At 72.1% G+C, this 57671-nt stretch carries 42 protein-coding genes (1 of these 42 running past the window's edge); 26 read left to right on the forward strand and 16 right to left on the reverse strand.

The features are described 5' to 3' along the window. Positions 1–344 precede the first annotated feature (344 nt). The 5 genes from ACFU95_RS32190 to ACFU95_RS32210 all read left to right on the forward strand — a co-directional run bounded on the left by ACFU95_RS32190 (position 345) and on the right by ACFU95_RS32210 (position 4589). Positions 345–1628: an ABC transporter substrate-binding protein gene (locus ACFU95_RS32190; protein ID WP_383834757.1), complete on the forward strand. Its 1284-nt coding sequence runs from the start codon at positions 345–347 to the stop codon at positions 1626–1628. Next, positions 1625–2572: a carbohydrate ABC transporter permease gene (locus ACFU95_RS32195; RefSeq protein WP_383834761.1), complete on the forward strand. Its 948-nt coding sequence runs from the start codon at positions 1625–1627 to the stop codon at positions 2570–2572. Before ACFU95_RS32190 ends, ACFU95_RS32195 begins: the two co-directional genes overlap by 4 nt. After that, positions 2569–3435 carry a carbohydrate ABC transporter permease gene (locus tag ACFU95_RS32200; protein WP_383834764.1) on the forward strand — a complete coding sequence of 289 codons (867 nt, stop codon included), beginning with the start codon at positions 2569–2571 and terminating at the stop codon, positions 3433–3435. The genes ACFU95_RS32195 and ACFU95_RS32200 overlap by 4 nt, the downstream gene beginning before the upstream one ends. A gap of 5 nt (positions 3436–3440) precedes the next feature. Continuing rightward, positions 3441–4031 carry a hypothetical protein gene (locus tag ACFU95_RS32205; protein WP_383834767.1) on the forward strand — a complete coding sequence of 197 codons (591 nt, stop codon included), beginning with the start codon at positions 3441–3443 and terminating at the stop codon, positions 4029–4031. A gap of 105 nt (positions 4032–4136) precedes the next feature. Then, positions 4137–4589 carry a phospholipase gene (locus ACFU95_RS32210; protein WP_383834770.1) on the forward strand — a complete coding sequence of 151 codons (453 nt, stop codon included), beginning with the start codon at positions 4137–4139 and terminating at the stop codon, positions 4587–4589. A gap of 75 nt (positions 4590–4664) precedes the next feature. Here ACFU95_RS32210 and ACFU95_RS32215 read toward each other — a convergent pair whose 3' ends face one another. Both ACFU95_RS32215 and ACFU95_RS32220 read right to left on the reverse strand, forming a co-directional pair. Then, complete coding sequence (locus tag ACFU95_RS32215) at positions 4665–6926, reverse strand: heavy metal translocating P-type ATPase (protein WP_383834773.1); 2262 nt, start codon at positions 6924–6926, stop codon at positions 4665–4667. Between the two features lie 73 nt (positions 6927–6999). Then, positions 7000–7224, reverse strand: a complete 225-nt coding sequence (locus ACFU95_RS32220; protein ID WP_383834776.1) for a heavy-metal-associated domain-containing protein — start codon at positions 7222–7224, stop codon at positions 7000–7002. A 190-nt stretch (positions 7225–7414) separates the two neighbouring features. Here ACFU95_RS32220 and ACFU95_RS32225 point away from each other — a divergent pair, with 190 nt between their 5' ends. Continuing rightward, on the forward strand, positions 7415–8404 hold the full coding sequence (locus tag ACFU95_RS32225) for a hypothetical protein (RefSeq protein ID WP_383834779.1): 990 nt from the start codon (positions 7415–7417) through the stop codon (positions 8402–8404). A gap of 2 nt (positions 8405–8406) precedes the next feature. Here the strand turns inward: ACFU95_RS32225 and ACFU95_RS32230 are convergent, their stop codons facing one another. The 3 genes from ACFU95_RS32230 to ACFU95_RS32240 form a co-directional block, all read right to left on the reverse strand. Next, positions 8407–9396, reverse strand: coding sequence for a FecCD family ABC transporter permease (locus ACFU95_RS32230; RefSeq protein WP_383834938.1), 990 nt, complete (start codon positions 9394–9396; stop codon positions 8407–8409). Positions 9397–9491: 95 nt separating this feature from the next. Continuing rightward, positions 9492–10556 carry a FecCD family ABC transporter permease gene (locus tag ACFU95_RS32235; protein WP_383834781.1) on the reverse strand — a complete coding sequence of 355 codons (1065 nt, stop codon included), beginning with the start codon at positions 10554–10556 and terminating at the stop codon, positions 9492–9494. Then, the gene (locus ACFU95_RS32240) at positions 10546–12174 is read right to left on the reverse strand and encodes a (2,3-dihydroxybenzoyl)adenylate synthase (protein ID WP_383834784.1); all 1629 of its coding nucleotides are present in this window, start codon (positions 12172–12174) and stop codon (positions 10546–10548) included. Before ACFU95_RS32240 ends, ACFU95_RS32235 begins: the two co-directional genes overlap by 11 nt. Positions 12175–12322: 148 nt before the next feature. Between ACFU95_RS32240 and ACFU95_RS32245 the strand changes: the two genes are divergently transcribed. Genes ACFU95_RS32245 through ACFU95_RS32285 form a run of 9 tightly spaced genes read left to right on the forward strand, consistent with a single transcriptional unit; the run spans position 12323 to position 35704 of the window. Next, a complete protein-coding gene (locus tag ACFU95_RS32245) occupies positions 12323–13678 on the forward strand; it encodes a salicylate synthase (protein ID WP_383834787.1) in 1356 nt (451 codons plus the stop codon). Beyond that, the gene (gene entS, locus ACFU95_RS32250) at positions 13675–14994 is read left to right on the forward strand and encodes an enterobactin transporter EntS (RefSeq protein WP_383834790.1); all 1320 of its coding nucleotides are present in this window, start codon (positions 13675–13677) and stop codon (positions 14992–14994) included. The genes ACFU95_RS32245 and entS overlap by 4 nt, the downstream gene beginning before the upstream one ends. 32 nt (positions 14995–15026) lie before the next feature. Next, the gene (locus ACFU95_RS32255) at positions 15027–15854 is read left to right on the forward strand and encodes an alpha/beta fold hydrolase (protein ID WP_383834793.1); all 828 of its coding nucleotides are present in this window, start codon (positions 15027–15029) and stop codon (positions 15852–15854) included. A gap of 40 nt (positions 15855–15894) precedes the next feature. Continuing rightward, positions 15895–16350: an aspartate 1-decarboxylase gene (gene panD, locus ACFU95_RS32260; RefSeq protein ID WP_383834796.1), complete on the forward strand. Its 456-nt coding sequence runs from the start codon at positions 15895–15897 to the stop codon at positions 16348–16350. Positions 16351–16353: 3 nt separating this feature from the next. Continuing rightward, positions 16354–16572, forward strand: a complete 219-nt coding sequence (locus ACFU95_RS32265; protein ID WP_383834799.1) for an MbtH family protein — start codon at positions 16354–16356, stop codon at positions 16570–16572. Continuing rightward, entirely contained in the window at positions 16572–19793 is a 3222-nt protein-coding gene (locus ACFU95_RS32270) for an amino acid adenylation domain-containing protein (RefSeq protein ID WP_383834802.1), read from the forward strand. Before ACFU95_RS32265 ends, ACFU95_RS32270 begins: the two co-directional genes overlap by 1 nt. After that, positions 19790–24352, forward strand: coding sequence for an amino acid adenylation domain-containing protein (locus tag ACFU95_RS32275; RefSeq protein ID WP_383834805.1), 4563 nt, complete (start codon positions 19790–19792; stop codon positions 24350–24352). Before ACFU95_RS32270 ends, ACFU95_RS32275 begins: the two co-directional genes overlap by 4 nt. Continuing rightward, complete coding sequence (locus tag ACFU95_RS32280) at positions 24349–32187, forward strand: amino acid adenylation domain-containing protein (protein WP_383834807.1); 7839 nt, start codon at positions 24349–24351, stop codon at positions 32185–32187. Before ACFU95_RS32275 ends, ACFU95_RS32280 begins: the two co-directional genes overlap by 4 nt. A gap of 28 nt (positions 32188–32215) precedes the next feature. Next, complete coding sequence (locus ACFU95_RS32285) at positions 32216–35704, forward strand: amino acid adenylation domain-containing protein (RefSeq protein ID WP_383834809.1); 3489 nt, start codon at positions 32216–32218, stop codon at positions 35702–35704. Between the two features lie 87 nt (positions 35705–35791). Here the strand turns inward: ACFU95_RS32285 and ACFU95_RS32290 are convergent, their stop codons facing one another. Both ACFU95_RS32290 and ACFU95_RS32295 read right to left on the reverse strand, forming a co-directional pair. Then, a complete protein-coding gene (locus ACFU95_RS32290) occupies positions 35792–36808 on the reverse strand; it encodes an iron-siderophore ABC transporter substrate-binding protein (RefSeq protein WP_383834812.1) in 1017 nt (338 codons plus the stop codon). A gap of 86 nt (positions 36809–36894) precedes the next feature. Next, positions 36895–37848: a methionyl-tRNA formyltransferase gene (locus tag ACFU95_RS32295; RefSeq protein WP_383834815.1), complete on the reverse strand. Its 954-nt coding sequence runs from the start codon at positions 37846–37848 to the stop codon at positions 36895–36897. 84 nt (positions 37849–37932) lie between these two features. On the opposite strand from ACFU95_RS32295, the gene ACFU95_RS32300 reads away from it, so the two are divergent. After that, on the forward strand, positions 37933–39258 hold the full coding sequence (locus ACFU95_RS32300; RefSeq protein ID WP_383834818.1) for a lysine N(6)-hydroxylase/L-ornithine N(5)-oxygenase family protein: 1326 nt from the start codon (positions 37933–37935) through the stop codon (positions 39256–39258). Positions 39259–39263: 5 nt separating this feature from the next. On the opposite strand, the gene ACFU95_RS32305 is transcribed toward ACFU95_RS32300, so the two are convergent. From ACFU95_RS32305 to ACFU95_RS32315, 3 genes are all read right to left on the reverse strand, one after another. Then, positions 39264–39950: an isochorismatase family protein gene (locus ACFU95_RS32305; protein WP_383834821.1), complete on the reverse strand. Its 687-nt coding sequence runs from the start codon at positions 39948–39950 to the stop codon at positions 39264–39266. An 82-nt stretch (positions 39951–40032) separates the two neighbouring features. After that, positions 40033–41868: a glycoside hydrolase family 15 protein gene (locus tag ACFU95_RS32310; RefSeq protein WP_383834824.1), complete on the reverse strand. Its 1836-nt coding sequence runs from the start codon at positions 41866–41868 to the stop codon at positions 40033–40035. Positions 41869–42024: 156 nt separating this feature from the next. Then, entirely contained in the window at positions 42025–42804 is a 780-nt protein-coding gene (locus ACFU95_RS32315; protein WP_383834827.1) for a DeoR/GlpR family DNA-binding transcription regulator, read from the reverse strand. Between the two features lie 145 nt (positions 42805–42949). Here ACFU95_RS32315 and ACFU95_RS32320 point away from each other — a divergent pair, with 145 nt between their 5' ends. Beyond that, entirely contained in the window at positions 42950–43831 is an 882-nt protein-coding gene (locus ACFU95_RS32320; protein ID WP_383834829.1) for an SIS domain-containing protein, read from the forward strand. A 63-nt stretch (positions 43832–43894) separates the two neighbouring features. Further along, positions 43895–44764 (forward strand): ketose-bisphosphate aldolase, encoded by an 870-nt coding sequence (locus ACFU95_RS32325; RefSeq protein ID WP_383834832.1) that lies wholly within the window; start codon positions 43895–43897, stop codon positions 44762–44764. A gap of 27 nt (positions 44765–44791) precedes the next feature. On the opposite strand, the gene ACFU95_RS32330 is transcribed toward ACFU95_RS32325, so the two are convergent. Beyond that, entirely contained in the window at positions 44792–45925 is a 1134-nt protein-coding gene (locus ACFU95_RS32330) for a methyltransferase (protein ID WP_383834941.1), read from the reverse strand. A gap of 84 nt (positions 45926–46009) precedes the next feature. Between ACFU95_RS32330 and ACFU95_RS32335 the strand changes: the two genes are divergently transcribed. Then, positions 46010–46669, forward strand: a complete 660-nt coding sequence (locus ACFU95_RS32335) for an alpha-ketoglutarate-dependent dioxygenase AlkB family protein (RefSeq protein ID WP_383834834.1) — start codon at positions 46010–46012, stop codon at positions 46667–46669. A gap of 36 nt (positions 46670–46705) precedes the next feature. Continuing rightward, the gene (locus tag ACFU95_RS32340) at positions 46706–47944 is read left to right on the forward strand and encodes an ROK family protein (RefSeq protein WP_383834837.1); all 1239 of its coding nucleotides are present in this window, start codon (positions 46706–46708) and stop codon (positions 47942–47944) included. A gap of 136 nt (positions 47945–48080) precedes the next feature. Here the strand turns inward: ACFU95_RS32340 and ACFU95_RS32345 are convergent, their stop codons facing one another. Then, positions 48081–49430: a helix-turn-helix domain-containing protein gene (locus tag ACFU95_RS32345; RefSeq protein WP_383834840.1), complete on the reverse strand. Its 1350-nt coding sequence runs from the start codon at positions 49428–49430 to the stop codon at positions 48081–48083. 591 nt (positions 49431–50021) lie between these two features. Between ACFU95_RS32345 and ACFU95_RS32350 the strand changes: the two genes are divergently transcribed. Together ACFU95_RS32350 and ACFU95_RS32355 are read left to right on the forward strand one after the other, a co-directional pair. Further along, positions 50022–51086 carry a hypothetical protein gene (locus tag ACFU95_RS32350; RefSeq protein WP_383834843.1) on the forward strand — a complete coding sequence of 355 codons (1065 nt, stop codon included), beginning with the start codon at positions 50022–50024 and terminating at the stop codon, positions 51084–51086. Continuing rightward, a complete protein-coding gene (locus ACFU95_RS32355; protein WP_383834845.1) occupies positions 51083–51979 on the forward strand; it encodes a terpene synthase family protein in 897 nt (298 codons plus the stop codon). The genes ACFU95_RS32350 and ACFU95_RS32355 overlap by 4 nt, the downstream gene beginning before the upstream one ends. Before the next feature lie 17 nt (positions 51980–51996). Here the strand turns inward: ACFU95_RS32355 and ACFU95_RS32360 are convergent. After that, positions 51997–52853 (reverse strand): IS5 family transposase gene (locus ACFU95_RS32360; protein ID WP_383834944.1). Its coding sequence is split into 2 segments (ribosomal slippage): positions 51997–52514 and positions 52514–52853, totalling 858 coding nucleotides; the frame shifts between segments, so codons are not numbered across the junction. A 111-nt stretch (positions 52854–52964) separates the two neighbouring features. Here ACFU95_RS32360 and ACFU95_RS32365 point away from each other — a divergent pair. After that, positions 52965–53414, forward strand: coding sequence for an RpiB/LacA/LacB family sugar-phosphate isomerase (locus ACFU95_RS32365; protein ID WP_383834848.1), 450 nt, complete (start codon positions 52965–52967; stop codon positions 53412–53414). Positions 53415–53629: 215 nt separating this feature from the next. Here the strand turns inward: ACFU95_RS32365 and ACFU95_RS32370 are convergent, their stop codons facing one another. The 3 genes from ACFU95_RS32370 to ACFU95_RS32380 form a co-directional block, all read right to left on the reverse strand. Further along, entirely contained in the window at positions 53630–54064 is a 435-nt protein-coding gene (locus tag ACFU95_RS32370; RefSeq protein ID WP_383834851.1) for a tautomerase family protein, read from the reverse strand. A gap of 104 nt (positions 54065–54168) precedes the next feature. Then, entirely contained in the window at positions 54169–54741 is a 573-nt protein-coding gene (locus tag ACFU95_RS32375; RefSeq protein WP_383834854.1) for a DUF4865 family protein, read from the reverse strand. A 38-nt stretch (positions 54742–54779) separates the two neighbouring features. Next, a complete protein-coding gene (locus tag ACFU95_RS32380; RefSeq protein ID WP_383834857.1) occupies positions 54780–55370 on the reverse strand; it encodes a TetR/AcrR family transcriptional regulator in 591 nt (196 codons plus the stop codon). Between the two features lie 174 nt (positions 55371–55544). Between ACFU95_RS32380 and ACFU95_RS32385 the strand changes: the two genes are divergently transcribed. The 3 genes in view from ACFU95_RS32385 to ACFU95_RS32395 are tightly spaced (each overlapping or abutting the next) and all read left to right on the forward strand, a layout consistent with a single transcriptional unit that may run on beyond the window. Beyond that, positions 55545–55832 carry an SHOCT domain-containing protein gene (locus ACFU95_RS32385; RefSeq protein WP_383834860.1) on the forward strand — a complete coding sequence of 96 codons (288 nt, stop codon included), beginning with the start codon at positions 55545–55547 and terminating at the stop codon, positions 55830–55832. Next, on the forward strand, positions 55829–56587 hold the full coding sequence (locus ACFU95_RS32390) for an ABC transporter ATP-binding protein (protein ID WP_383834863.1): 759 nt from the start codon (positions 55829–55831) through the stop codon (positions 56585–56587). Before ACFU95_RS32385 ends, ACFU95_RS32390 begins: the two co-directional genes overlap by 4 nt. Next, on the forward strand, positions 56584–57671 hold the start of the coding sequence (locus tag ACFU95_RS32395) for an ABC transporter permease (RefSeq protein WP_383834866.1). 1474 nt of this gene lie beyond the right edge of the window; 1088 of the gene's 2562 nt are visible here — the first part of the coding sequence; its start codon is at positions 56584–56586; its stop codon lies beyond the right edge, outside the window. Before ACFU95_RS32390 ends, ACFU95_RS32395 begins: the two co-directional genes overlap by 4 nt.

The raw sequence follows: 57671 nt of genomic DNA on the forward strand, positions 1-57671 counted from the left end.
CCCCGTGAACGTCTCCACCCACAACGGCTCAGCCCTCAACACCCCACGCATACAAGGGAAATGCCCAGATCACGGCCTTCTGCAACGCGCTTTAGGGGGTGTTGCGAAAGTCCCGTGCGGTGCCCGCGTCCGCCGCGGCAGCGGCTGGTGTCACAGCCGGTGCGTGCCCTCGGCGCCGGGCGAAGGCCCTCGTACTGGACGTACTTGGGCCTTTGGCCGGTGCGGCGAGGGTGCGTGCCGGGCGCCGCGGGTGCTGTGCGGGACTCTCGCAACACCCCCTAGCAGGCCAGGGGGGCCGAGGGGGGGCCAACAGAAAGCCCGAGGAGAGAAGAGGTGACCTCGGCATGCCCGGACACAGGACAAAGGGGTTCTGCGCGTCGGCCGCCGCACTCGTGCTCTGCGCGATGCTGGCCGGCTGCGGAGGATCCGGGGAGTCGGCCGGCGGCGGCAAGGTCGTGCTGCGCTACACGTGGTGGGGCAACCCCGACCGCGCGGAACGCACCGAGCAGGCCGTCGCCCTGTTCGAGAGACAGCACCCGGACATCCAGGTGCGGACGTCGTTCTCGGCCTACGAGGCCTACAAACAGAAGCTCGCCACGCAGGCCGCGGGCGGTGACGCCCCCGACGTGATGCAGCTCGACTACCGGCAGATCGACCAGTACGCCTCCGGCGGCGTCCTGCTCGACCTCGCGCGGCAGAAGGCCGTACTGGGCACCGGCGAGATCGATCCGGGTCTGCTCGCCACCGGCCGCCTGGACGACACGCAGTACGCCGTCCCGCAGGGCCGCGGCACCGAGACCGTCGCGTACGACGTCAAGGCATGGAAGGCGTCCGGCGTACCGCTCCCGGGCCGCAGCTGGACCTGGAGCGAGTGGGCCGACACCATGCGGGCGTTGGCGGAGAAGACCGGCAAACCCGGTGCCACCGACCCCGGCCAGAGCGAGGACTGCTTCGAGGTCTGGCTGCGCGGCCAGGGCAAGTCCCTCTACACGAAGGACGGCGGCCTCGGCTTCACCGCCGACGACCTGACCCGCTGGTGGAGCTTCACCGACACACTCCGGCGCGAGGGGGTCGTCTCGCCCGCCGAGCAGACCACCCAGCTCGACGGCTCCGTCAAGAACACCCCGCTCGGGCGCGGCGAGGCCACGGCCGACTCCAACTGGGACGCCCCGGCCAGCGGCTTCCTCGCCCTCATACCGACCGGTGTCGCCCTCGCGCCGATGCCGTCCGGCGAGGACGGTACCCCCGGCCAGTACTTCAAGCCGTCGATGTTCCTGGGCGTCGGGGCGGGCACCGCTCACCCGAAGGAGGCGGCACAGCTCGTCGACTTCCTCATCAACGACGCACAGGCGGCGAAGATCCTCGGCGCCACCCGCGGCATCCCCGTCAACGAGTCGATCCGCGAGGCGACCGAGTCCCAGCTCAAGGACTTCGACAAGACCATCGCCGACTACCAGTCCTCCCTGGAGGGCACCCTCGAGGACCCGCCGCAGGCCCCGCCCTCCGGCGACAACGCCCTCCAGGCCACCTTCCAGCGCGACTACGACCAGGTGTCGTACGAGCGCATGTCGCCCCGCGAGGCGGCCGAGAACTACATCACCGAGGCGAAGGCGGAGCTGAGGTCATGACCACCACCGACATCCCCGCGCCGCCCGCCGCCCCGAAACCGGGAACCACCGCCGCCCCGAAGCGCCGCCCCAGGCGCGAGAGCCAGGGCCCCGCCTGGGTGTTCCTGTCGCCGTGGGTGCTCGGCGCGATCGTCCTGACGCTGCTGCCGATGGCCGTGTCGCTGTACCTGTCCTTCACCGACTACGACCTGTTCAACCCGCCGCGCTGGGTGGGCCTGCGCAACTACGTCCAGATGTTCACCGAGGACCCGCGCTACTGGCGGTCCGTGATGACCACCCTGACGTACGTCGTCGTCGCCGTGCCCCTGCAACTCGCCCTCGCCCTCGTCGTCGCGCTCGCCCTGAAGTCCATGAAGCACGGCAAGGGCTTCTACCGGTCGGCGTTCTACGCCCCCTCGCTGCTCGGCGCGTCGATGTCCATCGCCCTCGTCTGGCGCGCGGTCTTCAACGACGGCGGCACCGTGGACAACGTGCTCGGCACCGGCGGCTGGGTCAACAAGCCCGGCTGGGCGCTGCTCGCCGTGGCCCTGCTGACGGTGTGGCAGTTCGGCGCGCCCATGGTCATCTTCCTCGCGGGACTCCAGCAGATCCCGGGCGAGCTGTACGAGGCGGCGGCCGTGGACGGGGCCGGGAAATGGCGGCAGTTCGTGTCCGTCACGGTGCCGATGCTGTCCCCGGTCCTCTTCTTCAACCTCGTACTCCAGACCATCCAGGCCTTCCAGGTCTTCACGCCCGCCTTCGCGATCGGCGCCGGCAAGGGCGGCCCCGCCGACTCGACCCTCGTCTACACCCTCTACCTCTACGACCGCGGCTTCGTCGCCTCCCACATGGGCTACGCCTCCGCCATGGCCTGGGTCCTGCTGATCGCCATCGGCGCCGTCACGGCGGTGCTGTTCCGCACCTCGCGTTCCTGGGTCTTCTACGCCTCCGAGGGGGACCGATGACCACCACCACGACTCCGGTCGTCCGCAAGCCCGTTGCCTGGGGCCGGATCGCCCTGCACCTCGGCTGTCTGGCCGCGCTGCTGGTCATGCTGTATCCGCTGGCGTGGCTGCTGGCGACCTCGCTCAAGCCCGCCGACGAGGTCATCGCGAGCCTCGACCTGCTGCCCGGCCACCTGGAGTGGTCGAACTACTCCACGGCCCTGGACGGCGTCAACGACGTGCCCGTCTGGCGGCTGCTGACCAACTCACTGCTCATCGCGGGCGGCGCGGTCCTCGGCAACGTGATCAGCTGCTCGCTCGCCGCCTACGCCTTCGCGCGCCTCAGGTTCCGCTTCCGTGGGCCGCTGTTCGCGTTCATGATCGCGACGATCATGCTGCCGCACCACGCGGTGCTGATCCCGCAGTACATCATCTTCAACCAGCTCGGCCTGGTGAACACCTACTGGCCGCTGATCCTGCCGAAGTTCCTCGCCACGGAAGCCTTCTTCGTCTTCCTCATCGTGCAGTTCATGCGCGGTCTGCCGCGTGAGCTGGAGGAGGCCGCCCGGATCGACGGCTGCGGACCGTTCCGGAGCTTTTACAAGGTCGTCCTTCCGCTCACCCGCCCCGCGTTGATCACCACGGCGATCTTCACCTTCATCTGGACGTGGAACGACTTCTTCACCCAGCTCATCTACCTCTTCGACCCGGACAAGTTCACGCTCACACTCGCCCTGCGGTCGTTCGTGGACGCCTCCAGCTCCTCGGCGTTCGGCCCGATGTTCGCGATGTCCGTGATCGCGCTGCTGCCCATCGTGCTGTTCTTCCTCGCCTTCCAGCGGCTGCTGGTGGAGGGCATGGCCAGCTCCGGACTCAAGGGGTGACGGGGATGGGAACACATGAGCCGGGCGAGGTCTTCGGGCCGCGGATGACCCTGTTCGCCGACGTGCTCAGTGTCGGCCTCGCCACGGCCCTGGTGTCGCTGCCCCTGGTGACGGTTCCGGCCGCCCTCTCCACCGCGTGCGCGGTGCTGCGGGGCGCGGGGGAGGGGCAACCCGCTACCGCGGGGCGGTACTTCGCGCTGCTGCGTCGGCGGCTGCGGGCCGGGGACGCGGCGGCGGGCGTGGTCGCCCTCACGGGTGCGCTGCTGTTCGCCGCCGACCTGGCGCTGGCCCGGGCCGGGCTGCCGGGGGCGCCGGCGTTCGCGGTCGTGGCCGCCGGGATCGGTGCCGCCGCCCTGGTGGTGGGCCTCGGAGCCTGCGCCCGCCCCGAGTCGCTCACCGACTGGACGGCCGCCCTGCGCCTGGCCGCGCGGGACGCCGTGCGGGATGTCGGCGGCAGCGCCCTGGTGCTGCTCGCGGTGGCGACCGCCGTCCTGTGCGCCTGGATGCTGCTGCCGCTGGCCTTCCTCGCTCCCGGACCGTTGGCGTTGGCGCTGACCGCCGTTCATGTCCGACGGGGGGTCATATCCGAGAATTAAGCACTCATTTGCGCGCAGGCGGTGTGAGCCGACGTTTGCGGTGTCAATCATCTTGACATGAACCTGCGACCCGACGGGCGGGTCGCAGCCTCATGGAGGTGTGGAATGCGCCGCACACTCGCCACCGGTCTCGCCGCCTCTGCCCTGTCCCTCCTGACCGTCGTCGCCACCGCCTCGGCGGCGGACGCCGCTCCCGCCGACAAGCCCCAGGTCCTCGCCGGCTGGACCCAGACCAGCGCGTCCAGCTACAACGCCTGGGTCGCCGCCCGCACCAACCAGTCCGCCTGGTCCGCCTACGCCTTCGACTGGTCCACCGACTACTGCTCGTCCTCGCCGGACAACCCGTTCGGCTTCCCGTTCTCCACGTCCTGCGCCCGGCACGACTTCGGCTACCGCAACTACAAGGCGCTGGGTACCTTCAGTGCCAACAAGTCGCGCGTCGACAGTGCCTTCTACGAGGATCTCAAGCGCGTGTGCGCCAACTACGGCGGTGCCACGAAGTCCGCCTGCAACAGCACGGCGTGGACCTACTACCAGGCCGTGAAGGCCTTCGGCTGAACGCACGCGACCGAGCTGAGAGCACCGCAAGCGAAGGGGGCGCCGCGCGAGCGGCGCCCCTTTCCGCGTGGACGATCAGTCCGCGGCCCGGAACGAGCGCAGCCGCAGCGAGTTGCCGACGACGAAGACCGAGGAGAAGGCCATCGCCGCGCCGGCGATCATCGGGTTGAGCAGTCCGGCCGCCGCGAGCGGCAGGGCGGCGACGTTGTAGGCGAAGGCCCAGAACAGGTTCGACCGGATGGTGCCGAGAGTCCTGCGGGAGAGCCGGATGGCGTCGGCGGCGACGCGCAGGTCGCCCCGCACCAGGGTGAGGTCGCCGGCCTCGATCGCGGCGTCCGTGCCCGTGCCCATCGCCAGGCCCAGATCGGCCTGGGCCAGGGCGGCCGCGTCGTTGACCCCGTCGCCCACCATCGCGACCGTGCGGCCCTCGCTCTGGAGCCGCTCGACGACGTCGGCCTTGTCCTGCGGCAGCACCTCGGCGATGACGTTCCGCGGCGCGATGCCGACCTCGCGGGCGACGGACTCGGCCACGGCCCGGTTGTCGCCGGTCAGCAGGATCGGCGTGAGGCCGAGGACGCGCAGCCGCCGGATCGCCTCGGGGCTGGTCTCCTTGACCGCGTCTGCCACCTCCAGCACGGCCCGCGCCGCCCCGTCCCAGGCGACCGTGACGGCGGTTCGACCGGACGCCTCGGCCCCGGACTTCGCCTGCGCCAGGTGCTCGGGCAGTTCGATGGCCCACTCTTCGAGCAGCCGCTCCCGGCCCACCAGCACCGCGTGGCCGTCGACCACGCCCCGCACGCCGAGGCCGGGCACGTTGGCGAAGTCCTCCGGCGTCGGCAGCGAACCCAGCCGCGCCAGCGCCCCGTCGGCCACGGCGCGGGCGATGGGGTGCTCGGAGGAGTGCTCCAACGCACCCGCGAGCCGCAGCACTTCCGCCTCGTCGGCGTCGCCGGTGTGCACGGCCAGCAGCGTCATCCGGCCGGTGGTCACCGTGCCCGTCTTGTCGAGGACGATCGTGTCGACCCTGCGCGTGGACTCCAGCACCTCCGGGCCCTTGATCAGGATCCCGAGCTGCGCGCCCCGCCCGGTGCCCACCATCAGCGCGGTGGGCGTGGCCAGGCCCAGGGCGCAGGGGCAGGCGATGATCAGTACGGCGACCGCGGCGGTGAAGGCGGCGGCCGGGCCGGCGCCGTTGCCCAGCCAGAACCCGAGGGTGCCCAGCGCGAGGGCGATCACGATCGGCACGAACACCGCGGAGATCCGGTCCGCGAGCCGCTGCGCCGCGGCCTTGCCGTTCTGCGCGTCCTCCACCAGCCGGGCCATCCGGGCGAGTTGGGTGTCGGCGCCGACGCGGGTGGCCTCGACGACGAGCCGCCCGCCCGCGTTCAGCGTGGCGCCGGTGACCGCGTCCCCCCGGGCGACCTCGACCGGCACCGACTCGCCGGTGAGCATCGAGGCGTCCACGGCCGAGGAGCCCTCCACGACCGTACCGTCGGTGGCGATCTTCTCGCCCGGGCGCACGACGAAGTGCGTGCCGACCGTCAACTCCGAGACCGCTATGGTCCGTTCACCGCCGTTCGGGCCCAGCACGGTGACGTCCTTGGCGCCCAGTTCCAGCAGCGCCCTGAGCGCCGCGCCCGCCTTGCGCTTGGAGCGGGCCTCGAAGTAACGCCCGGCCAGGATGAAGGCGACGACACCGGCGGCCGCCTCCAGGTAGATGTTCCCGGAACCGTCACCGCGGGAGATGGTCAGCTCGAAGGGGTGCGTCATGCCCGGCTCGCCCGCCGTGCCGAGGAACAGTGCCCACAGGGACCACAGGAACGCGGCCGACGTGCCGACCGAGATCAGCGTGTCCATGGTGGCCGCGCCGTGCCGCAGATTGGTGAACGCCGCCTTGTGGAAGGGCCAGGCGGCATACGTCACGACGGGCGCCGCCAGCGTGAGCGACAGCCACTGCCAGTACTCGAACTGGAGGGCCGGGACCATGGCCATCGCGACGACGGGCACGGCGAGCGTCACCGCGGTGATCAACCGCTCCCTGAGCGGCCGTAGCTCGTCGTGCCCGTCGGCGTTCCCGGGCGCGTCCCGCGGGTCCGGCACGGGCGGTGCGGGTTCCCGCGCGGTGTACCCGGTCGCCTCGACGGTGGCGATCAGGTCCCGCACGGAGACCTCGTCGCCGTAGCTGACCTTGGCCTTCTCGGTGGCGTAGTTGACGGTGGCGGTCACGCCGTCCATGCGGTTCAGCTTCTTCTCGACGCGTGCCGCGCACGAGGCGCAGGTCATACCGCCGATGGCGAGCTCTACCTCGGCCGTGGGGTGGGACGCGGTGGTGGTCATCGCTGCTCCTCGTGCGGGGTGCGGGCGGAGGCCGGCACTGCCGGGCTCCGACGGTGGGGGTGCGGGGCGCGGGTCAGGCCACGCGGCCGGTCAGCTCGTAGCCCGCCTCGTCGACGACCTCGGCGATCCGGGCGTCGTCGGGCGCGGCGGCGCCGGTGACGGTGACCTGGCCGGTCGCGAGGTCGACGCCGACCTCCGTGACGCCGTCCAGCTCGCCGATGACCTTGGTGAGGGTGGCCTCGCAGTGGCCGCAGGTCATCCCGGCGACGGCGTACGTGGTGGTGGACAGGGTGGACATGGCGTTCCTCCTGAGGGACGGGGTCGCGGTCGGACAGGATACGGGGCAGGGGTATCCTTGGCCGGTGTCCATGTATACCCCTGGGGGGTAGTCGAAGCAAGTGCGGATCCAGGTTGACTTAATACCCCCCAGGGGTATGGTGAGGTGCAGTGAAGGATCGCATCCCGGACCCGACCCGTAGGAGAGCGCCATGCATGCCGGACTGAGGATCACCGCGTTCGCCGCCGCGCTGGCCGCGACCTTCGGCACCGCCTACGGCGTGGGGGAGGCCCTCGACCCCGTCGTCGAGGACCCCGCGCCCGCCCGCCACGAGAGCCACGGCGAGGCGTCAGCCGCCCCGGAGGGGGACGCCGGCCACGGGGGACACGAGACCGAGCCGGCCGGCGGGCTCCAGATCTCCGAGGGCGGCTACACCCTCGACCTGAGGACGCGGCGCGTCCCGGCGGGCGAACGCTCCGACCTGAGCTTCGTCATCCGTGACGGCGACGGCAGCGCCGTCACCGCCTACCGGCGCGAACACGAGAAGGAACTCCACCTCATCGTGGCCTCACGCGACCTGGCCACCTACCGCCATCTGCACCCCGCCCGCGCCGCCGACGGCACCTGGAGCATCCCCGTCGAACTGCCCCGCGCGGGCGGCTACCGCGTCTTCGCCGACTTCACCCCGGCGAAGAAGGGCGCCGAGAACCTCACCCTCGGCGCGGACCTGGCGGCCTCCGGCGCCTACGAGCCGCAGCGGCTGCCCGCCCCGGACACCACGGCCGGGATCCACGGCTACGACGTCCGGCTGGACGGCGCACTGCGCCCCGGCAAGGAGAGCGAGCTGAAGCTGAAGGTCTCACGCGACGGTCGGCCCGTGACCAACCTCCAGCCCTACCTCGGCGCCTACGGCCACCTGGTGGCCCTGCGCTCCGGCGACCTCGCCTACCTCCACGTCCACCCGAACGGCGAACCCGGCGACGGCGCGACCAGGCCCGGCCCGCAGATCTCGTTCACGGCGACGGCACCCAGCAGCGGTACCTACCGGCTCTTCCTCGACTTCAAGCACGAAGGGGAGGTGCACACCGCCGCGTTCACGGTCCGGGCCGGTGCGGCCACCGCCACCACCAACGCGCCCTCGGACACTCCCTCCGGCTCGTCCCCGGCGGAGCACGAGGACGAGCCCGGTCACGGCCACTGACCTCAGATCCGCCCCGCCCGCCGCTGCCTGCGCAGCAACAGCCCCAGATACACCCCGCCGACCACCGCGGTGACCACGCCGACCGGCAGCTGGGCCGACTCGTGGATGCGCTGGGCGGCGAAGTCCGCGGTGACCACGAGGAAAGCGCCGGTGCAGGTGGCCGCGAGCAGGTTGGGGCCGGGGGCCCGGGTGAGCCGGCGGGACAGCTGCGGGGCGATGAGGGCCACGAACGGGATCGGGCCGGCGGCGGCGGTGGCCACCGCGCAGGCGGCCGTGGCCAGCACCAGGATCACCAGCCGGGTGCGCTGCACCGGTACGCCGAGCCCGCCCGCGACGTCGTCGCCCATCTCCAGGATCTTCAGCCGGCTCGCGGCGAGCGCCACCAGCGGCAGTACGACGAGGAGGCCGAGGGCGGCCGGGCGGACGTCCGCCCAACCCCGGCCGTTGAGGCTGCCGTTGAGCCACACCATCGCCTGCGCGGCCTGGGTGAATCGGGCCTTGGCGAGGAGGTAGGCGTTCACCCCCTGGAGCAGGGCGCTCACTCCGATGCCGACCAGCACCAGCCGGTAGCCATGGATGCCCTGCCGCCACGCCAGCAGATACACGAGGACGGCGGTCGCCAGGCCGCCGCCCACCGCGCCGACGGCGATCTGCCCGCCGGTGCCGCCGACGAGCAGGACCACCAGCAGGCCCCCGGTGGCGGAGCCGTAGGTGAAGCCGACGATGTCGGGGCTGCCCAGCGGGTTGCGGGTCATGCTCTGGAAGAGGGCACCGCTCAGGCCGAGCGCCGCGCCGACCAGGACGCCGGTCAGCAGACGGGGCAGCCTGAGGTCGTTGACCACGAAGTCGGTGCGCGGGCTGCCGTTGCCCAGCAGCGTGCGCACCACGTCGGCCGGGGAGATCGCGTACTCGCCGGTGCCGAGCGCGAGGACGCCGACTCCGGTGGTGGCGGCCAGCACCAGCACGCAGACCGTCACGGCACGCACGTCCACCCGTAGGGAGAAACGGTGCGAGCGGCTCCGTACGACATGTGAACGGGAGCGTGGGCCGGTGGCCCGCTCCCGTACTCGGGCTGGAACCTGGGCCGTCATCCGGTCACCGCCCTGCGGTAGCGGACCAGGGCGATGAAGACCGGGGCGCCGACCACCGCGGTGACCACGCCCGCGTCCAGTTCGTCGGGGCGTACGGCGACCCGGCCGAGGACGTCGGCGAAGAGCAGCAGGGCGGGCGCCAGCAGCATGGACAGCGGCAGCGTCCAGCGCTGGTCGGCCCCGGCGATCATGCGGGCGATGTGCGGGACGGCGAGGCCCACGAAGACCAGCGGCCCGACGGCCGAGGTAGCCGCTCCGCACAGCAGGGTCATGGCCGCGAGGCCGAGGAAGCGGGTGCGGTCCACGTGCGCGCCCAGCGCCCGTGCGCCGTCGTCGCCCAGGGCGAGGGCGTTCAGTGGACGGACCAGCGCCAGCGCCAGCACCAGGCCCACGGCGACGAACGGCGCGATCGTCGTCAGGGTCCCGTCGTCGGCGCGGGCGAGCGAACCCACGCTCCAGAAGCGCAGTTGGTCCAGGGCCTGGGCGTCGAGCAGCATCAGGGTCTGGCTGATGCCGGTGAACACGGCGGCGATCACCGCACCGCCGAGGGCGAGCCGCTCCGGAGTGGCGCCGCCGCGACCGCCCGAGGCCAGCGAGTACACCAGCAGACCCGCCACCACCGCGCCCACCATGGCGAACCACACCGAGGCCCACAGGTTGGTGATGCCCAGCACGGTGATGGACAGGACCACTCCGGTGGCGGCCCCCGCGTTGATGCCGAGCAGTCCCGGATCGGCCAGCGGGTTGCGGGTGAGCGCCTGGATGAGCGCGCCCGCGACTCCGAGCGCCGCCCCGGCCGCGATACCCGCCAGGGTGCGCGGTACCCGGACGTCCCAGACGACGGAGGCCGCGGTCGACCCGTCGTCGTGCAGCAGCGCGTCCCACACCACGCCCGGCGACAGGGCGCGCGAGCCGACCGCGAGGCTGAGCGTCGCGGCAGTGATCAGCAGGAGCAGGGCGCCGAGCACGGCCAGCGTGCGGGTCGAGTCGCGGCGCCGGGGGGAGTGCTTGCCCGCTTTGTCCGTCCGTACGAGAGGGGCCGAACCGGCCTCAGTTGCCACCACTGCCCTCCGTGCGGAGGCGTTCGGCGATCAGCCGGCCGAGCGCCTTCTTGTCGATCTTGCCCACCGAGGTGCCGGGAAAGGCCTCGACGACCTCGACCCGATCGGGGAGCTTGTACGCGGCGACTCCGCGCTCGGTGAGGAACGCGGCCAACTCCCGCTGGCCCGGGGCCTGTCCGCGCGCGACGAGGTAGGCGCAGGTGCGCTCGCCCATCGTCTCGTCGGGCATGCCGACCACGGCCGCGTCGTGCACGCCGGGGTGGGCGAGGATGTGGTTCTCCAGCTCCTCGGCGGAGATCTTGTCGCCGCCCCGGTTGATCTGGTCCTTGGCGCGGCCCTCCACGACCAGATGGCCGGAGGGCAGGATCCGGACCAGGTCGCCGGTGCGGTAGTAGCCGTCGGTGGTGAAGGCGCGGGTGTTGTGCTCGGCGGCGCGGTAGTAGCCGCGCAGGGTGTAGGGGCCGCGGGTGAGCAACTCGCCGCTCTCGCCCGGCGGTACGTCGCGGTCGTCCTCGTCGACCACGCGGACCTCGTCCGCGGGGGACATCGGGCGGCCCTGCGTGCCGTTGACGAGCTCGGACGGATCGTCGAGTCGGGTGTAGTTGAGCAGGCCCTCGGCCATGCCGAACACCTGCTGGAGCGTGCAGCCGAGGGCCGGTGCGACCCGGGCGGCGGGCTCGGCGCCCAGCTTGGAGCCGCCGACCTGGAGCAGGCTCAGCGAGGAGAGGTCGGCCTCCTCCCATTCGACCGCGTCCAGCCACAGCAGCGCGATCGGCGGGACCACGGCGGTGGCGGTGACCTTCTCCCGCTCGATCAGCGCGAAGGCGTCCTCGGGGCTCGGTGTGGGGGAGAGCACGACGGTGCCGCCCGCCATCAGCGTGCCGAGCAGGCCGGGGCAGGCCAGCGCGAAGTTGTGTGCCGTCGGCAGCACCACCAGATAGACGGTGTCGCGGTCGAAGCCGCAGACCCCGGCGCTCGCGCGGACGTTGTACGCGTAGTCGTCGTGGGTGCGCGGGATGAGCTTCGGTTTGCCGGTCGTGCCGCCGGACAGCAGCAGCACGGCCACGTCCCGGGGGTCGGGCACGGGCAGTGGGACCGGGTCGGCGTCCAGGTCGGCGAGGGGGGTGAACTCGGCGGCGTCGCCCGCCACCAGGATGTGCTCGACGCCGGGCACCGCCTTGCGCAGGGCCCGGGCGAGCGCGCGGTGGTCGAAGCCGTCGTGCAGGTCCGGGATCGCGTAGGCGGTGGCGCCGGACACCTCGGCGACATGCGCGATCTCGCTCTCGCGATGCGCGGGCAGGGTGAGTACCGGTATCGCGCCCGCCCTCAGCAACGCGAAGAACAGCACCACGAACGCGTCGGTGTTGGGGAGTTGGACGACCACCCGGTCGCCGCTCCCGATGCCGAGCCTTCGCAGCCCCGCCGCCGTCCGGTCGGCGCGCAGATCGAGTTCGGCGTACGTCCACCGGTTGCCGTCGGCGTCGACGAGTGCGGTCCGCCCCGGCGCCCGCTCGGCGCTGTCCTTCAGCAGCCGGTCCAGCGGCCGGCCTTCCCAGTAGCCCTCTGCGCGGTACTTCTCGGCCAACGGCTCCGGCCAGGGCACCCAACCGTCGAGCATCCTCAACTCCCGCCTGCTGTTTAGGAAAGGCTTGCCTAATGAATCGGCGGGGTCAAGCCTGGGGGTGTGATCTGGACGGCGCCGCGATGGGGAGGCTAGGGTCTTACTGAATTAGGTTAGGTTAACCTAAGTCCAGGGAGGTAGGTCCTTGCTGCGTTATCGGAGCGCGGAGACGGAACTGCCGGGAGACCCCGTCCAGTTGGCGGCAGAGCTGGCGGAGTCGGGCTTGTTCGACCAGTACGTGATCTACGAACAGAACGGCGACTTCTGGTTCGCCGGTGGGGCGCTCGGCGAGATCCTGGTCAGCCGCTCCGAGATCCGCCGCCGATGGCTCGACGAGGCGACCGCGACCCCGCTCGGCCCACACCCGCTGCGCCAGGTCCACGAGGAACTGAACCGGATGGCCGTCGAGGGCTGGAACGCCTACGGCTGGATGGCCTTCGAGTTCTCCCATCTCCACACCGGCCGCCCCGACCGGGCGGGCGACGACGATCTGCTCCATCTGCTCGTCCCGCACAGCGAAGTGAGGCTCAGTCAGAAAGGCGTCGTCCTGCGCAGCGCCGACCAGGAGACGCTGGACGCGCTGACCGGGTTACTCCAGCCCACCCACGCGCACCGCACCGGCGAGCACCGTGGCGCCGGACCCCGCACCGCCGTACCCCGCCCCGTCGACGTCTCGGACGGGGAAGGCCGTTACCCGGACATGGTGGCCCAGGCCATCGAGGAGATACGGACGACCGAGCTGCAGAAGGTCATCCTCTCCCGGACCGTGGACGTACCCTTCCCGGTCGACTTCGTCGCCACCTACGTCCACGGCCGCTCGCACAACACCCCGGCCCGTTCCTTCCTGGTGGACCTCGGCGGGCGCCGGGTCACCGGGTTCAGCCCCGAGACCGTCGCCGAGGTCAGCGCGGACGGCGAGGTCGTCACCCAGCCCCTCGCCGGCACCCGCGCCCGCGGCTTCGGCGAGCAGGAGGACGAGCGCCTGCGCGCCGAACTCCTCGCCGATCCCAAGGAGATCTCCGAACACGTGCTGTCGGTCAAACTGGCCGAGGAGGAGATGGCCACCGTCTGCCGGCCGGGGTCGGTCTCCGTGCGCGATCTGATGACCGTCCGCCGGCGCGGCAGTGTGCAGCACCTCGGCTCCAGCGTGCACGGCCTGCTGGCCGAGTCCGCCACCGCCTGGGACGTCCTGCGCGCGGTGTTCCCCGCCGTGACCGCCTCGGGCATCCCCAAGGCCCCGGCGTACGACTCCATCGCGCGGCTGGAGAAGGAACCGCGCGGCATCTACAGCGGGGCGGTGCTGCGGGCCGGCAGTGACGGCGCGTTGGACGCGGCACTCGTCCTGCGCAGCATCTTCGAGGAGGACGGCCGCACCTGGCTGCGGGCGGGCGCCGGCATCCTCGCCGGGTCGACCCCGGCGCGGGAGCTGGAGGAGACCTGCGAGAAGCTCCGCAGCGTCGCCCCCTACGTCGTCCCGGCACAGGGTCAGGGGCGCGCGTGAAGCTGGGAGAAGTCGTCGTCGACGTAGCGCCGTTGCGCTCCAGCAGGGACTTCAGACTGATCTTCGCCACCCAGGCGATCTCCATGGTGGGCACCCACCTCACCTCGGTGGCGGCCAGTCTCCAGATCTACCACCTCACCGGCTCGTCCGTGCAGGTGGGGCTGATGAGCCTGGTGCTGGGTCTGTCGCTGCTGGTCGGTCTGGTCACGGGCGGGCTGCTCGCCGACCGGGCCGACCGGCGCAAGGTCATGCTCGTCACCCGGGCCGTGACCGCGGTGGTGATCGCGGGACTGGCGGTGAACGCGGCGCTGCCCGACCCACGGGTGTGGTTCGTCTTCGTGGCGGCCGTACTGGCGGGCTTCACCGCCGGGTTGGGCGGTCCCGCGCTGATGGCCGCCACCCCGGCCCTGGTGGCGCCCGGGCAACTGGCCGCTGCGGGCGCGCTGACGACCCTGACCGCCCAGCTGGGCGGCATGGTGGGCCCGTCGCTCGCGGGCGTGATCGCGGCCGGACCGGGCGTCGCCTGGTGCTTCGCGATCGACGCGGCCATCTATGTCGTGGGACTCGCCCTGCTCGCCCCGTTGCCGAAGCTCGCCCCCGAGGGTCCGGCCGAGGCGCAGCACCCGCTGAAGGCGATGGGGGAGGGGCTGCGCTTCCTGCGCGGCAACCAGGTCGTGGCCGGACTGCTGCTGATCGACGTGTGCGCGGTCGTCTTCGCCATGCCGTACGCGCTCTTCCCCGAACTCGGCACCGAGCACTTCGACGGCGGCCCGTCCACCGTCGGACTGCTCTACACCGCCCCCGCGGTGGGCGCCTTCTTCGGCGCGCTGACCAGCGGCTGGACCGGCCGGGTGCACCACACAGGGCGGGCGCTGATCGGCTCGGTCGCGGTCTGGGGCGTGGCGATCACCTGCTTCGGGCTCAGCACCGACCTGTGGCTGGCCCTGGCCTTCCTGGCCCTGGCCGGCCTCGGGGACACCGCTTCGGAGATCCTGCGCCGGGCCCTGCTCCAGCACTACACGCCGGACCGGCTCCAGGGCCGGGTCGGCAGCCTGTGGCTCGCCCAGGCCACCGCCGGCCCGTCCGTCGGCAACGTCGAGGCGGGCCTGGTGGCCAGGGCGCTCGGCTCGTCGAGCGGTGCCGTGGTGGTCGGAGGGGTGGTCTGTCTGGCGGGTGTCGGCGCGCTGGCCCTGGCCATGCCGGAGCTGCGCAAGGCCACGCTCGGCCGGCCTCCGGACGGGGACGGGGATGCCGACGGAGACGGCGGCGGGGGCGGCCGGGCGACGCCCGCCGAGACGTCTCCGGCAGCCGACTGACGCAATCCCCCCCCACGACAGGGCGGAGAACCATGCCGAGCGCGCGGATCAACGGAATCCGGCTCCACTACGAGGACACCGGCGAGGGCGAGCCCGTGCTCCTGGTGATGGGCCAGGGCGCCGGGGGACGGGCCTGGCACCTCCACCAGGTGCCGGCGCTCGTCCAGGCCGGCCATCGGGTCGTCACCTTCCACAACCGGGGCATTCCACCGACCGACGAGTGCCCGGACGGCTTCACCGTCGACGACCTGGTGGCCGACACCGCGGGCCTGGCCGAGCACCTCGGTCTGGCCCCGTGCCGCTTCGTCGGCGTCTCCATGGGGGCGTACGTCGTCCAGGAGCTGATGCTGGCACGCCCCGAACTGGTCGAGCAGGGCGTGCTGATGGCCACCCGTGGCCGCACGGACCTGCTGCGCGCCGCCATGGCGAAGGCCGAACGTGCCCTGCATGAGAGCGGGTTGGAGCTGCCGCCCGCCTACACGGCCTGGATCCGCGTCCTGGAGAACCTCTCCCCGGCCACCTTGGGCGACGACCGGCAGACCCGGGACTGGCTGGAGCTGTTCGAGTTCTCCCCGCAGCCCAGAGGGCCCGGTGCGCGGGCCCAGCTGGACCTCCAGGTCCCGGAGGGCCGACTGGCCGCCTACCGGGCCATCGACGTGCCCTGTCTCGTCGTCGGCTTCGCGGACGACGTCATCCTGCCGCCGCAGCTGGGGCGGGAGGTCGCCGACGCCATTCCCGGTGCCGTCTACCAGGAGATCAAGGGCTGTGGGCACTACGGCTACCTGGAGCGGCCCGACGAAGTGAACCGGGTGCTTCTGGAGTTCTTCCGCGACCGTTCTTCCCCACCCGGCGACAGTTGATTTAGGTTAGCCTCACCTAAGTAATCTCCTCAGGGGGGTCATGGTGCACCGCACCTTGCTGAACGGCAAGATCCACCGAGCCACCGTCACCCAGGCAGATCTGCACTACGTGGGATCCCTGACGATCGATCAGGACCTCATGGAAGCCGCCGACATCGTCGAGGGCGAAGCCGTCCAGGTCGTCGACATCGACAACGGCGCCCGACTCACCACCTACGCCATCACCGGCGAACGCGGCAGCGGCGTCATCGGGATCAACGGCGCCGCCGCCCATCTCGTCCACCCCGGCCACCTGGTGATCATCATGTCGTTCGCCGCACTCGACGAGTCCGAGCGCGCCGCCCACCGGCCGCGGGTCGTCCATGTCGACAAGGCCAACCGGGTCGTCGCACTCGGCGCCGACCCCGCCGAACCGGTCCCGGGCGCGGCCGACCAGTTCACCGGAGCCTTCACCCACACCGCGCCACGTCAGTCCGGCGAGCAGGAGAGGAACTGAGCCATGGCCAATCCCTTCGACGACGAGAGCGGCGTCTTCCGCGTCCTGGTCAACGACGAGGGCCAGCACTCCCTGTGGCCGGACTTCGCGCCCGTACCCGAGGGCTGGCAGTCCGTGCACGGCCCCGACGGCCGGGCCGCCTGTCTGGAGTACGTCGAACGGCACTGGACGGACATGCGCCCGCGCAGCCTGGCCGAGGCCATGCGCCGGACCGAGGGCTGATGGCCGGCCGCCCGGCCGTGGAGGACGTGCTCCCCCTGTCGCCCATGCAGGAGGGGATGGTCTTCCACGCGCTGTACGACGCACAGGGTCACGACGTCTACACCGGCCAGACGGCCCTTCGTCTCGAAGGGCCGCTGGACGCACCGCGCATGGGCGGGGCCGTCGAGAAGCTGCTCGCCCGGCACGCCAACCTGCGGGCCGCGTTCCGCACCCAGCGCTCCGGGCGGCCGGTCCAGGTGATCAGGAGCGCGGTCCGAGTCCCCTGGCAGGTCACCGACCTGTCCGCGCTGCCGCCCGACGAGCGCGAGCCCGCCCTCCAGCGGCTGCTGGCTCAGGACCGGGCGGAGCGGTTCGACCTGGCCCGCCCACCGCTGCTGCGGTTCCGGCTGGTCACGCTCGACGACCGGCACCACTGCCTGGTGATCTCCTCGCACCACCTGCTCTGGGACGGCTGGTCCGCGCCCGTCCTGGTGCGGGAACTCTTCCAGCTGTACGCCTCGGACGGCGACCTCGACGCCCTGCCGCGGGTACGGCCCTACCGCGACTACCTGGCCTGGCTGGCCCGCCGCGACCGCGGGGCCGCCGAACGGTCATGGCGGGCCGCCCTGGCCGGACTTGACGAACCGTCACTCATCGCGCCCGACGTCCGGGACCTTCCGGCAGAGGAGCCGGACAGGCATGCCTGGGAACTCGCCGAGCGGGACACCGAGGCGCTCACCGCCACCGCCCGGGCCCACGGACTGACCGTCAGCACCGTGCTCCAGGGCCTGTGGGCCGTCCTGCTCGGCAGACTGACCGGCCGCACGGACGTCGTCCTCGGCGCCACCGTCTCCGGCCGCGACGCCGACGTCCCCGGCATCGAGTCCATGGTCGGCCTCCTCATCAACACCCTGCCGGTCCGCGTCCGGCTGCGTCCCGCGGAGCCGCTCGCGGACCTGCTCACCCGGCTCCAGTCCGAGCAGTCCGCCCTCCTCGACCACCGCCACCTCGGCCTCGCCGACATCCAGCGCGCCACCGGGCACACCGTCCTCTTCGACACCCTGCTGGTCTTCGAGAGCTACCCCATCGACGACGAGGGCATCGCCCGGGCCCTCGGTACGGACGGCCCCCGCATGACCGGCGTATCGGTCCACGACGCCACCCACTACCCGCTGACGCTCACCGCCCTGCCCGGCGACCGGCTGACACTGACACTCAGTCACCGGCCCTCCGCGCTGGACGGCCCGGCCGTGCGGCGTGTCGCGGCCCAACTGGACGCGCTCATAGGAGAGTTCGTCGAGCGACCGGCAACCCCGGTGGCCCGGCTCGCCCTTCCGCCGGTGCCGAGGCCGGCCGACGACCCGCCCGCCCCGGACGAACCCCCGCTCCCGCACCCCACGGTCCGCGCCCTGTTCGAGGGCCAGGCGGCCCGCACCCCCGACGCCCCCGCCGTCCTGCACGGGGACACCACCCTTACGTACGCCGAACTCGACGCCCGGGCCGACCGGTTGGCGGCCGCCCTGGTCGCGCGGGGCACCGGCCCGGAGTCCGTGGTCGCCGTGGCCCTGCCCCGCGGCCCCGACCTGGTGACCGCACTCCTCGCGGTACTGAAGGCCGGATCCGCCTGCATGCCGGTCGACCCCGGCTACCCGCCCGACCGCATCGCGCTGATGCTCGACGAAGCCCGGCCCGTGCTGGTGATCTGCGATACGGCGACCGCGCAACAGCTCGGCATCGAGCGGGAGTCGGTCTGTCCGCCGACCGCGCAGGCCGCCGTACCGCTGCGACAGCGACCGCACCTGTCGCCCCACCACCCGGCCTACGTCATCTTCACGTCCGGTTCCACCGGCCGCCCCAAGGGCGTGATCGGCACCCAGCTGGCCCTGGCCAACCGACTCCACTGGGGCCGGGAGCTGGGCCACGCGGACGCACCGGACCACTCACCCCACGACTCGCCGGGCGTCCGTGTCGCGAAGAGCCCGCTGAGCTTCATCGACGGCCTCACCGAACTGCTCGGCGCCCTCGTCGCGGGCGACGCGGTGGCCCTCGCCGACGACGCGGCCACCGGCGACCCGACCGCCCTCGCCGCACTGGCCGACCGGCACCGGGCCACGCTCCTCACCGCGGTCCCCAGCCTCTACACCACCCTCGTCGAATCCGCCCCGCCGGACGCCTTCTCCTCCGTCCGTACCTGGATCTCCAGCGGCGAGACCCTCCCCGGCGAACTGGCCGACGCCCTCACCCGCCGCTGGCCCCGGGCCCGCCTGGTCAACCTCTACGGCTGCTCCGAGGCGGCCGGCGACAGCCTGATCCACGTCCACGACGGCGGGGAGGGGCCGGTACCCCTCGGCAGGCCGATCGCCCACACCCGCGTCCACGTCCTCGACCCGTTCCTGCGGCCGTCCCCGCTCGGCGCAGTCGGCGAGCTGTACCTCGCCGGCGACGGACTGGCCCGCGGCTACCTCGGCCAACCCGGCCGCACCGCCGAACGCTTCGTCGCCGACCCCTTCGGCCCCCCGGGAAGCCGCCTGTACCGCACCGGCGACCTGGCCGGACTCCGGGCCGACGGCACCGTGGAGTTCCTCGGCCGGGCCGACGGCCAGGTCAAGATCAGGGGCTTCCGGGTCGAGCCCGGCGAGATCGAGGCGACGATACGCGCGCTGCCCGACGTCGGCCGGGCCGCCGTCGTGGCCAGGCAGGACGGCTCGGCACCGCGACGCCTGGTCGCCTACGTCGTGGCGGACTCCGGCGCCGCCCTCGACGCCCTGGCCGTGCGCCGCGCCCTCGCCGAGCGGCTCCCCGCTCATCTGGTCCCGTGGGCGGTGGTGATCCTCAAGGAGCTGCCGCTCACCCCCAGCGGCAAACTCGACCGACGCGCGCTGCCCGACCCCGACTTCACCGAGACGTCCGCCTTCGAGCCGCCCCGCACCGAACCGGAGAAGGTGCTGTGCGGACTGTTCGGCGAGGTGCTGGGGCTGGAACGGGTCGGCATCCACGACGACTTCTTCGAACGCGGCGGCGACAGCATCGTCTCCGTCCGGCTGGCCGACCGGGCCCGCAGAGCCGGACTCGCGCTCTCCCCACGGGACGTCTTCACCCACCGCACCCCGGCCGGCCTCGCCCGGGCCCTGCCCGACGAAACCGTCCCCGCGCCCGAGGGGTTCACTCCGACCGGCGCCCCGCTCGTGTCACTCAGCCAGTCGCAGCTCGACAACGTCAAGGCGAGGTGGAGGACTCGATGAGCAAGCCACCCGGGGACGACGGTTCCCTGGTCGAGGACGTCCTGCCGCTCTCCCCGCTCCAGCAGGGCCTGCTGTTCCACGCCCTGTTCGACGAGAGCGCCCAGGACGTCTACACCATGCAGTCCCTGGTGGAGATCGAGGGCCCCCTGCGCCCGGCCCTCCTGCGCACGGCCGCCGAGGAGCTCTTCGCCCGGCACGCCAACCTCCGCAGCGCCTTCCTCCACGAGGACCTGGACGAACCGGTGCAGGTGGTGCTCAAGCAGGTCCCCGTGAACTGGGCCGAGACGCAGACGACGCGGGAGGACGAGGTGGCCCGGCTGGTCGCCGCGGACGCCGCCGCCCGCTTCGACCTCACCGACCCGCCCCTGCTGCGCCTGACGCTCGTCCACCGGGCCGCCGACCGCTGGCTGCTGATCCTCACCAACCACCACCTCCTGCTCGACGGTTGGTCCATCCCGCTCCTCGTCCGCGAACTCCTCCACCTCTACGCCGCCCAGCTCGCCCCCGGCAGCACGGCCCCGCTGCCCGCCGTACGCCCGTACCGCGACTTCCTCGCCTGGCTCGCCTCCAGCGACCGGGAAGCCTCCGCCGACACCTGGCGCCAGGCACTGGCCGGAGCGACACCGACGCTCCTGGCGCCGTCGCCCGCCGCACTCGTGCCGGTCCTGCCCGAGCTGCACGAGCTGCGACTGACCGAGGCACTCACCGGCCGGGTGCAGGAGTTCGCCAGGAGTCGCAAAGTCACCGTCAACACGGTCGTCCAGGGACTGTGGGCCCTGCTGCTGGCGCGTCTGACCGGCCGCGACGACGTGGTCTTCGGGGCGACGGTGGCGGGACGGCCGGCGGAACTCGCCGGCGCGGACTCGATGATCGGCCTGTTCATCAACACGGTGCCGGTCCGGGTGAACGTACCGCCCGGCGAGCGAGCCGGTGCCTTCCTGCGTCGCCTCCAGGACGAGCAGTCCCGGCTGATGGACCATCAGCACCTGGGCCTGACGGAGATCCAGCGCCTCGCCGGAGCGGGCGACCTCTTCGACACCCTGCTCGTCTTCGAGAACTACCCGGTCGACGAGGCGGCGGTGGCCGAGGCCGAGGCGTCCGCCGGACTGCGGATCGCCGAGGTCAAGGGTTCGGGAGCCACCCACTACCCCCTGACCCTGGCGGTGCTCGCCGAACGCGAACTGGGCGTGGTCTTCGAGTTCCGCCCCGACTGTTACGGGCGTGCGGCGGTGGAGAGGCTCGCTACCCGTTTCGAGCGCCTGCTGGCGGCCGTACTGGCCGACCCGGACGCCCCCTTGGCCGCGCTGGATGTCCTCGCGCCCGAGGAGCGGGCGACGCTGCTGGCGGGCGGCGTGGGGGAGCGGCTACCGGGCCGGTACCGCACGATGCCGGAGATCTTCGAGGCACAGGCGGCACGGACGCCGGACGCGGTGGCGGTGGTGGGGGAGGGCCGGAGTCTGACGTTCGACCAGTTGAACACCGCCGCCAATCAACTGGCGCGACGCCTGGTCGAGTCGGGCGCCGGACCGGAACGGGTCGTGGCGTTCGCGCTGCCCCCGACTCCGGACACGATGACCGCACTCCTGGCCATCCAGAAGGCGGGAGCGGCCTACCTGCCACTGGACCCGACGTGGCCACAGGAGCGCATCGCGGCCATGCTGGAAGACGCGGGTCCGGTGGCTCTTGTCACCACGACGACCGCGACGCCTTGCTCCGCGGGGCGCGAGGCCCCGACCTGTGCGGCTCCGCCGCGCGGGCCCGACCAGCCGCACACGGTCAGCGGCCGGCACCCGGCATTCCCACCCGATTGCACCGTACTCCTCGACGCCCCCGGTACACGGACCCGCCTCGCGAACACGCCCTCCTCCAACCTCACCGACACCGACCGCCTGACCCCCCTCCTCCCGGAACACCCCGCCTACGTCATCTACACCTCCGGCTCCACCGGCCGCCCCAAAGCCGTGGTCGTCCCCCAGCGAGCCATCACCAACCTCTTCACCGCCCACAACGCCGCCCTGCACGAACCGGCCTCCACGGCAACCGGCAAAGCCCTGCGCATAGGCCACGCCTGGCCCATCGCCTTCGATGCCTCCTGGCAGCCCATGCTGTGGATGTTCGCCGGACACGAACTGCACATGGTCCCCGAGGACGTCCGCCGCGACCCCGCGGCCCTGCGCGACTTCCTCACCCGGCACGGCATCGAGTTCATCGAGCTGTCCCCGTCCCTGCTCGGCGAGCTGGTGGCCCAGGGCGGCGACTGGCAGGCCGAGTTGAAGGTGCTCGGCGTGGGCGGCGAGGCCGTACCGCCCGACCTCTGGCGCACCCTGCGCGACACCGACGGACTCGCCGCGCACAACCTCTACGGCCCCACCGAATGCACGGTCGACTCCGCCGACTGCGACCTCGCCCTCAGCGAGCGGCCCTCGATCGGCCGCCCCGTGGCGGGCGGCACCCTCTACATCCTGGACGGGCACCTCAACCCCGTCCCCGCAGGCGTGGAGGGCGAGCTGTACGTGGCGGGCGCGGGCCTGGCCCGGGGCTATCTCGGCCAACCGTCCGCCACCGCGGCCCGCTTCGTCGCCGACCCCTTCTCGGACCGCCCCGGCACCCTTATGTACCGCACCGGCGACATCGCCCGCTGGACCGCGAACGGCCTGGTCGAGTGTCTGGGCCGGGTCGACGACCAGGTCAAGATCAGGGGCTACCGGATCGAACCCGGCGAGATCGAGGCGGTGCTGCTGGAGCACGAGCTCGTCGAGCGCGCGGCGGTCGTCGTCCGCGAGGACACACCCGGCGTACGGCGTCTTGTCGCCTACGTCGTCCTCACCGCGCCCCCGGCCGAGGACACGGCCGAGCCGCTGCGCCGGGCTGTGGCCGCCGTACTGCCCGACTACATGGTCCCGTCGGCCTTCGTCCCGGTGGACGGCTTCCCCCTCACCCTCAACGGCAAGCTGGACACCGCCGCCCTCCCGGCACCCTCCCGGTCCGCCGGGCCGGCCGCGCAACCGCCCCGGAACGCGGTCGAGGAACAGCTCGCCACGCTGTTCGCCGAGGTGCTCGGGCTGGACACGGTCGGGGTGCACGACAGCTTCTTCGCCCTCGGCGGCGACAGCATCGTGTCGATGAGGCTGGTCAGCCAGGCACGGGCGGCCGGGCTGGCGATCTCGCCCCGCGACGTCTTCGAGCGGCCCACGATCGCGGAACTCGCCGACCGCCCGGGCACCACCGAGCGCCGCGCCGGCGACCCCGACGCGGGAACCGGCGACATACCCCTCACCCCCGTCCTGACCTGGCTCACCGAACAGAACGGCCCCTTCCGCGCCCTCAGCCAGGCCCGCTTCCTGCGCACCCCGCCCGAGACGGACCTCGACGGCCTGCACCGCACCGTCCAGTCCGTCCTGGACCACCACGACCTGCTGCGCTCCACCTTCGCCCGGTCGGCGGACGGGACCTGGCGCCTGCACGCCGCACCCGCGGGCGCGGTCCACGCCGCCGACTGCGTACGCCGGATCGACGCCGGGCGCCTGAGCCACACGGCGATCGGCGCCCTGGTTCCGGAGGCGATGGACGAGCTGGTCGCCGAACTCGACCCGGCCACCGGGGCGATGGCCCGGTTCCTGTGGTTCGACGCCGGCGGCGGTCGCGAGGGGCGGCTGCTGGTCGTCCTGCACCACCTGGTGTGCGACGCCGCCTCCTGGGGCGTACTCGTCGCCGACCTGGCCGCCGCCTGGGAGGGCAGGGACCTGTCACCCGTCGGCACCTCCTTCCGGGAGTGGGCGCGGGAGCTGCGGGAGCTGGCGCCGGGCCGATCGCCCGAACTCGCCTTCTGGCAGGGCGTACTGGACCGGCCCGAACCGCCCCTCGGAACCGGCCCTCTCGACCCCGCCCGGGACACCAGGGCCACCCTGCGCAGGCACTGGACCACCCTGGGGCCCGACCTCACCGAACCCCTGACCACCAGCTCGGTCCAGGACGTGCTGCTCACCGCGCTGGCACTCGCCGTACCGGCCTGGCGCGGCGCACCCGACCGCTCCCTGCTGATCGCGCTGGAGGGCCACGGCCGCGAGGAGCACCTCGTGCCGGGCGCCGATCTCTCCAGCACCCTCGGCTGGTTCACCAGTGTCTTCCCGGTCCGGCTGGATCCCGGCCCCCGGCCCGGCGCGGACCAGGTGCGGCGGATCCGCGACCAGCTGGCCGCCCTGCCCGACAAGGGCATCGGATACGGACTGCTCCGCCACCTCGCCCCCGCCACGGCCCCGCTGCTCTCCCCACTCCCCGAACCCCAGATCCAGTTCAACTACCTGGGCCGGATGACGATGGGCGAACGACGCGAGAGCGCCGTGTTCACCAGTGCGCCCGAGACCGGAGCCATGGGCAGCGGCGCCGATCCCGCGATGCCCGCCCCCTACGCCCTCGTCGTCGACGCGGTGATCACCGGAACCGAACTCTCGGTGTGCTGGCAGTGGCCGCGACGCCTCTTCACGGAGGCTGAGATCGGGCGGCTCGCCGCGCTCTGGACCACGTCCCTCGAACTGCTCCTGAAAGGCGGAGACCAGTGACGGAGACCTCCACCGCCGACCTCGCGGCCCGCAAACGCGAACTCCTGCGCCGCAGGCTGGAGAGCGCCGGCCTGGCCGACGCCGCCGCCCGTGCGGAGCGGATCCCGCCGCGGCCACCGCAGGCCCGGCTGCCCCTGTCGTACGCCCAGTCCCGGATGTGGCTGCTCCAGCAACTCGACCCGGCCAGCCCCGCGTACAACGTCTGCCTTGCCATCCGGCTGCGCGGCCCGCTCGACGCGGCCGCCCTGCGCGCGGCATTACAGGGCCTGGTCGACCGCCACGAGGTACTGCGCACCCGCTACCCGGCCGCCGAGGACGGCACTCCGGAGCAGGTCGTGGACGCCGAGGCGGAGGTGGATTTCGCCACCGCCGACCTGCGCGGGCTGACGCAGGAGGAGCGGGAACGGCAGGCGACGGACCTGGCCCGGACCGCCTCGGGCACCCCCTTCGGCCTCGCCACCGACCATCCGCTGCGCACCCTGCTGATCCAACGGGCCGAGCGGGACCACACGCTCGTACTGACCGTGCATCACATCGCCTGGGACGGAGGGACGTTCAACGCGCTCTCCCGCGACCTGACCGCCCTCTACCGGGCGGCGGCCACCGGCGAGCCCTCCGGTCTCGACCAACTGCCCCTCCAGTACGGCGACTTCGCGCACTGGCAGCACACGACCTGGACCGACGAACGCCTGGCCGGGCACCTCGACCACTGGCGCACCGCCCTGGCGCCCGCGCCCCGCCCCCTCGCCCTGCCCACCGACGCCCCCCGCACCGCCCGCCCCACCGCACACGGCGACCGCCGCTTCCACACCTTCGCCCCCGACGTCACCGCCCGGCTCACCGCCTTCGCGCGCGACGCGGGCGCAACCCCCTTCATGGTGCTGTTCGCGGGGCTGGCCGCCCTGCTGCACCGCACCACCGGCGCCACCGACATCCCCATCGGCTCGGCCGTCATGAACCGTGATCTGCCCGGCCTGGAGAAGCTGATCGGCAACTTCGGCAACACCCTCGCCCTGCGCGCCGACCTCGCGGGGGACCCCGGCTTCGCCGGACTCGTCGAGCGCGTACGCCAGTTGTGCACGGACGGATACGCCCATCAGGACATGCCCTTCGACAAGCTGGTCGAGCGGCTGAAGCCGGAGCGGCAGCCGGGACGCGCCGTCTACTTCGACGTCATGCTCCTCTTCCTCACCCAGGGGCTCGAAGGACCCCGGTTCCCAGGAGTGAGCGCCGAATGGGAGACCGTCCACAACGACACCACCCAGTTCGACCTCTCCTTGGAGGCGTTCCTCACCGACGGCCGCCTGCGGATCGAGGCCACCTATCGCAGCGCCCTGTTCACCCCGGACACCGTCGACCGGCAGCTCCGCCACCTGGAGACGCTCCTCGCGGCAGCCCTCGCCGAGCCCGAACGCGCCCTCTCCCGGCTGCCGTTGATGACCGAGGCCGAGCAGCACCTGGTCCTGGCGGAGTGGAACGCCACCGACCACCCCGTCCCCGTCACCCACCTCACCGACCTCCTCGCACGGCAGGCGGCCCGCACCCCCGACGCGCCCGCCCTCGTCGCCGACGACGGCCGGCCGGCCCTCGACTACGCCGCCCTGCACGCGCGCGCCAACCGCCTCGCCCGGCTGCTGATCACCCATGGCGTAGGCCCCGAGCACCGCGTCGGGGTGGCCCTGGACCGTGGCTCGGACCTGGTGGTGGCGCTGCTCGCGGTGCTCAAAGCAGGTGCCGCCTACGTGCCGCTGGACACCGGATACCCGGCCGAGCGGCTGGCGTTCATGGTGGAGGACTCCGGGCCGACGCTGGTGCTGACCGCCCCGGACACGGCCCGGATCCTGCCGCCCGGAGTGCCCCTGCTCCTGCTCGACACGGACACCACCGGCTTCGACGCCGCCGAACCCACCGACGAGGACCGGCTCGAGCCCCTGCGTCCCGAGCACCCGGCCTACGTCATCTACACCTCCGGCTCCACGGGCCGCCCCAAGGGTGCCGTCGTCGCGCACGCCGGGATCGTCAACCGGCTGCTGTGGATGCAGGACACGTACCGGCTCGGCCCGGACGACCGGGTGCTGCAGAAGACCCCGGCCGGCTTCGACGTGTCCGTCTGGGAGTTCTTCTGGCCGCTGATCACCGGGGCCGTGCTCGTGCTCGCCCGGCCCGGCGGCCACCGCGACCCCGGCTACCTCGCCGAGCTGATCCGCGACCGACGGGTCACGACCGCGCACTTCGTCCCCTCGATGCTGCGCGTCTTCCTCGACGACCCGGCCGCCGATCAGGCGCGCGGCGTACTTCGTCGCCTGGTGTGCAGCGGCGAGGCCCTGCCCACCGAACTCGCCGAGCGGTGCACCGAGTCGCTGCCCGGGACCGAGCTGCACAACCTGTACGGCCCCACCGAGGCCGCCGTGGACGTCACCGCCTGGCCGTGCGCGGCCGGGGCGAGGTCGGCCGCCGGTTCCGTACCGATCGGCCGCCCGGTGTGGAACACCCGCACCCTCGTCCTGGACGAGCACCTGCGCCCCGTCCCGCCGGGCGTCACCGGCGAGCTCTACCTGGGCGGCGCCCAGCTCGCCCGCGGCTACCTCCGCCGCCCCGGCCTGACCGCCGGCCGCTTCGTCGCCGACCCCTACGGCCCGCCCGGCTCCCGCCTCTACCGCACCGGCGACCTGGTGCGCTGGAGCGCGCGGGGGGCGCTGGAGTTCCTGGGCCGGTCCGACGACCAGGTGAAGATCCGCGGCTTCCGCGTCGAACCGGGCGAGACCGCGGCCGCCGTGGCCGCGCTGCCCGGAGTGTCGCAGGCCGCGGTGACGGTACGCCAGGACCAGCCGGGCGGGCCGGGGCTGGTCGCCTACGCCGTACCCCGGCCCGGCGCCTCGCCGACACCGTTGGGGATCAGGCAGGACCTCAGGGCGACGCTCCCGGAGCACCTGGTGCCCGCCGTCGTCGTCATCCTCGACGCTCTGCCGCTGACCCCCAACGGCAAACTCGACCGGGCGGCCCTGCCCGCCCCCGACCTCTCCGGCCTGACCACCGACACCGTCCCGCGCACCCGGGCGGAGGCGACCCTGTGCGTGCTCTTCGCCGACCTGCTCGGGCTGCCGTCGGTCGGCGTCCACGACGAGTTCTTCGCCCTCGGCGGCCACTCCGTCCTGGCCACCCGCCTGGTCGCCCGCATCCGGGCCGAGCTCGGGGCCGTCGTCCCCCTGCGGGCGGTCTTCGACACGCCGACCGTGGCCGCGCTCGCCCCACTCCTGGAGATCCCGGCCGCCGAGCGGCGCCCCGCGCTGCGGCCGGCCCGCCGCCCGGACCCGGTACCGCTGTCCTCCGCACAGGCGAGGCTGTGGTTCCTGTACCGGCTGGAGGGGCCGAGCCCCACGTACAACATCCACACCGCCGTACGTCTCACGGGCCGGCTCGACACCGACGCGCTGCGTGCGGCCCTGCACGACGTCGTGACGCGTCACGAGGCGCTGCGCACGGTCTTCCCGGACGACGACGGCACGCCCTGCCAGCGGGTCCTGGCGGACGCCGCCGTGCCCTTCGACGTCGTGCGGACCCGGGCCGGAGAGGTCGACGGGCTGCTGAGCGAGGCCGCCGCGTACAGTTTCGCGCTGGACGCCGAGATCCCCGTACGGGCCACGCTGTACGCCCTCGCCCCCGACGAGCACGTCCTCCTGCTGCTCGTCCACCACATCGCCACCGACGGCTGGTCGGCGGAGCCGCTGCTGCGCGACCTGGAGACGGCCTACGCGGCCCGGCTCCGCGGCGCCCGCCCCGCGTGGCCGCCGCTCGCCGTCCAGTACGCCGACTACACGCTGTGGCAGCGGAGGTCGCTCGACGAGGGCGGCCTCGCCGAGGCCGAACTCAGCTACTGGACACGGCAGTTGGAGGGAATGCCCGAGGAACTCCAGCTTCCCGCCGACCGTCCGCGCCCGGCCGTCGCCGGGTACCGGGCCGGTGCCGTGGACTTCACCCTCGACGCAGAGGTCCACCGCTTGCTGCGCGACCTGGCGGGGGAGGCGGGCGGCACCGTCTTCATGGCGCTCCAGGCCGCCCTGGCGGTCCTGCTCGGCCGCCTGGGCGCCGGGGACGACATCCCGCTCGGCACCCCGGTCGCCGGACGGGGCGACGCGGCCCTCGACGGCCTCGTGGGCCTCTTCGTCAACACCCTGGTGCTGCGCACCGACGTCTCCGGCGACCCGACGTTCCGCACGCTGCTGGCCCGGGTGCGCGAGACGGACGTGGACGCGTACGCCCACCAGGACCTGCCCTTCGAGCGGCTCGTGGACGCGCTCGCCCCGGCCCGGTCGATGGGCCGGCATCCGCTGTTCCAGGTGATGCTCGCCCACCAGCAAGCCCCCGACGGGACAAGGGACTTCGCGGGGCTGACGCTCAGCGAACCGCGCGTCGACCACTACACGGCCAAGACCGACCTCGCCTTCCACGTCTTCGAACGGCCGGACGGCGACGGCATCACCGGCGCGCTCGTCCACAGCCGCGACCTGTACGACCACGAGACCGCCCGGGACATGGTCGAGCGGTTCGTGCGGCTGACGGGCGACCTGGCCCGGCGCCCGGACCTGCCCGTGGCCCTCGCCGACGTCCTCACCCCGCGTGAGCGGGCCCTGATGCTGGGGGAGTGGAACGACACCGCGCACCCCGTGCCCGCCACCACCCTCACCGCGCTCGTCGAGGAACAGGCGGCGAGGACCCCCGGCCGCACGGCGGTGGAGTACGGCATCGAGGGCGGGACGCGACTGACGTACGCCGAGCTCAACGCCCGCGCCAACGGCCTGGCCCGGCAGCTGACCTCGCTGGGGGGCGGGCCCGAGCATCGCGTCGGCATCCATCTGGAACGCTCGGTGGAGATGGTCGTGGGACTGCTCGCCGTGCTGAAGGCGGGCGGGGCGTTCGTGCCGCTGGAGCCGTCCTGGCCGGCGCGCCGGATCGCCGAGGTGTGCCGGAGCGCGGCGTTGACGGCGGTGCTGGGCAAGCAGGGCGACACAGCGGTCCTCGGGGACGACGCCCCGCCGTTCGTCGAGGTGCGCCTCGACGGCCCGCGGCAGCCGGACAACCCGGCCGTCCCCGTCGATCCCGAGGGCCTCGCCTACGTCATCTACACCTCCGGCTCCACCGGAGCCCCCAAGGGCGCCATGATCCGCCACCGGGCCATCGCGCACCGGCTGCTGTGGCAGCGGGGCCTGCTCGGCTTCGGTACCGGGGACGCGGCCCTGTTCAAGGCGCCGCTGGGCTTCGACATCTCCATCAACGAGATCTTCCTGCCGCTGGCGAACGGCGGCCGGGTGGTGGTCGCCGAACCGGGCGGCGAACGCGACGTCGACTATCTCCTCGACACCGTCGAACGCCACCGGGTCACCTTCACCTACCTCGTCTCCTCGATGCTCGACCTGCTCCTGGAGCTGGACGGCTTCGCCCGGCGGGCCCGCTCGCTGCGGCATGTGTGGTGCGGCGGCGAGGTGCTCACCCCCGAGCTGTTCGCCCGCTTCCGCGCCGCGAGCCCGGCCGTGATGTACCACGGTTACGGACCGGCCGAGGCCACCATCGGCGTCAGCCACGTCGTCTACCGCACCGGCGCCATCCGCAGTGCCGTCTCCATCGGGCGGCCCAACGGCAACACCCGGCTCCATGTCCTGGACGACCGGTTGCAGCCGGTGCCGGTCGGGGTGCCGGGCGAGCTGTACGCCGGTGGCGTCTATCTCGGCCGCGGCTATGTGAACGACCCGCGGCGCACCGCCGACCACTGGGTGGCCGACCCCTTCGGCCCGCCCGGCGAACGGCTCTACCGCACCGGCGACCTGGTGCGGTGGCAGCGTGACGGCACCCTGGAGTTCCTCGGCCGGGCGGACAACCAGGTGAAGATCCGGGGCATGCGGGTCGAGCTGGAGGAGATCGAGGCGATCATCGAACAGCATCCCGGTGTCCGGCGCGGGGTGGTGGTCATCCGGGAGGACGCCCCCGGCGTCAAGCAGCTCGCCGGGTACTACCTGGCCGCCGACGACCTCGGCGACCTGCACGGCTGGCTCCGGGAACGGCTGCCCGAACACATGGTGCCGCGCACGCTCACCGCCCTGGACGCCTTCCCGCTGCTGCCCTCCGGCAAGGTCGACCGCGGCTCCCTGCCGGCGCCCCGGACCCCGGCCTCCGGCGCGCCGACCCGGGCGCCCGCCGACGAACGCGAGCGCCGGCTCTGCGCGTTGTTCGCGTCCGTCCTCGGCCTGAGCCGCGTCGACGTCGACGACAACTTCTTCGAGCTCGGCGGAGACAGCATCGTCTCCATCCGGCTGGTGACCCTGGCCCGCAAGGAGGGGCTCGCCCTGAGCCCCCGGCAGGTCTTCCAGACCCCGACCCCGGCCGGTCTGGCGGCGGCCGCCGCCGAGCCCACCCAACCCGTACTCGTCGACGAGCCGACCGGCGCGGCGGAGCTGACCCCGGTCATGCGCTGGACGGCCGGCCCCGACGGCTCCTACGACGGCCTCGCCCAGGCGGTCCTGCTCGTCACCCCGCCGGATCTCACCCACGACGCCGCTGTCGGCGTACTCCAAGCGGTCCTGGACCGGCACGACATGCTCCGTGCCCGGCTGACGGACCGGTTGGTGGTGCCCGCCGAGGGAACGGTGCGAGCGAGTGACCTGCTGAGCGAGGTGCGGGACGCGGTGCTCGACGAGCAGCTGGCCGCCGCCGTGGCCCGGCTCGAACCGGCGGCCGGACGCATGCTCCAGGCCGTCTGGTTCTCCGACGCCGGGCGGCTGCTCCTCGTCGCCCACCACCTGGTCGTCGACGGGGTGTCCTGGCGGATCATCACCGCCGACCTGGCGGAGGCGTGGCGGTCGGGACGAGCCCTCCCGCGCACCGGCACCTCGTTCCGCGCCTGGAGCAGGCTTCTGGGCGAGGAGGCCGCCAAACCCCACCGTGCCAGCGAACTCGCCTGGTGGACAAGGGAGTTGGAAGGGGCGCGTCCCCTCCTGGAGCGTGACCCGGGCAGCACGGCGAGCTCGCGCGAACACACGCTCGTCCTCCCGGACGACGTCACGGCCCCTCTCCTGACGACCGTCCCGGCCGCCTACCACGCCGCGGTCCCGGACGTCCTGCTCACCGCCTTCGCGCTCGCCGCTGCGGCCTGGCGGGAGCGGCGCGGTGACCTGACCGGCCGCTCGCTGCTCGTCGGCCTGGAGGGGCACGGGCGCGAGGAGGACATCGCCGAGGGTGTCGATCTCACGGCGACCGTGGGCTGGTTCACCACGTTCCACCCGGTCGGCATCGACCCCGGCCCGCTGGACCTCGACGAGGCACTGTCCGGCGGACCCGCCGCGGCCACGGCGCTCAAGCGGATCAAGGAGCAGCTGCGCGCCGTACCGGACCACGGCCTGGGATACGGCCTCCTGCGCCACCTCAACCCCGACACCGCGCCGGCCCTGGAGAAACTGCCGCAGCCCCAGGTCCTCTTCAACCACCTCGGCCGTTTCACCGCCTCCGGGGCGGCCGACGAGCCCTGGGAGCTGGCCCCCGAGGCCCCGATGCTGCGGGTGCCGCGGGAGAGCGGGCGCCCGGCGGCCTTCGGACTGGAGATCGACACCGTGGCCGTGGAGCAGGCGGGCAGTGTCCTGCTGCACGTCTCCGCCTCCTGGCCGGACACCTTCCTGACCGAGTCCGAGGCGGGAGACCTGCTCGCCCTCTGGGAGCGCGCCCTGCGCGGCCTCGCCCGGCACGCCCATGACTCCCCGGCAGGCGGCCTCACCCCGTCGGACCTGCCCCTGGTCGAACTGACCCAGGACGACATCGACGACTTCGAGAACGACTTCGACGACTTCTGAGCCACCACGGACGACTTCGGAGGAACCGGTGACGCAGCACCACCCGACCGCGGACGAGCTGCTCCGTTCGGTCACCGACACATTCGGCTCGGAGGAACCCCCGAGCGATGACGACAGCCTCATCACCTGGGGCCTGGACTCGATCACCCTGATGAAGATCGCGGGCGGCTGGCGCAAGCGGGGCATCCCGGTCAGCTTCGCCGAACTCGCCAAGGAACCGACACTGCGCGCCTGGCGGGAGCTGCTGGAATCCCACGTCCCCGCCACCGCGCGGCCCGCCGAGCCGCCACCGGCCGCGGCCCCGGCCCCGCCGGCCCCCGCCCCCGGACCGCGCGAGCCGTTCCCGCTGGCCGTGATGCAGCACGCCTACTGGATCGGCCGCGGCGACGAGACCGCCCTCGGATCCGTCGCGGCCCACCTCTACGTGGAGTTCGACGGCTCCGGCGTCGACCCCGACCGGCTCGACGCGGCCGTACGAGCCCTCGCGGCCCGCCACGGCATGCTGCGCGCCCGCTTCACCGACGACGGCCGCCAGGAGATCCTGCCCGGCCTCAGCCGGCCCGTGACGGTCGTCCACGACCTGCGGACGCTGGACGCCCGGACGGCGGCGGCCAGGCTGGAGGACGTCCGCCACTCCTCGTCACACGCTCGCCTGGACATCGCGGCGGGCCAGGTGTTCTCCGTGCAGCTCTCGCTGCTGCCGGACGGCGGGAGCCGGCTGCACGTCGATGTCGACATGCTCGCCGCCGACGCGCTCAGCTACCGCGTACTGCTCTGCGATCTCAGCAGGCTCTACGAGGATTCCGGCACACCGCTCCCTGCCATCCGCACCAGCTATCCGGAGTACCTCGTGGAGCGCGCGGACGTCCGGCGGCTGAGCCGGGACCAGGCGCGGCGGTGGTGGCAGCGGCGGATCCCCGAGCTGCCCAGCGCCCCCGAACTCCCGTTGGTGCCTGAGGCGGAGCGCACCGACCCGACCCGGGTGACCCGCCGCCACCACTGGCTGCCGCCCGAGGAGAAGCGGCGGCTGACGGCCCGCGCCCACCAGCACGGGCTGACCCCGGCCATGGCGGTGGCGACCGCCTTCTGCGAGGTCCTGGCCGCCTGGAGCGGGCAGCCGCGCTTCCTGCTGAACGTGCCCATGTTCGACCGCAGGGGCTCCCACCCCGACGTCGACCTGCTCGTCGGCGACTTCACCAGCTCGGTCCTGCTCGATGTCGACCTGGCCGGAGCGGGCTCGTTCACCGAGCACGCACGGCGCCTCCAGGACCGTATGCACACCGACGCGGCGCACAGCGACTACTCCGGTGTCGAAGTGCTGCGGGACCTGTCCCGGCACAACGGCGAACAGGTGCTGGCGCCGGTGGTGTTCACGAGCGCGCTCAACCTCGGCGAGCTCTTCGACGCGGGCGTACGGCAGTCCTTCGGCAAGCCCGTCTGGATCATCTCCCAGGGCCCGCAGGTACTCCTCGACGCCCAGGTGACCGAGGTCGACGGCGGTCTGCTGGTCAACTGGGACGTCCGGGAGGACGCCTTCCCGGCGGGCCTGGTCGACGCGATGTTCGCCGCCTTCCACGGGCTCGTCGCCCGGCTCGGAAACGACGACACGGTCTGGGAGCGGCCGTTGCCCGCCCTGCTGCCCGACGGGCAGTCGGCGGTCCGCGCCAAGGTGAACTCCACCGAAGGCCCGCGCAGCCACCGGCTGCTGCACCAGGGCTTCTTCGAGCGGGCCGCCGGGCGGCCGGATGCCCCCGCCCTGCTGTGGGGCGCCGAAGGAGCCCTGTCCTACGGCGAGTTGGCCGACCGCGCCCTGCGTACGGCCGCCGCCCTGGTACGGCGTGGCGTACGGCCGGGCGACACGGTCGCGGTCAGCCTCCCGAAGGGGCCCGACCAGATCACCGCCGTACTGGGGGCGCTGGCCGCGGGCGCCGTGTACGTGCCGATCGGCGTCGAGCAGCCGCCCGCCCGCCGCGACCGCATTCGCGCCACCGCCGGATTCCGCGTCGTACTGACCGACGGACGCCCCGTCGAGGGCGTCGGCCTCGACGTCCTGCCGGTCGCCGAGGCGCTGCGCACCGCACCGCTCGCGCAGCCGGTGCCGGTGGCCGAGGAACAGGCCGCCTACGTGCTGTTCACCTCGGGCTCCACCGGCGAGCCCAAGGGTGTCGAAGTGCCCCACCGGGCGGCCATGAACACCGTCGACGACCTCAACGACCGTTTCGCCGTCGGCGCTTCGGACCGCTGTCTCGCCCTGTCCGCCCTGGACTTCGACCTCTCCGTCTACGACACCTTCGGGCTGCTCGGCGCGGGCGGCGCCGTCGTGCTCGTGGACGAGGACGACCGGCGCGAGGCGAGCCAGTGGGCCGACCTCGTCCGCACCCACGCGGTGACGGTCCTCAACTGCGTCCCCCCGCTGCTCGACATGCTGCTGCTCGCCACCGGCCCCGGTGAACTCGGCAGCCTGCGGGCGGTGTTGCTCGGCGGTGACTGGGTCGGCACCGACCTGCCCGGGCGGCTGGCCGAGCGGGCCCCCGACTGCCGGTTCACCGGTCTGGGCGGGACGACGGAGACCGCCATCCACTCCACGGTCTGCGAGGTGACGGGCGCTCGGATTCCCGCCCACTGGCGGGCGGTGCCCTACGGCACGCCGCTGCGCAACGTCCGCTGCCGGGTCGTCGACGCCCACGGGCGGGACTGCCCGGACTGGGTGCCGGGGGAGCTGTGGATCGGCGGGGACGGGGTGGCGCTCGGCTACCGGGCCGATCCTTCCCGTACGGCCGACAGGTTCACCGAGGCGGACGGGCTGCGCTGGTACCGCACCGGTGACCTCGGCCGGTACTGGCCGGACGGCACCCTGGAGTTCCTCGGGCGCCGGGACCACCAGGTCAAGCTGCGCGGCTTCCGGATCGAGCTGGGCGAGGTGGAGTCGGCGCTCGCGGGCCATCCCGCCGTGCGGCGTGCCGTCGCCGGGCTGACCCGGGGGCCGGGCGTCCAGCTGGCGGCCGCGGTGGCCGCCGACGCGGGGACGGCCGAGGACGGGCTGCGGGACTGGGTGCGCTCCGTGCTGCCGCCGCACATGGTCCCGGCCCGGATCGCCGTGGCCGAGGAGCTGCCCCTCACCGCCAACGGCAAACTCGACCGCCGGGCCGTACGGGAGTTGTGGCAGGTGGCGGAGGCGGACCGGCACCGGGCACCCGGCACCGCACTGGAGACGGTCGTGGCCCGCGTCTGGCAGGACGTCCTCGGCGTCGACCGCGTCGGCCTCGACGACGGCTTCTTCGCCCTCGGCGGGGACTCGGTGCTCGCCACCGTGATCGTCGGCCGGCTGCGTGAGGCGCTGGACACCTCGGAGGTGTCCGTACGCTCCCTGTTCGCGACCCTCACGGCCGCCGGCATGGCCAAGCGGCTCGCCGCCGAGGAGGAGGCGCCGGGGCGCCTGGAGCAGGTCGCCGAGATCCACCTGGAGATCGAGGGCATGTCGGCGGACGAGGTCGACTCCGCCCTGAACGGCAGGTGAGACCGCAGGCCGGATGAGTAGGACCGGATGGGAAGGAGGGGCGGGGAGCCCGAAGGCGCCCCGCCCCTCCCGTGCCCCCCTCGGGCGTCAGTCGAGCTTCTTGAAGCCGGGCTCCAGGTTGTCCAGCGCCCAAGGGATGCCGAGCGCGGACGGGCTGCGGAGCTGGCTGATGGTGGCGACGTCGGTCACGACGTACCGGTCGTCCTTCACCGCGGACATGTTCTTGACCAGGTCGCTGGACTCGAACGCCTTCTTCAGGTCCGGCGTGGTGAACGCGATGACGACCAGATCGGCGTCGAGCTTGTCGAGCTGCTCGAAGGACAGCTCACCGGTCGGGCTGCCGTTGACCGTCTTGATGTTCTTCACCGACGGGGGCAGGCCCATGCCGACCTGGCTCATCAGCTTGGCGGCGAAGTCGTCCTCGGAGGCGATGGTGAAGATCTTGGCGGGGGTGTTGCCGATGGACAGGCTGTAGGTCCTGCCCTCCAGCTTCGGGTGCTTCTCCTTCACCGAGGCGATGGCGGCCTCGGTCTCCTTGACGACCTGCTCGCCCTTCTCCTCCTTGCCGACGGCCTTGGCGACCACCTGCACGTGCTCCTGCCAGGTCTGCTGCCCCCAGGCCGTCTCGTAGCCGATGGTCGGCGCCACCGCGGCGAGCTTCTTGTAGTCCTTGTCCAGGGTGAAGTCGGAGGTGGCGAGGATCAGATCGGGCTGCAGGGACGCGACCTTCTCGTAGTCGACGGCGGTCAGCGTGTCGAGGAGCTCGGTCTTCCTGGTGTCGATCCTGTCCTTCAGCCAGGGGTAGACGCCGTCCTTGCTGAGGGCGTCCTTGGAGACGGCCACCGGTGTGACACCCAGGGCGTACAGCGCGTCGATGTCGTCGGTGCCGCCGTTGCCGATCACCACGATCCGCTCGGGCGCCTTGGCGATCTCCGTGGTACCGAACTTGTGCTTGACGGACACCGGGAAGGCGGACGAGGAGTCCGCCTTCGCGTCACCGGAGGCGTCGGAGGAGGTGTTCGAGTCGTCCTTGACGGAGCCGCAGGCGGCCAGGGCTGCCGCCAGGGCGACGGTGAGAAGAGGGCTGAGAAGCTTTCTCGACATGCGCGTCAGTAAAGCAAGGTAAGCCTTGCCTTAGCAACGCTTATCGGCCAACTTCTTTGTTTTTGGCGGTAGTTGACCATGCTCGATCAGGGGCGAGCGGTCAGATAGCCCCCCATCGTGCGGAAGTAGTCGGTCGCCGCGTACTCCGTGCCGTCGTCGGTGCGCAGCCGTCGGACGACCAGCCCCGGGTGGCGGCCGCTGTGCGCGTCCGCGCCGGCCACGATGACCACGCCGTCCCCCTCGGGGATGAAGACGCGCCCCGGCGTGCCGCCGTAGCGGCCCTCGGAGACGGCGGCCGAGACGATCCTGATCCGCTGCCCGCGATGGAACGTGTAGGCGTTGGGATACGGGTCCGACTGGGCCCGCACGAGGCGCTCCAGGCGGTCGGCGGGCCAGCTCCAGTCGATGCGGCTGTCCTCCTGGGAGCGCTTGTGGAAGAAGCTGGCACGGCTGCGGTCCTGGGCCTGCCACCGGGTCGCGGCCCGGCCGGACCCGATGAGGTCGAGCGACTCGCGCACGATGGGCGCGATCAGGTCGACCGTGCGGTGGAACAGGTCCGTCGCGGTGTCGGTCGGTCCGACCGGCACCGAGCGCTGCACGAGGATGTCCCCGGCGTCCAGCTCGGCGTTCATGCGGTGCGCGGTCACGCCGACGCGCTCCTCGCCGTTGATGAGCGCCCAGATGATGGGCGAGAAGCCGGCGTACGTCGGCAGCAGCGAGTCGTGGACGTTGAGCGTGCCGTGCGGCGGCAGGTCGAAGAGCTCCGGTGGCAGCCAGGTGCGCCAGTTGTTGGCCACGAGGATGTCGGGCGCGGCCTCGCGGACCGCGTCGAGCAGTTCGGGGTCGTCGGGTCGGTTGCGCAGGAGGACGGGGACGTCGTTCTTCTCGGCCAGCTCGGCGACGGAGTCGCCCCAGATCTTCTCGTAGGCGTGGTCGCTCTTGGGGTGGGTGACCACGAGGACGACCTCGTGATCGGAGTCCAGCAGGGCCTGGAGTGTGCGGTGGCCCCAGGTCTGGTAGCCGAACATGGCGACGCGCATGCGGTTCTCCCCTTCGGCGGGCTCCATTGCAAGGTAAGGCTAACCTTATCTAACATGTGGCTGCCTGAGGGAGGCGATGCCACGGTGAAGTCACCGCTCACGGGATCGGACACCACCTACGACGTCCTCGGAATCGGCTTCGGGCCGTCAAATCTCGCCCTGGCCATAGCGATTGACGAACACAACGCGAACCTTCCGGCGGACCGTCGGATCAACGCCCTGTTCCTGGAGCGCCAGCCGCGTTTCGGCTGGCACCGGGGGATGCTCATCGACGACGCCACCATGCAGGTGTCGTTTCTCAAGGACCTTGTCACGCTGCGCGATCCGGCCAGCGACTTCAGCTTCCTGTGCTTCCTGCGCGAGCGCGGCCGGCTGATCGACTTCCTGAACCAGAAGACCCTCTTCCCGCTCCGCGTCGAGTTCCACGAGTACTTCGAGTGGGCCGCCGAGCGGGTGCGGCATCTCGTGGCGTACGACCACGTGGTGACCGCCATCGACCCCGTGCGCGACGACTCGGGCACGGTGACGCACTTCGAGGTGGTCTGCCGTGACCCGGAGCGTCCCGGCCGGACCGTCACCCGCCGGGCCCGCGACATCAGCGTGGCGGTGGGCCTCGAACCCCATGTACCGCCCGGCGTCGAACTCTCCGAACGCGTCTGGCACAACAGCCAGTTACTGCCCCGCGTGAGCGAACTCGCCGCCGCCGGGGAGCCGGTGCGCCGCGCGGTCGTCCTCGGAGCCGGGCAGAGCGCCGCCGAGACCGTCGACTACCTGCACCGCTCGTTCCCCGAGGCCGAGGTCTGCGCGGTGTTCGCCAAGTACGGCTACACCCCGGCCGACGACAGTCCGTTCGCCAACCGCATCTTCGACCCGGAGGCGGTGGACGTGTACTTCGGCGCCCCCTCCGAGGTCAAGCAGTCCCTGTTCGACTACCACCGGTCCACCAACTACTCCGTAGTCGACATGGAGTTGATCGAGGCGCTGTACGCCACGGCGTACCAGGAGAAGGTCGCCGGCCGGGAGCGGCTGCGCTTCCTCAACGTCTCGCGCATCCGTGACGTCCGCCCGCGCGGCGACGGCGCGCTCGACGTGGCGGTGGAGTTCCTGCCGACCGGGGAGCGGCAGACCCTCCAGGCCGATGTGCTCGTCCACGCCACCGGCTACCGGCCCCGTGACCTGACCGCCCTGCTCGGCGAGGCGGCGAAGGTCTGTCTGCGGGACGACGGGGACGCGATCCGGGTCTCCCGTGACCACCGTGTGGAGACCGCGAACGACGTCACCGCGGGGATCTACCTCCAGGGCGGCACCGAGCACACCCACGGACTCACCTCGACCCTGCTGTCCACCACCGCGATCCGTGCGGGGGAGATCCACCGCTCCCTGCTGGACCGCCGCACGGCGTCCGTCTGAGCGGCTCAGACCGCTTCCGCCGCGGGCACGGCGGGGTCGAACACCGTCACCACGCCGTCGGTGGACGTCACCGCCCCGCACGTGTCCGCGATCCACTCGAGCGCGAACTCATGGCTCCCGGCCGACGCGTCGGCGACGGCGTCCGCGACGACGAAGGGCTCCAGGTCCTGCACCCAGGCGTCGGCGGCGGTCATCAGCACGCCGACCCGGGCGAACAGGCCCGCGATCACGACCTGATCCCGCTTCAGGTCACGTAACCGGCTGTCCAGCCGGGTCCGGGCGAACGCGCTGTGCTTGCGGGCCGTGAGCACGGCGTCCCCGGTGCGCGGTTCGACCTGCTCGGCGAAGGCCTCGCCGTCCCGGTCGGCCGGCGCGCCGGACTGCCGTACGTACAGGGCGGGTCCGCGTTCCCCGGCGGGCACGGAGTGGATGACGGGCACGCCCGCGGTGTGGGCGGCGCTCACCAGCCGGTGTGTGTTCGCGAGGAGTTCGGCGGTCGGGGCGCCCTCCTGCTCCAGTACGCGCACGAAGCGCTTCTGTAAGTTGAGCACCACGAGCGCGGCCCGGCCCGCGTCGAGGGTCCACCCCGTGGTGTCGTCGGGCAGCATCGCGGGGGTCGGCATCACGTACGGAAAGAACGAGCCAGGCGTCATCTCGGGTTGCCCTTCGGTGAGTCGGGGCTGCATCGACATGCGGCTCCGCCGCGCCCCTGTTTAGGTTAGCCTCACCTAAGTTGGATGTCTTGTCGATGTCCGGTGAACCGGTGAACTCCGGTCACCCCAGGGCGCGGTCCAGGTTGAATGCCGCGCTGATCAGGGCGAGATGAGTGAACGCCTGGGGGAAGTTGCCCTGTTGCTCGCCCGTGTGACTGATCTCCTCGGCGTACAGGCCCAGATGGTTGGCGTACGTCAGCATCTTCTCGAAGGCCAGCCGCGCCTCGTCCACCCGGCCGGCCCGGACCATGGCCTCGACGTACCAGAACGAGCAGATGGAGAAGGTGCCCTCGTCCCCGCGCAGTCCGTCGGGGCTCGCCGTCGGGTCGTAGCGGTAGACCAGCGAGTCGGACACCAGGTCCTGGGTGAGGGCGTCCAGCGTGGACAGCCACTTGGGGTCGGTCGGCGCGATGAACTTCGTCAGCGGCATCATCAGCACGGCCGCGTCCAGTACGTCCCCGTCCTCGTGCTGCACGAAGGCATGGCGCCGCTCGGACCAGCCCCGGCTCATGATCCGCCGGTAAATCGTGTCCCGGCACGCCTGCCAGCGCGGCAGATCGGCGGGCAGCCCGCGCCGGTTGGCCATCCGGATGCCCCGTTCGATCGCCACCCAGCACATCAGCCGCGAGTACAGGAAGTTCTTCCGCCCGCCCCGGGTCTCCCAGACGCCCTCGTCGGGCTGGTCCCAGTGCTCGCACACCCAGTCCACCAGGCCGCACACATCGTCCCACTGGTCGCTGGAGACCGGCTTCGCCCACTTGTCGTAAAGGTAGATCGAGTCGACCAGCGCGCCGTAGATGTCCAGCTGGAGCTGGTCGGCGGCGGCGTTGCCGACGCGCACCGGGGCGGAGCCGAGGTGCCCCTCCAAGTGGCCGAGTTCGCGCTCGGGCAGGTCGGCGCGGCCGTCGATGCCGTACATGATCTGCAGCGGCCCGCTCTGGCAGCCGTCGCCCCGGCTGACGTGCTCGGTCAGGAAGTTCATGAACGCCTCGGCCTCACCCGTGAAGCCCAGCCGCAGCATCGCGTACACACAGAAGGCGGCGTCGCGCACCCACACGTACCGGTAGTCCCAGTTGCGTTCCCCGCCGATCTGCTCCGGCAGGCTCGTCGTCGGCGCGGCGACGATCGCGCCCGTGGGCGCGTAGGTCAGCAGCTTCAGGGTGAGGGCGGAGCGGTGCACCATCTCCCGCCAGCGGCCCCGGTACCTGGAGGCGGAAAGCCACTGCCGCCAGTACGCCACCGTGCTGTTGAACTGCTCCTCGGCCTCGGTCCGCGCGCACCGGCGCGGGGTGACCTCGGCGCCGAGCTGGTCCAGCGCGAACACCGCCGACTCGCCCTGGGAGAGCTTGAAGTCGGCGCGCACGTCCGGCCCGTCGGCCTCCAGCGGCATGGTCGCGGTCAGCCCGAGCGACAGCTTCTCCGACTCGAACACCGCGACGTCGCCCGCCATGCGCACGGTGTGCGGCCGGGACCCGTACTCGAAGCGCGGCGCGACCCGCGTACGGAACGGGATCGACCCGCGGACGCACACCACGCGCCGGATCAGCCGGTGCCGTTCGGAATCGGCCGAGCCGCCGTCCACCGGCATGAAGTCCTGCACCTCGCCGACACCGTCCTCGGTGAAGAACCTGGTGATCAGGACGTTCGTGTCGGGGAAGTAGAACTGCTTGGTCCTGGCCGGCACCGCCGCCGCCAGCTCGAAGCACCCGCCTTGCTCCGCGTCCAGGATCGCCGCGAAGACGCTCGGGGCGTCGAAGGCCGGGCAGCAGTACCAGTCGATCGTGCCGTCCGTCCCCACCAGGGCCACACTGCGCAGATCGCCGATCAGTCCGTGCTCGGCGATGGGCAGATAGCGCGACGCCGTGGGGACGTCCGTCTCGCTCGGGGTTGTGCTCATCGCAGCCTCCCTGGCCCGCCGTCGCCCTGGACCGCCGTGCGCCTCGCTCCCAGCGTAGGTGGAATCGGGCGGGCGAGGGCCGCGATCCGGGGCCGGGCCGTGTCCGCACGGTCCCGCCTGCCCGCGGCGCCCGGCACGACCTGGGACCGCGAGGGTTCAGACCGCGATGACCCGCAGACCAGCCTCCTCGAAGCGCCGTACGGTCTCGGGGGCGGCCGCCGTGTCCGTGACCAGCGTGTCCACCGTGTCGGCGGCGCAGATCCGGGCGAACGCCCGCTGCCCCAGCTTGCTGGAGTCGGCGGCCACCACCACCCGCTCGGCGCGCTCGCACAGCAGCCGGTTGATCGCCGCCTCCGCCTCGTCGTGCGCGGCCGCACCGTGCGTGACGTCGAAGGCGACGACGCCGAGGACCGCCACGTCGACGGTGATCTGGGACAGCACCCCGTCCGCGAGCGGCCCGATGAGCTCGTACGACTGCGGGCGCGCGACCCCGCCGGTGACCACGATCTTGAACTGCGGGCGGACGGCCAGCTCGTTGGCGATGTTGAGCGCGTTGGTGACGACGGTCAGCGCGGGCGTCCCGGACGTCAGATCGCCGCGCACGGCCAGGGCGCGCGCCACCTCGGTGGTCGTCGTACCGCCGGTCAGCCCGACGGCCTCGCCGGGCGCGATGAGGCCGGCCACCTCCTTGGCGATGCGCTGCTTCTCGGAGGCGTGCCGGGCCGTCTTGTAGCGCAGCGGCAGTTCGTACGACACTCCGTGCACGACGGCGCCGCCCCGGGTGCGCACGAGCATCTGCTGCTCGGCGAGCTGGTCGAAGTCGCGACGGATCGTGGCGGCCGAGACCTCCAGCTCGCCGGCCGCCTCCTCGACGTCCAGCCGGCCCCGCTCCACGAGCAGCTCCAGCAGCGCCTTCCAGCGGGCGTCGCGCGACATCCACCCTCCACTCCTCGATCTCCCGGCCGACCCTAGCGCACCCCTCCCCACCGCAATGCTTGATTCTGCTTGAAAGCTAGCGATATCTTGCAAGAACAATCACAGGCACTCCGTGATGTTCATCGGGAGCCCGAAGGGTGGCGGCATGACGCATGTCGAGGACGAGCTCAACAGCCAGCCCGCGTGCTGGACACGCGCCGCGGCCGAGGCGACCGGCCTCGGCGGGGCGCTGCCGGAACCGGGGGAGCGGGTCGCGGTCGTCGGCTGCGGGACGTCGTACTTCATGGCGCAGGCGTTCGCCGCGCTGCGCGAGGGATCGGGCCAGGGCGAGACGGACGCCTTCGCCGCGTCGGAGTTCCCGCACGGACGCGCGTACGACCGTGTCCTTGCCCTCTCCCGTTCCGGTACCACCACCGAAGTCCTGGACCTGCTGGGCGAGTTGAAGGGGCGGACACGTACCACGGCGATCACCGCCGACCCGGACACGCCCGTCATGACGGTCGCCGACGAGGTCGCCGTCCTCGACTACGCGGACGAGCGGTCCGTCGTCCAGACCCGGTTCGCGACCACCGCGCTCACCCTGCTCCGCGCCCACCTCGGACTGCACACCGACGCGGCCGTCACCGACGCCCGCACCGCGCTCACCGCGGACCTGCCCGAAGGGCTCGTGCGGTGCGGGCAGTTCACCTTCCTCGGCCGGGGCTGGACCGTGGGGCTGGCCAACGAGGCAGGACTGAAGATGCGCGAGGCGTCGCTGTCCTGGACCGAGGCGTACCCGGCGATGGAGTACCGGCACGGCCCGATCAGCATCACGACGAGCGGCACCGCCACCTGGATGTTCGGTGCGGCGCCCGAGGGGCTGGCCGACCAGGTCCGCGCCACCGGCGGACTGTGGATCGAGGGCCGCCTCGACCCCCTCGCCGAACTGGTCCGCGCCCAGCGACTCGCGGTCGCCGTGGCCGCGGCCCGCGGTCTCGACCCGGACCAGCCACGCCACCTCACCCGCTCGGTGATCCTCGCCCCGTGACGCGCCGCCCCGGGCGACCGGTCGCCCAGCCGCCCCGAGCAAGGACAGGAGAAAGGACCGGCCGTGCCCCTCGTGACCACCGGTGAGCTCGTCACCGGCGCAGCAGCAGCCCGTTCAGCCGTCGCCGCCTTCAACGTCATCACCCTGGAGCACGTCGAGGCCGTCATCGCCGGCGCGGAGTCGGTAGGTTCGCCCGTCGTCCTCCAGGTCAGCGAGAACGCCGTCAAGTTCCGCTACGGACGGCTCCTCCCGCTCGCCCGCGCGACCGTCACCGCCGCCGAACGCGCCGCCGTCCCCGTCGCGTTGCACCTCGACCACATCCAGAGCGACGACCTGCTGCGGCAGGCCCCGGACGCCGGGTTCAGCTCCGTGATGTACGACGCGGCCCGCCTGCCGTACACGGACAACCTCGCGGCGACCAAGGCGGCCGTCGACCGGGCGCATGCCCAAGGGCTGTGGATCGAGGCGGAGTTGGGGCGCCTGGGCGGAAAGAACGGTGAGCCGCCCCTCGACGCCCACGCCCCGGGCGCCCGCACCGACCCCGCCGAGGCGCACGCCTTCGTCGCGGACTCCGGCGTCGACGCCCTCGCCGTGGCCGTCGGCAGCTCCCACGCCATGACCACCCGCACCGCCACCCTCGACCACGACCTCCTCAAGCGCCTGGCCGCCACCCTGGACGTCCCCCTCGTCCTGCACGGATCCTCGGGTGTCCCCGACGGCGAGCTGAGGGCGGCGGTCGCGGGCGGCATCGCCAAGGTCAACGTCGGTACGGCCCTCAACATCGCCATGACGGGAGCGATCCGGGACTTCCTCGCCGCCCACCCCGAGGCGGTCGACTCACGCAAGTACCTGAGCGTCGGGCGGGAGGCGATGGTCCGGGCGGTGGCCGACATCATCGGGGTCCTGAGGGGGGCGTCGCAGCGGACATGGTGAGACCCTGGCGTCCTGACCCCGGGACGCCTATCTCCTGACGGCCCTCAGCACGACGAACTTCGGGTCGCCGGCGACGAGTTGACTGTTGCCGAACAGCCGCCGCAGCTTCACGTGGTAGCCGAGATGCCGGTTGCCGATCACCCACAGCTCGCCGCCCGGCCTGAGCGCGCGCTGTGCCCCCGTGAACATCCGCCAGGCCGTCGCGTCGGTCGTCGCCTGGTGCGAGTGGAAGGGCGGGTTGTTCAGGACGAGGTCCACGCTCCCGGCCGGCACACCCGCCAGCCCGTCCCCGACCCGGAACTCGGCGTGCCCCGGCACCCCGTTCGCCTTGTACGTCGCCTCCGCCGAGGCCACCGCCTGGAACGACTCGTCCACGAACAGCACCTCGGCCTGCGGGTTCGCCAGCGCCACCGCCGTACCGACGACGCCGTTGCCGCACCCGAGGTCCACCACCCGCCGGGCCCCCTCGCTGCCGGGCAGATGCCCCAGGAAGAACCGCGTGCCCACGTCGAGCCGGTCGGCACAGAAGACGCCCGCGTGATTGACGACCGCGCGCCCCGAGACGGCACCGATGCCGTTCGGGAGGTCGTAGGTGTACGGCCAGGGGTTCGCGGGCCGCTCCAGCGACGGATCGGGCGTGCAGAAGATCAGCCGGGCCTTCTTCTCGGCGAGCGAGGTGCGGGTCGGGCCGAGGATCCGCTCGAACAGCTGGAGCGTCGAGGTGTGGATCTCCTTCACCATCCCGGCGCCGACCACCACCGTGCCCTCGTGCACCGCGGGCGCCAGCCGCAGCAGCTGGTCCTCCAGCATCGCCAGGCTCTTCGGCACCCGCACGAGCAGCACGTCCACGCGTTCCGGTGGCGGGTCCTGCGAGGTCAGCAGCGCGACGCCGCCGGCTTCGACACCGCGCCGGGCGAGGTTGGCGCGGGTCGCCTCCTGAGCCAGGTAGGAGTCCGTGATCTGCACCGGCCCGTGCGCCGCGAGCGCCGTGACCAGGGCGCCCCAGCGGTCACCGACGACCACGACCGTGCCGGACAGCGGGATCTCCCGCTGCGCCAGGTGCCTCAGCAGGTACTCGTCGGAGGCGTCCCAGGCACGCAGCCTGTCGCGGGGGTCCTCGGGGAAACGGGTCAGGGCGAGCTCGCCCCAGGGCGTCGTCATACGGTCGTTCATCGTGCGTCCAGGCTAAGCGACCCCGGGGACGCTTCGAGCCGCAGCTCACGGCGGGTGGGGGAGGATGGGGTCATGGACGCCGAGCTGTTCCCCCGGGAGCGTACGGAGGTCGCACCGGGCGCGGTGCACGTGCCCGACTGGCTGGACCCGGAGCGTCAGCGCGAGCTGCTGGCGGCCTGCCGCGACTGGGCCCGCCCACCGGCCGGCCTGCGGACCGTGCGCACTCCCGGCGGCGGCACCATGACCGCACGGCAGGTCTGCCTGGGCTGGCACTGGTACCCCTACGCCTACGCCCGCACGGTCGTCGACGGCGACGGCGCCCCGGTGAAGCCGTTCCCCGAGTGGCTGGGTGACCTGGGGCGCCGCGCGGTGCGGGAGGCACGGGGCGAACCGGTGGCGCCGGACGAAGGGGAGGCGGCCTACGACATCGCCCTGATCAACTTCTACGACGGCGACGCCCGGATGGGCATGCACCGCGACAGCGACGAGAACTCGGACGCGCCCGTGGTGTCCCTGAGCCTCGGCGACACCTGCGTCTTCCGCTTCGGCAACCCCGAGGCCCGGACCCGGCCGTACACGGACGTCGAACTGCGCAGCGGTGACCTGTTCGTGTTCGGCGGCCCGGCACGGCTCGCCCACCACGGTGTGCCGAAGGTGCAGCCGGGCACCGCACCGCCGGAGTTGGGGCTGACCGGGCGGCTGAACATCACGCTCAGAGTGAGCGGCCGGTAGGCCGCCGCGGCTGCGGATCATGGGAGACTCGCCCTCATGAGCGGCAAGGCGGACCCCCGGGCGGCGGGGGAAGGGACCACCTCCAGGACGCGGCTGGACCGGGGGCGCGGCGCGCTCGGACCCGCGTTGGAGCTCGTACACACGGGGCGAGCCCCCACGCGCGCCGTCCTCACCGCCGAACTCGGGGTGACCCGGGCGACGGCGGGCGCGGTCGCCGCCGAGCTGGAGGCGCTGGGACTGATCCGGGTCGACGCCCGGCCCGGCGCGGCGGCGGGTTCGCAGGGGCGGCCCTCGCACCGGCTGGCGCTCGCCGAGGACGGCCCGGTCGTCCTCGCCGCCCAGGTGCACGCCGACGGGTTCCGGGCGGCGCTGGTCGGCCTCGGCGGCCGTATCGTCGCCACCGCGCCCGGCCGCCAGACGGTCGACGCCGATCCGGCGAAGGTCCTCGGCTCGGTGGTCGAGGCCGGCGCCGACCTCCTGCGCACGACGGGGCGACGGTGCGTCGGCGCGGGCCTGGCCGTCCCCTCCGCGGTCGCGGAACCGGACGGACTGGCGCTGAACCCCCTCCACCTCGCCTGGCCCGTGGGCGCGCCGGTGCGCCGTACCTTCACGGAGTGCGTGCGCGCGGCCGGGATCACCGGACCGGCCTTCGCCGCCAACGACGTCAACCTCGCCGCCCTCGCCGAGCACCGGCACGGCGCGGGCCGCGGGGCCCGCGACCTGCTGTGCGTGGCCACCGGGCACCGGGGCGTCGGCGGCGCGCTCGTGCTGGACGGCCGCCTGCACACCGGCAGTTCGGGTCTGGCCCTGGAGGTCGGCCACCTCACCGTGAACCCCGAGGGCAGAGCCTGCCACTGCGGCAGCCGGGGCTGCCTGGACGTCGAGGCCGACCCCCTGGCGCTCCTCACCGCGGCAGGCCGCGAGCCCGGTCCCGACGGCTCCCTGATCAAGCAGGCCAACGACCTGATCCGCACCCGGTACGACGACCCGACGGTCCGCACGGCCACCGAGGCCCTCATCGACCGACTCGGTCTGGGCCTGGCCGGCCTGGTCAACATCCTCAACCCGGACCGCATCATCCTCGGCGGCCTGCACCGCACCCTCCTCGACGCCGACCCCGACCGTCTGCGCGCCGTGGTCGCCGACCGCAGCCTGTGGGGCCAGAGCGGCGGCGTCCCGATCCTCGCCTGCACCCTCGACCACAGCAGCCTGGTCGGCGCCGCCGAGCTGGCCTGGCAGCCGGTGCTGGACGATCCGCTGGGGGCCCTCGCCTAGGAAGGGGGCCCGCCGAGGCCGACGACGACACGGGCGGTGCCGTCGACGGGCCGCTGGGCGGTGGACGTCTTGTCCGCTGCCGGGCGTGCAAGATCCTTTCGATTGGGCTGTCTTCTCCCGGCCGGGGCTGTGTCTGTCAGGGATGGATGCCGGTGGCTTGGGCGAGGAGGTGGGCGGCGGTGTGGTGGCGGCTGTGGGGGCGCAGCAGTTGGCGCATGGCGTCCAGGCTCCGGGTGGCGCGGGCGGAGTGCAGCAGGGGGTAGGTGTCGAGGAAGGCTTGCCAGTGCACCATGGCGGCATCGAGGTGGCCTTGGACGAGGAGGGTTTCGGCGAGGCGGGCTCTGGTGAGGGTGGCGGCGCGGCGTTCGTCGGTGGTGCGGTGTCTCAGTGAGGCGGTCAGAGCGTGGGTGGCCTCCTTGTGGTCGCCGAGTGTGGTGAGTGTCTGGGCGCGCTGGTAATGCAGGGCACCGGTGGAGTAGGTGGTGAAGGGCCCGGGCGTGTTGTGTGTTGTGTCGTTGAGGCGTTCGGCTGTGGTGAGCGTCCTCAGGGCGGCGTGCCGGTCGTGGTGGGCGCGCGTGACGGCGAGGTGTGTGTGGGTGTAGGCGCGCACCGCCAGGGGCGCGCGGCGAGTGGCGTCGGCGGCGCGTTCGGCGAGGTGGTGCACGGCTGGGGTGTGGTGGCCGAGCTCGTGGGCGTGGGCGGACAAGGCGCGCAGGGCGATGGCGAAGGCGGTCATGTCGTCGGCTTCGGCGGCCAGGTGGGCTGCGGTGCGGTAGCAGTGCTGGGCGAGCGCGTCGGCACCGCAGTCGGCGCTCATCAGGCCGAGGAGAGTCATTGACTGTGACGCATGGATGAGTAGTTGGCGTTGGATCACACCGGTTGCCGGGGCATGCAGCCAGCCGGTGACGCTGTGGTTGAGGTAGTAGTTCAGGACGGGCTGGACGTGGCCCGCGCCGTGGTCTTCGGCTGCTTGCGCAAAGAGGCGGCTCATGGTCTGCATGTGCTCGACCTCCGTACGCCCGACACGGCTGGTGCTCGATGGGGGAGCATGCCGTGTGGCTGTCGTTGGGCGGGCGAGGTCTGCCGCCTCCGGGACGGCGAGAGCGGTCAGGGTGAAGACGCCGGTGGCCAGGTGATGGCGACGGGTGGGGCCGGTGTCCGCGCTGGTGAGGACGGCCAGTTTGCGCAGCGGGTCGGCCTGCCAGGAAAGGTCACTCACGGCGGTACGGGCTGGAATGGAGGTCAGGCCGGCGTCGTATGCGGTGACAGGCCTGCCCAGCCTTCGGGCCAGTGCTTCGAGCAGGAAGGCCGGTGCGGGGGGCCGAGGTGTGGTGCCCGACAGCCAGCGGGAGACCGTTGACCGGCCGTAGGCCATCTGCTGTCCGTGTTCGACGGCTACCGCATTGACGGCGGCGGCGAGCTGAGCAGGACTCCAGCTGGCTGTCTCCATGAGGCGGCGCAGGCGGGTGTTGGGTGTTCTGGGCACGTTCTGCCTCTCTGGCGCCGGTCGGCCGGACCGGACCCGCCCGCTCTTCACAATGGTTCAAAGTTGCACCGGTTGCGGCGGACGCATCGCCTCGTCCCCCTGTGCGGCCCAGGCCACGGGTGGCTGTACTAGATCTACCCGGCAGCCGAGCCCTCCAAGAGCGGGCGTGGCCTGTTGCGTTCTGGCCATAGCTGCCCTGCCCGGAGAAGGTCCGGGACCTGCCGGCCGGAGAACCGGCGCCCGCGCCACCGTCGAGAACATGATCACAAGCCGGTGCCCAGAAGCCCTGACCCTGCTCGACAACACCCCCTTGCCGGCGTATGCCACCGCTTCCCTGCGGCAGATTGCCGCCCGGACCACGGAACGCACCTTGTGACTTCCCGTAACCGCGTCTCAGAGTTCTCCGCTTCCGACGAGTGCGACAGCGATGAAGCCGTCTCCCCCGCTGAGGATCGCCCGCACGTCGCTCTGCCTCGGGAGCCGGCTGCGCTCTCTCCTGGGCACAGGCGCATCAAGAGGCGCCGCGCCCCTGCCCCGGACGCGGCCGAGCGCGGCCTGACTTACCTCTTGGCCCATGTCGAAGGCAGGGGAATGCCTTCGGCCCAGTTGACTGCCGACCGCCTTTTCCGCAAGTGCTTCTCAGGTTCCGAGGCCCGTGCACACGTGCGGCGAGAGTTCGGCATCGACATCGGATTCACCCCGGGGGACGAAGCGTTCTCGGCCATGCTCGCCCTGTCCGTTCTGCCCCGACAGTGCCTGAGCCCCACGGCTGTCGACACACTCGTCCGGCAGGTCGAGAGCAGCCGTTGGCACAACAGGTTCCGCTTCTTTCCCGGTGTCGGACAATTCGCCGCCGATACCGACTGCACGGCTCACGCCACAAGCGGCCTGGCCGCGTATGACGCCATACCACGGCGCCAGCTGCACGCAATCGTGCAGGAACTCGCCGGAGCAACCGCCTCACATGTGCAGAACTCGGCCGGCGAAGGCCATCGCCACGACCCTCATACCGGGGTCATCATGGTGTATTGGGATGACGACGCCGAACCGGGTGCCCCACCTCGGGGACGCAAGTACGATCCGGTCGTCTGCGCCAATGCCCTCCACGCCATGAACCTGGCCCAGCCACCAGCCATCAGCCGGGACTTTTGCCGGGTCATGACGGCCACCTTGAACCACGTCAGAGGTCATCTCGTCTCCGGGCGCTATCTGCGCGGCACGCGCTACTACCCTTCGCCTGACGCCTTCCTTCACGCGGCTTCCCACCTGTGCCTCAACGCCATCACGCCCACGCCCCCGCTGCTCGAGGCGCTACGGGGCGCCTTTGTCCGGCGGGAGGCGTCCTTGACGGCCCAAGAGGTTACGGATCCGCTTCAGCTCGCCTTGCGCATCATCACGGCCGACAACCTCGCCATCGCCCACACGCAGGACGAGCGTCGCGCCACCCTTGCACGGCACCAACGAGACGACGGCTCCTGGCCTGCCCGCACCTACTACCGCTTCGGTCGCGTACCGCTCTACTTCGGCTCACCGCAGCTCAGCACCCTCTTCGCCGTCAAAGCGCTGCGCCCCGCTGATCCACCAAGGCTTACTTCCGCCGCCCATCCGGTCGACCGAACAGACGCGCCCTCGACAATTTCCGGAGAGCTGCAATGAACTCAGACCCCCTCGCCGATCACCTCATGATCAATCAGCGGCACCATGACCTCGCCCGGGAACTGCTTGCCTGGTCACTGCGGCTGTGCTCATGCGAGCGCGGCCCGTCCTGGCATGCCCGGGAAGTCTTCTACGCGACCGCATACGAAATCCGTTGCGCACCATCTGACGCCGCCCCGTGGGAGAGCCTGCTGTGCGCGAAGTACCTCGCCTTCTTCTTCAGCATGGACGACGGCGCCAAGGAAGAACTCGCCGACCTCGCGGACCAGTTGCACACCGGCCAGCCGGTGTCAGCCGGTGAACTCGGAGCCGTCTACAACGCGCTGCTCAGCGACATGCACGCGCAGGGCTTCCCTACCCTTCATCTCGAGGACACCCTCGCGGAGCTCTGCAGGGTCGCCGCCGCGGAGGCCCTGAACGATGTCCGCACCATGACATGGGAGCAGTTCCGTAGCCTGCGGCGGATCACGGTCGCCGCCATGCCGTACATCGTCTGCTGGAGGATGGTCCGCGGACTGCCGCTTCCCGAGCCGGGATCCACGGACGAGGGCCTCACCGAACGGACGCTCGAGGCGATCATCCTTGCCAGCGACTTGGCGAGCCTTGAGAAGGAGACCCTTGCCTCACCGCTCGACGAGTACGTGCCCTCCAACTGGGTGCGCTTTCACGCGCGCTTCACCGGAGACCTGGACCAGGCTGTCGACGCGGCCGTCGCCCGGTACAACGAGATCGTCGACGCCTTCACTCACGCTCCCCCTGGTCCCCTTGCATCGCTTCTGTTCAGCATCGTGGACGGCAACATAGACGCACACCTCGACCTGGCCCGGACGCGTTTCCCCGGTGCCGCCGAGAACCTGCGCCAACTCCGCCGCATCACCACAGACCTTCCCTGACGGCCCGACCGACACGACTACGCATCTCCCACCCCAACCGGGGTGCAGGTGATACCGCGCCTAAGACGTCGTCTCATTTGGTGAGTCTGCGGTAGTAGATGAGGGTGCAGGCAAATGCTGGTGAAGGCGAGAAAGTGCTCGGCTTTGCGCTCGTAGCGGCGGTGCAGTCTGCGGCATCCGGCGAGCCAGGACATCGTGCGTTCTATGGTCCAACGGTGGCGGCCCAGCCCGGTCGAGGACTCGATGCCCTTGCGGGCGATGCGGTGCCTGATGCCGCGCCCGCGTAACCATCGCCGCAGGTGGTCGTAGTCGTATCCCTTGTCGGCGTGGAGCTTTCCAGGTCTGCGGCGCCGGCGTCCACGCCGGGAGCGGATCGGCGGAATCCCCTTCACCAGCGGGATCAGCGCCTGGCTGTCGTGCAGATTCGCCCCCGAGATTCCGACGGAGAGGGGCAGACCGGTCCGCTCGGTGACCAAGTGGATCTTCGAGCCGTACTTGCCCCGGTCAACAGGATTCGGACCTGTCAGGTCCCCCTTTTCAGGGCCCGCATGTTCACCGAGTCGATCGCGCAGCGGGACCAATCCAGCTCGCCGCGGGCACCGAGATCGTCGAGGACCAGGCGGTGGAGTTTTGCCCACACCCGAGCCTTCGACCACTCGGCAAAGCGCCGGTGAGCTGTCGCTCCCGACGGCCCGAACGATGCGGCCGGCAACTGCTGCCACGTGCAGCCCGACGTGGCCACGAACACGATTGCGGCCAGCACCTCCCGGTCACCATGCCGACGCCGTCCGCCGCCCTGAGGCCGCGACGGAGCCTCAGGAACCACCCGCTGGAACAGCTCCCACAACTCATCCGGCACCAGCCGCTCAACGATCGAAGTCACGACCGACAGGCTACCGAGCCAAATGAGACGACGTCTAAAGTGTCTAAAATTGATGTCACCGAGCCGTTCGAGGCCGCTGACCCGGGGAGGCCGGAGCCACGCATGAAGATCTTTGTCTCCTCGGACATGGACGAACCCGTCGCCCGCCTCCTCGTCACCGAGCTCAGCGGCCGCGGCCACGAGGTGGTGACCCACGGAGCGCTGAGCCCCGGCGACGACCCCCAGTGGGCCGCCTGCTCCGCGGCTGCCGCCCGTGAGGTCGCCGACGGGACGGCGGACCAGGCGGTCGTGTGCTGCTGGACCGGCACGGGCGCGTCGATCGCCGCGAACAAGGTGCCGGGCGTACGGGCCGCCCTGTGCACGGACGCCTACACGGCGGACGGCGCCCGCCGCTGGAACGACGCCAACGTCCTCGCGCTCGGCCTGCGACTGACCTCCGAGCCGCTGCTCAAGGAGATCCTCGACGCCTGGTTCGCCGCCGAGGCGAGCGAGGACACCGAGGACCGGCAGAACGTGGCCCGCATCGGACGCCTGGACCTCAGGGAGCCGTGAGACTCCACAAGGCGGCCACCAGCGGCCGCCGCAGATCGGCCGGCCGTACGCGCAGCCCGATCGGGAACGGCCCCGGCGAGGACACCGGTGCCACAGCCCGGGGCGACCGGCGTCAACAGCCCTGCGTGGCCGTCCGGTTCACCGGCCACCTCGGGTGCCGTGCCGCGGGTGCGCCGCCAGCGGTCGGCCGCCGTCACCATGACCGGACTCTGCCGTCACGTTCCCGACGGTGCGGCGAGGGTGGGGGAATCCACGGGGGCGGGGGAGTCGGCGTACTGCGCCACCCCCTCGCCGAAGGACCAGTCGACCGGCTCGTTCTCGATGAGGTTGACGAACATGTTCCGCGGCTCGGTCCCCGCGTAGGCGTGGGCGAGTTCGGCGATCCGCCGGTACAGCGCCTGCTTCTGCGCGGGGGTCCGCCCGGAGCGCAGGGTGATCGTGACGTACACGATGCCGTCGTCCCGGTGGATGCCGAGATAGTCGCTGTCGTAGCGCAGGGTGCTACGGGTGCCGTCGTGCCCGACCAGGACCTGGAACCGGTCGTCGGGCGGTATTCCGATGGCCTCCACCAGGGCGTCGTGCACGGCGCGGCCGAGCGCGTCCAGCCGCTCGGGGCCGGCTTCCAGGGCGTCGATGCGGACGAAGGGCATGGGGGTCTCCTTGCTGTGAGCGTCACGTGCGGCGAGATCCGGGGACCGGCTCGCCATCACAGGTGGGACAGATGTCCCGCGTCTCCTCGGCGCACGGCACCGGGTCAGTCCGGCAACCGGTCCCGCCCCGGCGCGGACATGTGCAGCACCTCGTACACGTCGCCGTCGGCCTTGGGGGTGTCGACCTTCCAGAGCGAGAAGTGGATCAGCTCCCAACGGCTCGTGTCCACGGCGGCCGCCGCGAGCACCGCGCCGTCCTCGGCGGCCAGTCGTTCCGTCTCCTGTGCCGCGTTCGCCATGGTCCGACTCAACGGCCCTTCGGCGGGCAGCTGTTGGCGTCGCCGCACCGCCACGCGCGCGGGGGAGCGGGCGTCGCGGCCCTCCTCGTACGCCACCCCGGACCACTGACGGACCGACGGCCGCCCGAAGTCGTCGACGATGCCCTGGAAGGGGCCTCCCCACAGGAAGGCGTTCATGCCCGCGCCGGTGTTCCACAGATAGAAGGGCGCGTACTGGTTGACCGGCGATCCCCGCACACCGCGCTCGCGCACCAGATACGTCTTTACGCCCAGCCCCTGCCAGTCGTCGAGCAGATGGCCCCTGCTCGCGACGCGACGGCGGATGATCCCCATGTCGTAGTCGGCGGGCAGGGTGATCTCGTACTGCATCGCGTGCATCGGCTCACCTTTCCGGTTGTCCTGTGCCTCAGGTGTCCCTACTGCCTCCGGCGCGGTGCGAGAAGGGACAGCAGGCCCCGGACGCCCGCGTCGAAGGCGGCGGGTGAACCGGACGCGCGGGCGAGGACGTAGCCGCCCTGGACGGTCGCGACGATCGTCGCCGCGATCGACTCGCCGTCGAGCCCGGGTGCGAACTGGCCCTGCTCCTTGCCCTCCTCGACGATCCCGGCGAGCCGTTCACGCAGCCAGTCGAGCGTCTCGTCGACCGGCGCCCGCAGCTCGTCACTGGCGATCACGTCGGGGTCCATCGTCAGCCGCCCGACCGGACAGCCGCGCAGCACGTCGCGCTCGCGCCGCAGATACGCCTCGACGCGCTCGTACGGCGTGCCCGGCCCGTCGAGTACTCCCGCGGCGGTAGCCCGCATCTGCTCGGCGGTGCGGCGGATCGCGGCCAGCGCCAGATCCGGCTTCCCCTTGAAGTGGTGGTACATGCTGCCCTGCCCGGCGCCCGAACGCTCCAGGATCGCCTTGGGGCTGGTGCCCACATAGCCGCGCTCCCACAGCAGTTCGCGGGTGGACTCGATCAGCCGGTCCGAGGTGTCCGATCCGCTCATGCCCTCACTGTACATACTAGTAGTTACAGAAGTCGAGCGAGCCCCTCCGGAGCAGCACGGCCGGCTCCGCGTACTCCCGGCGAGGTACGCGCACTGCCGCTGGCCGTACGACGACCCGGACCCCTCCCGGGCGCGAGTCTCAAGACATCACCGAACGACCATCCGAACCGACTCGGGAGATGACCCAAGATGCAGACCCTGGCTCACTTCGCCGACGGCGGCCCCGGCCCGTGGATCCTCCTCTTCCCGCTGATCTGGGCGGCCGTCGTGATCGGCGGCATCACGCTGCTGCGCCGCACGGTGTGGCGCGGGCGCGGACGCCGCGCCCCCTGGCGGCCGGCCGCCGACGACAACTCACCCATCACCGTGCTCGGCCACCGCTTCGCCTCCGGCGAGATCGACGAGGACGAGTACTGGCGCCGGCTGTCCGTCCTGGACGAGCAGTTCGGCCGTACCGGCAAGGGCGGCGCGGCATGACGGCCACGACCGTCACGACGAACGTGCCGACGGCCGCCCGCGTCGTCGACGCCGTGAAGGTGTACGGCACCGGCGACACCGGCGTGAGGGCCCTGGACGGGGTGAGCGTCGACTTCCCGGCCGGCCGCTTCACCGCGATCATGGGGCCCTCGGGCTCCGGCAAGTCCACCTTGATGCACTGCGCGGCCGGCCTGGACACCCTCACCTCGGGCACCGCCCACATCGGCGACACCGAGCTGAGCAGCCTGGACGACCGCCGTCTCACCCTCCTGCGCCGCGACCGCGTCGGCTTCGTCTTCCAGGCCTTCAACCTGGTGCCCACGCTGACCGTCGCGGAGAACATCACGCTGCCGCTGGACCTCGCGGGCGGCAAGGGCGACCTGCAGTGGGTCGACGCGCTGATCGACGTCGTCGGCCTGCGTGACCGGCTCCGTCACCGCCCCTCCGAGCTCTCCGGCGGCCAGCAGCAACGGGTCGCCGTGGCCCGGGCCTTCGCCGGTCAGCCGGACGTCGTCTTCGCCGACGAGCCGACCGGCAACCTCGACTCCCGTTCCGGCGAGGAGGTCCTCGGACTGCTCGGCCGCGCGGTGCGCCAGACGGCCCGCACGGTCGTCATGGTCACCCACGACCCGGTGGCCGCCGCCCACGCCGACGAGGTCGTCTTCCTCGCGGACGGACGCCTGGTCGACCGTATGGAAGCCCCGACCGCCGACAAGGTCCTGGACCGCATGAAAGCCTTCGAGGTGCCGTCATGAACGCATCCGTCCGCCTCAGCGTGTCCTCCCTGCGCGCCCACAAGCGGCGCTTCGCCGGGACGTTCCTCGCGGTGTTCCTCGGCGTGGCGTTCCTCGCCGGGACCCTCGTCATGGGGGACACGCTGCGCGCCGGTTTCGACACCATGTTCGGCGACGCGACCCGCGGCACCGACGCCGTCGTCCGCAGCGCCGACGCCATCACCACACCCGGCGAGAGCGAGGGCGTGCGCGAACCGGTCGACACGGACCTGGTGCGCACCATCGAGCGGGCCCCCGGCGTCGCGGCCGCCGCCCCCGACATCCAGGGCGCCGGCCAACTCGTCGGCAGGAACGGCGACCCCATCGGCGGCCAGGGCCCTCCCACCCTCGCCGGCAACTGGATCAGCGACCCCGAGCTCAACCCCTACCGCCTGGCCGAAGGCCGCGCCCCGAAGAGCTCCGGTGAGGTGGTCGTCAACAAGGGGGCCGCCGAACGAGGCGACCTGAAGCTCGGCGACACCACGACCCTGCGCACGCCCGACCCCGTCAGGGTGACCATCGTCGGCCTCGCGACCTTCGGCGGCGAGGACGGCATGGCCCAGGTGACCTTCACCGGCATGACCCGGGCCGACGCGGAGAAGTACCTCACGGCCCGGCCCGGCGAGGCCGCGAGCATCCAGGTGCGCGCCGGCCCCGGCACCAGCCAGCGGGAACTGGTCGACGAGCTGACGACCATGCTGCCGGGCGGCGTCGAGGCCATCACCGGCCAGGAGTCGGCCCAGGAGAACACCGACATGATCTCCAGCCAGTTCCTGACCGTCTTCACCACCTTCCTCCTGGTCTTCTCCGGCGTGGCCCTCCTGGTGGCGACCTTCTCGATCCACAACACCTTCGCGATCGTCGTGGCCCAACGCACCCGCGAGAACGCCCTGTTGCGCGCCCTCGGCGCCTCCCGCCGCCAGATCACCGCGTCGGCCCTCGTCGAGGCGACCGCCGTGGCCGTCACCGCGTCGCTGGCCGGCCTGGCGGGCGGAATCGGCATCGCGGCCGGCCTCCAAGCGCTCTTCCCGGCGATCGGATTCCCCTTCCCCGAGGGCGACTTGGT

Source organism: Streptomyces sp. NPDC057623 (assembly GCF_042800355.1).
GTDB lineage: Bacteria > Actinomycetota > Actinomycetes > Streptomycetales > Streptomycetaceae > Streptomyces.

Bases quoted from the DNA above. Each gene is read 5' to 3' on its own strand.
- ACFU95_RS32190 (WP_383834757.1), top strand. From the start codon at position 345: ATGCCCGGACACAGGACAAAGGGGTTCTGCGCGTCGGCCGCCGCACTC.
- ACFU95_RS32195 (WP_383834761.1), top strand. From the start codon at position 1,625: ATGACCACCACCGACATCCCCGCGCCGCCCGCCGCCCCGAAACCGGGA.
- ACFU95_RS32200 (WP_383834764.1), top strand. From the start codon at position 2,569: ATGACCACCACCACGACTCCGGTCGTCCGCAAGCCCGTTGCCTGGGGC.
- ACFU95_RS32205 (WP_383834767.1), top strand. From the start codon at position 3,441: ATGGGAACACATGAGCCGGGCGAGGTCTTCGGGCCGCGGATGACCCTG.
- ACFU95_RS32210 (WP_383834770.1), top strand. From the start codon at position 4,137: ATGCGCCGCACACTCGCCACCGGTCTCGCCGCCTCTGCCCTGTCCCTC.
- ACFU95_RS32215 (WP_383834773.1), bottom strand. From the start codon at position 6,926: ATGACCACCACCGCGTCCCACCCCACGGCCGAGGTAGAGCTCGCCATC.
- ACFU95_RS32220 (WP_383834776.1), bottom strand. From the start codon at position 7,224: ATGTCCACCCTGTCCACCACCACGTACGCCGTCGCCGGGATGACCTGC.
- ACFU95_RS32225 (WP_383834779.1), top strand. From the start codon at position 7,415: ATGCATGCCGGACTGAGGATCACCGCGTTCGCCGCCGCGCTGGCCGCG.
- ACFU95_RS32240 (WP_383834784.1), bottom strand. From the start codon at position 12,174: ATGCTCGACGGTTGGGTGCCCTGGCCGGAGCCGTTGGCCGAGAAGTAC.
- ACFU95_RS32255 (WP_383834793.1), top strand. From the start codon at position 15,027: ATGCCGAGCGCGCGGATCAACGGAATCCGGCTCCACTACGAGGACACC.
- panD (WP_383834796.1), top strand. From the start codon at position 15,895: ATGGTGCACCGCACCTTGCTGAACGGCAAGATCCACCGAGCCACCGTC.
- ACFU95_RS32265 (WP_383834799.1), top strand. From the start codon at position 16,354: ATGGCCAATCCCTTCGACGACGAGAGCGGCGTCTTCCGCGTCCTGGTC.
- ACFU95_RS32270 (WP_383834802.1), top strand. From the start codon at position 16,572: ATGGCCGGCCGCCCGGCCGTGGAGGACGTGCTCCCCCTGTCGCCCATG.
- ACFU95_RS32275 (WP_383834805.1), top strand. From the start codon at position 19,790: ATGAGCAAGCCACCCGGGGACGACGGTTCCCTGGTCGAGGACGTCCTG.
- ACFU95_RS32290 (WP_383834812.1), bottom strand. From the start codon at position 36,808: ATGTCGAGAAAGCTTCTCAGCCCTCTTCTCACCGTCGCCCTGGCGGCA.
- ACFU95_RS32295 (WP_383834815.1), bottom strand. From the start codon at position 37,848: ATGCGCGTCGCCATGTTCGGCTACCAGACCTGGGGCCACCGCACACTC.
- ACFU95_RS32305 (WP_383834821.1), bottom strand. From the start codon at position 39,950: ATGTCGATGCAGCCCCGACTCACCGAAGGGCAACCCGAGATGACGCCT.
- ACFU95_RS32310 (WP_383834824.1), bottom strand. From the start codon at position 41,868: ATGAGCACAACCCCGAGCGAGACGGACGTCCCCACGGCGTCGCGCTAT.
- ACFU95_RS32315 (WP_383834827.1), bottom strand. From the start codon at position 42,804: ATGTCGCGCGACGCCCGCTGGAAGGCGCTGCTGGAGCTGCTCGTGGAG.
- ACFU95_RS32320 (WP_383834829.1), top strand. From the start codon at position 42,950: ATGACGCATGTCGAGGACGAGCTCAACAGCCAGCCCGCGTGCTGGACA.
- ACFU95_RS32330 (WP_383834941.1), bottom strand. From the start codon at position 45,925: ATGACGACGCCCTGGGGCGAGCTCGCCCTGACCCGTTTCCCCGAGGAC.
- ACFU95_RS32335 (WP_383834834.1), top strand. From the start codon at position 46,010: ATGGACGCCGAGCTGTTCCCCCGGGAGCGTACGGAGGTCGCACCGGGC.
- ACFU95_RS32340 (WP_383834837.1), top strand. From the start codon at position 46,706: ATGAGCGGCAAGGCGGACCCCCGGGCGGCGGGGGAAGGGACCACCTCC.
- ACFU95_RS32350 (WP_383834843.1), top strand. From the start codon at position 50,022: ATGCCTTCGGCCCAGTTGACTGCCGACCGCCTTTTCCGCAAGTGCTTC.
- ACFU95_RS32355 (WP_383834845.1), top strand. From the start codon at position 51,083: ATGAACTCAGACCCCCTCGCCGATCACCTCATGATCAATCAGCGGCAC.
- ACFU95_RS32365 (WP_383834848.1), top strand. From the start codon at position 52,965: ATGAAGATCTTTGTCTCCTCGGACATGGACGAACCCGTCGCCCGCCTC.
- ACFU95_RS32370 (WP_383834851.1), bottom strand. From the start codon at position 54,064: ATGCCCTTCGTCCGCATCGACGCCCTGGAAGCCGGCCCCGAGCGGCTG.
- ACFU95_RS32375 (WP_383834854.1), bottom strand. From the start codon at position 54,741: ATGCACGCGATGCAGTACGAGATCACCCTGCCCGCCGACTACGACATG.
- ACFU95_RS32380 (WP_383834857.1), bottom strand. From the start codon at position 55,370: ATGTACAGTGAGGGCATGAGCGGATCGGACACCTCGGACCGGCTGATC.
- ACFU95_RS32385 (WP_383834860.1), top strand. From the start codon at position 55,545: ATGCAGACCCTGGCTCACTTCGCCGACGGCGGCCCCGGCCCGTGGATC.
- ACFU95_RS32390 (WP_383834863.1), top strand. From the start codon at position 55,829: ATGACGGCCACGACCGTCACGACGAACGTGCCGACGGCCGCCCGCGTC.